The sequence below is a fragment of the Clostridium sp. D46t1_190503_E9 genome (assembly GCF_015555225.1).
In the GTDB taxonomy this organism is placed as follows: Bacteria; Bacillota; Clostridia; order Clostridiales; family Clostridiaceae; genus Clostridium.
Map to the genome: position 1 here is coordinate 57,672 of NZ_JADNKB010000013.1, position 56,464 is coordinate 114,135.

50 protein-coding genes, 10 tRNA genes and 2 riboswitches (1 of these 62 running past the window's edge) are annotated in these 56,464 nt (G+C 29.0%); of the genes, 54 read left to right on the forward strand and 6 right to left on the reverse strand.

Annotated features, from left to right (window positions below; all coding sequences use genetic code 11):
* The 6 genes from I2E83_RS14485 to I2E83_RS14510 form a co-directional block, all read left to right on the forward strand.
* Positions 1 to 3,155: the 3' portion of a DNA polymerase III subunit alpha gene (locus I2E83_RS14485; protein WP_195264418.1), read on the forward strand. 400 nt of this gene lie to the left of the window's left edge; the window shows 3,155 of its 3,555 coding nt (coding positions 401–3,555); its start codon lies off the left edge, out of view; its stop codon occupies positions 3,153 to 3,155.
* Positions 3,156 to 3,537: 382 nt separating this feature from the next.
* Positions 3,538 to 4,497 (forward strand): 6-phosphofructokinase, encoded by a 960-nt coding sequence (gene pfkA / locus I2E83_RS14490; protein WP_195264417.1) that lies wholly within the window; start codon positions 3,538 to 3,540, stop codon positions 4,495 to 4,497.
* Positions 4,498 to 4,594: 97 nt separating this feature from the next.
* Positions 4,595 to 6,013, forward strand: a complete 1,419-nt coding sequence (gene pyk, locus I2E83_RS14495; RefSeq protein WP_195430670.1) for a pyruvate kinase — start codon at positions 4,595 to 4,597, stop codon at positions 6,011 to 6,013.
* Positions 6,014 to 6,466: 453 nt separating this feature from the next.
* Positions 6,467 to 7,831, forward strand: coding sequence for a 23S rRNA (uracil(1939)-C(5))-methyltransferase RlmD (gene rlmD / locus I2E83_RS14500; protein WP_195430672.1), 1,365 nt, complete (start codon positions 6,467 to 6,469; stop codon positions 7,829 to 7,831).
* A gap of 337 nt (positions 7,832 to 8,168) precedes the next feature.
* Positions 8,169 to 8,756, forward strand: a complete 588-nt coding sequence (locus I2E83_RS14505) for a PadR family transcriptional regulator (RefSeq protein ID WP_195430674.1) — start codon at positions 8,169 to 8,171, stop codon at positions 8,754 to 8,756.
* Positions 8,756 to 10,273, forward strand: a complete 1,518-nt coding sequence (locus I2E83_RS14510; protein WP_195430677.1) for a DHA2 family efflux MFS transporter permease subunit — start codon at positions 8,756 to 8,758, stop codon at positions 10,271 to 10,273. The genes I2E83_RS14505 and I2E83_RS14510 overlap by 1 nt, the downstream gene beginning before the upstream one ends.
* A 76-nt stretch (positions 10,274 to 10,349) precedes the next feature.
* On the opposite strand, the gene I2E83_RS14515 is transcribed toward I2E83_RS14510, so the two are convergent.
* Positions 10,350 to 10,559, reverse strand: a complete 210-nt coding sequence (locus I2E83_RS14515; protein WP_195264412.1) for a cold shock domain-containing protein — start codon at positions 10,557 to 10,559, stop codon at positions 10,350 to 10,352.
* A 531-nt stretch (positions 10,560 to 11,090) separates the two neighbouring features.
* On the opposite strand from I2E83_RS14515, the gene I2E83_RS14520 reads away from it, so the two are divergent.
* The 12 genes from I2E83_RS14520 to I2E83_RS14575 all read left to right on the forward strand — a co-directional run bounded on the left by I2E83_RS14520 (position 11,091) and on the right by I2E83_RS14575 (position 24,289).
* Positions 11,091 to 12,320 carry an MFS transporter gene (locus I2E83_RS14520; protein WP_195430680.1) on the forward strand — a complete coding sequence of 410 codons (1,230 nt, stop codon included), beginning with the start codon at positions 11,091 to 11,093 and terminating at the stop codon, positions 12,318 to 12,320.
* Positions 12,321 to 12,702: 382 nt separating this feature from the next.
* Positions 12,703 to 12,886: riboswitch (Lysine riboswitch) on the forward strand.
* 149 nt (positions 12,887 to 13,035) lie between these two features.
* Positions 13,036 to 13,860, forward strand: coding sequence for a transporter substrate-binding domain-containing protein (locus tag I2E83_RS14525; RefSeq protein WP_195430682.1), 825 nt, complete (start codon positions 13,036 to 13,038; stop codon positions 13,858 to 13,860).
* A 75-nt stretch (positions 13,861 to 13,935) separates the two neighbouring features.
* Positions 13,936 to 14,712 carry an amino acid ABC transporter permease gene (locus I2E83_RS14530; RefSeq protein ID WP_195430685.1) on the forward strand — a complete coding sequence of 259 codons (777 nt, stop codon included), beginning with the start codon at positions 13,936 to 13,938 and terminating at the stop codon, positions 14,710 to 14,712.
* Between the two features lie 13 nt (positions 14,713 to 14,725).
* Positions 14,726 to 15,466, forward strand: coding sequence for an amino acid ABC transporter ATP-binding protein (locus tag I2E83_RS14535; protein WP_195430688.1), 741 nt, complete (start codon positions 14,726 to 14,728; stop codon positions 15,464 to 15,466).
* Between the two features lie 214 nt (positions 15,467 to 15,680).
* Positions 15,681 to 16,571, forward strand: coding sequence for an SDR family oxidoreductase (locus tag I2E83_RS14540; protein ID WP_195430691.1), 891 nt, complete (start codon positions 15,681 to 15,683; stop codon positions 16,569 to 16,571).
* A 135-nt stretch (positions 16,572 to 16,706) separates the two neighbouring features.
* Positions 16,707 to 17,273 carry a dihydroxyacetone kinase transcriptional activator DhaS gene (dhaS, locus tag I2E83_RS14545; RefSeq protein WP_195430693.1) on the forward strand — a complete coding sequence of 189 codons (567 nt, stop codon included), beginning with the start codon at positions 16,707 to 16,709 and terminating at the stop codon, positions 17,271 to 17,273.
* Between the two features lie 415 nt (positions 17,274 to 17,688).
* On the forward strand, positions 17,689 to 18,477 hold the full coding sequence (locus I2E83_RS14550) for an electron transfer flavoprotein subunit beta/FixA family protein (RefSeq protein WP_195430695.1): 789 nt from the start codon (positions 17,689 to 17,691) through the stop codon (positions 18,475 to 18,477).
* 11 nt (positions 18,478 to 18,488) lie between these two features.
* Complete coding sequence (locus tag I2E83_RS14555) at positions 18,489 to 19,691, forward strand: electron transfer flavoprotein subunit alpha/FixB family protein (protein ID WP_195430697.1); 1,203 nt, start codon at positions 18,489 to 18,491, stop codon at positions 19,689 to 19,691.
* Entirely contained in the window at positions 19,681 to 21,081 is a 1,401-nt protein-coding gene (locus I2E83_RS14560) for an FAD-binding oxidoreductase (RefSeq protein WP_195264400.1), read from the forward strand. Before I2E83_RS14555 ends, I2E83_RS14560 begins: the two co-directional genes overlap by 11 nt.
* 327 nt (positions 21,082 to 21,408) lie before the next feature.
* Positions 21,409 to 21,882: an iron dependent repressor, metal binding and dimerization domain protein gene (locus tag I2E83_RS14565; RefSeq protein ID WP_195264399.1), complete on the forward strand. Its 474-nt coding sequence runs from the start codon at positions 21,409 to 21,411 to the stop codon at positions 21,880 to 21,882.
* Between the two features lie 90 nt (positions 21,883 to 21,972).
* Positions 21,973 to 23,415 (forward strand): FAD-dependent oxidoreductase, encoded by a 1,443-nt coding sequence (locus I2E83_RS14570; protein WP_195430699.1) that lies wholly within the window; start codon positions 21,973 to 21,975, stop codon positions 23,413 to 23,415.
* On the forward strand, positions 23,405 to 24,289 hold the full coding sequence (locus I2E83_RS14575; RefSeq protein WP_195430701.1) for a tocopherol cyclase family protein: 885 nt from the start codon (positions 23,405 to 23,407) through the stop codon (positions 24,287 to 24,289). Before I2E83_RS14570 ends, I2E83_RS14575 begins: the two co-directional genes overlap by 11 nt.
* Positions 24,290 to 24,322: 33 nt before the next feature.
* Here the strand turns inward: I2E83_RS14575 and pflB are convergent, their stop codons facing one another.
* Positions 24,323 to 26,554, reverse strand: coding sequence for a formate C-acetyltransferase (pflB, locus tag I2E83_RS14580; protein WP_195264396.1), 2,232 nt, complete (start codon positions 26,552 to 26,554; stop codon positions 24,323 to 24,325).
* Between the two features lie 229 nt (positions 26,555 to 26,783).
* On the opposite strand from pflB, the gene I2E83_RS14585 reads away from it, so the two are divergent.
* The 12 genes from I2E83_RS14585 to I2E83_RS14640 all read left to right on the forward strand — a co-directional run bounded on the left by I2E83_RS14585 (position 26,784) and on the right by I2E83_RS14640 (position 37,780).
* A complete protein-coding gene (locus I2E83_RS14585; RefSeq protein ID WP_195264395.1) occupies positions 26,784 to 27,104 on the forward strand; it encodes a (2Fe-2S)-binding protein in 321 nt (106 codons plus the stop codon).
* A 213-nt stretch (positions 27,105 to 27,317) separates the two neighbouring features.
* Positions 27,318 to 28,070, forward strand: a complete 753-nt coding sequence (locus I2E83_RS14590) for a DeoR/GlpR family DNA-binding transcription regulator (RefSeq protein WP_195430702.1) — start codon at positions 27,318 to 27,320, stop codon at positions 28,068 to 28,070.
* Positions 28,067 to 28,972, forward strand: coding sequence for a 1-phosphofructokinase (gene pfkB, locus I2E83_RS14595; protein ID WP_195430703.1), 906 nt, complete (start codon positions 28,067 to 28,069; stop codon positions 28,970 to 28,972). Before I2E83_RS14590 ends, pfkB begins: the two co-directional genes overlap by 4 nt.
* A gap of 14 nt (positions 28,973 to 28,986) precedes the next feature.
* Positions 28,987 to 30,858: a fructose-specific PTS transporter subunit EIIC gene (locus I2E83_RS14600; protein ID WP_195430704.1), complete on the forward strand. Its 1,872-nt coding sequence runs from the start codon at positions 28,987 to 28,989 to the stop codon at positions 30,856 to 30,858.
* A 308-nt stretch (positions 30,859 to 31,166) separates the two neighbouring features.
* Positions 31,167 to 31,754: a rubrerythrin gene (gene rbr / locus I2E83_RS14605; RefSeq protein WP_195430707.1), complete on the forward strand. Its 588-nt coding sequence runs from the start codon at positions 31,167 to 31,169 to the stop codon at positions 31,752 to 31,754.
* A 298-nt stretch (positions 31,755 to 32,052) separates the two neighbouring features.
* Positions 32,053 to 33,882 (forward strand): ATP-binding protein, encoded by a 1,830-nt coding sequence (locus I2E83_RS14610; RefSeq protein ID WP_195264390.1) that lies wholly within the window; start codon positions 32,053 to 32,055, stop codon positions 33,880 to 33,882.
* A 23-nt stretch (positions 33,883 to 33,905) separates the two neighbouring features.
* A complete protein-coding gene (locus I2E83_RS14615; protein WP_195430709.1) occupies positions 33,906 to 34,502 on the forward strand; it encodes a response regulator in 597 nt (198 codons plus the stop codon).
* 138 nt (positions 34,503 to 34,640) lie between these two features.
* A complete protein-coding gene (locus tag I2E83_RS14620; RefSeq protein WP_195264388.1) occupies positions 34,641 to 35,081 on the forward strand; it encodes a hypothetical protein in 441 nt (146 codons plus the stop codon).
* A gap of 72 nt (positions 35,082 to 35,153) precedes the next feature.
* A complete protein-coding gene (locus I2E83_RS14625; protein ID WP_195430710.1) occupies positions 35,154 to 35,453 on the forward strand; it encodes a DUF3892 domain-containing protein in 300 nt (99 codons plus the stop codon).
* Between the two features lie 215 nt (positions 35,454 to 35,668).
* Positions 35,669 to 35,836, forward strand: a complete 168-nt coding sequence (locus I2E83_RS14630) for a hypothetical protein (RefSeq protein WP_207733804.1) — start codon at positions 35,669 to 35,671, stop codon at positions 35,834 to 35,836.
* A gap of 615 nt (positions 35,837 to 36,451) precedes the next feature.
* On the forward strand, positions 36,452 to 37,147 hold the full coding sequence (gene sfsA / locus I2E83_RS14635) for a DNA/RNA nuclease SfsA (RefSeq protein WP_195430711.1): 696 nt from the start codon (positions 36,452 to 36,454) through the stop codon (positions 37,145 to 37,147).
* 129 nt (positions 37,148 to 37,276) lie between these two features.
* On the forward strand, positions 37,277 to 37,780 hold the full coding sequence (locus I2E83_RS14640) for an NUDIX domain-containing protein (protein ID WP_195264385.1): 504 nt from the start codon (positions 37,277 to 37,279) through the stop codon (positions 37,778 to 37,780).
* Positions 37,781 to 37,906: 126 nt separating this feature from the next.
* Here the strand turns inward: I2E83_RS14640 and I2E83_RS14645 are convergent, their stop codons facing one another.
* Entirely contained in the window at positions 37,907 to 38,083 is a 177-nt protein-coding gene (locus tag I2E83_RS14645; RefSeq protein WP_195264384.1) for a hypothetical protein, read from the reverse strand.
* A gap of 161 nt (positions 38,084 to 38,244) precedes the next feature.
* On the opposite strand from I2E83_RS14645, the gene I2E83_RS14650 reads away from it, so the two are divergent.
* The 9 genes from I2E83_RS14650 (at position 38,245) to I2E83_RS14690 (ending at position 48,464) form a co-directional block, all read left to right on the forward strand.
* Positions 38,245 to 38,922, forward strand: a complete 678-nt coding sequence (locus I2E83_RS14650; protein WP_195264383.1) for a hydrolase — start codon at positions 38,245 to 38,247, stop codon at positions 38,920 to 38,922.
* Between the two features lie 73 nt (positions 38,923 to 38,995).
* A riboswitch (Lysine riboswitch) is annotated at positions 38,996 to 39,164 on the forward strand.
* A 135-nt stretch (positions 39,165 to 39,299) separates the two neighbouring features.
* On the forward strand, positions 39,300 to 40,592 hold the full coding sequence (lysA, locus tag I2E83_RS14655) for a diaminopimelate decarboxylase (RefSeq protein WP_195264382.1): 1,293 nt from the start codon (positions 39,300 to 39,302) through the stop codon (positions 40,590 to 40,592).
* A 135-nt stretch (positions 40,593 to 40,727) separates the two neighbouring features.
* Complete coding sequence (locus I2E83_RS14660; protein WP_195430712.1) at positions 40,728 to 40,952, forward strand: DUF3006 domain-containing protein; 225 nt, start codon at positions 40,728 to 40,730, stop codon at positions 40,950 to 40,952.
* Entirely contained in the window at positions 40,949 to 41,518 is a 570-nt protein-coding gene (gene lepB, locus I2E83_RS14665) for a signal peptidase I (RefSeq protein WP_195264465.1), read from the forward strand. Before I2E83_RS14660 ends, lepB begins: the two co-directional genes overlap by 4 nt.
* A gap of 22 nt (positions 41,519 to 41,540) precedes the next feature.
* Positions 41,541 to 43,460, forward strand: a complete 1,920-nt coding sequence (gene ftsH / locus I2E83_RS14670; RefSeq protein WP_195264380.1) for an ATP-dependent zinc metalloprotease FtsH — start codon at positions 41,541 to 41,543, stop codon at positions 43,458 to 43,460.
* A 98-nt stretch (positions 43,461 to 43,558) separates the two neighbouring features.
* Positions 43,559 to 45,658, forward strand: coding sequence for an AAA family ATPase (locus tag I2E83_RS14675; RefSeq protein WP_195430713.1), 2,100 nt, complete (start codon positions 43,559 to 43,561; stop codon positions 45,656 to 45,658).
* A gap of 256 nt (positions 45,659 to 45,914) precedes the next feature.
* Positions 45,915 to 46,391, forward strand: a complete 477-nt coding sequence (locus I2E83_RS14680; protein ID WP_195264378.1) for a hypothetical protein — start codon at positions 45,915 to 45,917, stop codon at positions 46,389 to 46,391.
* A gap of 24 nt (positions 46,392 to 46,415) precedes the next feature.
* On the forward strand, positions 46,416 to 47,525 hold the full coding sequence (gene ugpC, locus I2E83_RS14685; RefSeq protein WP_195264377.1) for a sn-glycerol-3-phosphate ABC transporter ATP-binding protein UgpC: 1,110 nt from the start codon (positions 46,416 to 46,418) through the stop codon (positions 47,523 to 47,525).
* 111 nt (positions 47,526 to 47,636) lie between these two features.
* Positions 47,637 to 48,464, forward strand: coding sequence for a hypothetical protein (locus I2E83_RS14690; RefSeq protein ID WP_195264376.1), 828 nt, complete (start codon positions 47,637 to 47,639; stop codon positions 48,462 to 48,464).
* Positions 48,465 to 48,730: 266 nt separating this feature from the next.
* Here the strand turns inward: I2E83_RS14690 and I2E83_RS14695 are convergent, their stop codons facing one another.
* Positions 48,731 to 49,450, reverse strand: a complete 720-nt coding sequence (locus I2E83_RS14695) for a superoxide dismutase (protein WP_195264375.1) — start codon at positions 49,448 to 49,450, stop codon at positions 48,731 to 48,733.
* Between the two features lie 114 nt (positions 49,451 to 49,564).
* Between I2E83_RS14695 and I2E83_RS14700 the strand changes: the two genes are divergently transcribed.
* A complete protein-coding gene (locus tag I2E83_RS14700) occupies positions 49,565 to 49,864 on the forward strand; it encodes a thioredoxin family protein (RefSeq protein ID WP_195264374.1) in 300 nt (99 codons plus the stop codon).
* A 47-nt stretch (positions 49,865 to 49,911) separates the two neighbouring features.
* Here the strand turns inward: I2E83_RS14700 and I2E83_RS14705 are convergent, their stop codons facing one another.
* Positions 49,912 to 50,172, reverse strand: coding sequence for a Vpu (locus I2E83_RS14705; protein WP_195264373.1), 261 nt, complete (start codon positions 50,170 to 50,172; stop codon positions 49,912 to 49,914).
* 160 nt (positions 50,173 to 50,332) lie between these two features.
* On the opposite strand from I2E83_RS14705, the gene I2E83_RS14710 reads away from it, so the two are divergent.
* Entirely contained in the window at positions 50,333 to 51,835 is a 1,503-nt protein-coding gene (locus tag I2E83_RS14710) for an ABC transporter substrate-binding protein (protein ID WP_195264372.1), read from the forward strand.
* Between the two features lie 41 nt (positions 51,836 to 51,876).
* On the opposite strand, the gene I2E83_RS14715 is transcribed toward I2E83_RS14710, so the two are convergent.
* Positions 51,877 to 53,445 (reverse strand): hypothetical protein, encoded by a 1,569-nt coding sequence (locus I2E83_RS14715; RefSeq protein WP_195264371.1) that lies wholly within the window; start codon positions 53,443 to 53,445, stop codon positions 51,877 to 51,879.
* 97 nt (positions 53,446 to 53,542) lie between these two features.
* On the opposite strand from I2E83_RS14715, the gene rph reads away from it, so the two are divergent.
* The 13 genes from rph to I2E83_RS14780 all read left to right on the forward strand — a co-directional run bounded on the left by rph (position 53,543) and on the right by I2E83_RS14780 (position 56,464).
* Positions 53,543 to 54,289 carry a ribonuclease PH gene (rph, locus tag I2E83_RS14720; RefSeq protein ID WP_195264370.1) on the forward strand — a complete coding sequence of 249 codons (747 nt, stop codon included), beginning with the start codon at positions 53,543 to 53,545 and terminating at the stop codon, positions 54,287 to 54,289.
* A gap of 4 nt (positions 54,290 to 54,293) precedes the next feature.
* Entirely contained in the window at positions 54,294 to 54,905 is a 612-nt protein-coding gene (locus I2E83_RS14725) for an XTP/dITP diphosphatase (RefSeq protein ID WP_195430714.1), read from the forward strand.
* 9 nt (positions 54,906 to 54,914) lie between these two features.
* Entirely contained in the window at positions 54,915 to 55,394 is a 480-nt protein-coding gene (locus I2E83_RS14730) for a metallophosphoesterase (RefSeq protein ID WP_195264368.1), read from the forward strand.
* Between the two features lie 155 nt (positions 55,395 to 55,549).
* Positions 55,550 to 55,625: transfer RNA gene (locus I2E83_RS14735), tRNA-Pro, on the forward strand.
* A 16-nt stretch (positions 55,626 to 55,641) separates the two neighbouring features.
* Positions 55,642 to 55,715 (forward strand) — tRNA-Gly (locus tag I2E83_RS14740).
* 74 nt (positions 55,716 to 55,789) lie between these two features.
* Positions 55,790 to 55,866: transfer RNA gene (locus I2E83_RS14745), tRNA-Arg, on the forward strand.
* 7 nt (positions 55,867 to 55,873) lie between these two features.
* Positions 55,874 to 55,949, forward strand: a tRNA-Pro gene (locus tag I2E83_RS14750).
* 15 nt (positions 55,950 to 55,964) lie between these two features.
* Positions 55,965 to 56,038: transfer RNA gene (locus I2E83_RS14755), tRNA-Gly, on the forward strand.
* Between the two features lie 27 nt (positions 56,039 to 56,065).
* Positions 56,066 to 56,142 (forward strand) — tRNA-Arg (locus I2E83_RS14760).
* Between the two features lie 5 nt (positions 56,143 to 56,147).
* Positions 56,148 to 56,223 (forward strand) — tRNA-Lys (locus tag I2E83_RS14765).
* Positions 56,224 to 56,228: 5 nt separating this feature from the next.
* A tRNA-His gene (locus tag I2E83_RS14770) sits at positions 56,229 to 56,304 on the forward strand.
* 5 nt (positions 56,305 to 56,309) lie between these two features.
* Positions 56,310 to 56,384, forward strand: a tRNA-Gln gene (locus I2E83_RS14775).
* A gap of 4 nt (positions 56,385 to 56,388) precedes the next feature.
* A tRNA-Lys gene (locus tag I2E83_RS14780) sits at positions 56,389 to 56,464 on the forward strand.

Here is a 56,464-nt window from a genome sequence, read left to right on the forward strand (position 1 = left end):
TTGCTTTAAGTGCTTGCTTAGGGGGAGAGGTTCAGTCATGGCATCTTAAGGATAATTATGAAAAAGCTAAAGAAGTGGCTCTTTTGTATAAAGATATTTTTAAAGATGGATTTTATCTAGAGATACAAAATCATGGAATGGATGAACAAAGAAAAGTTACAGAAGCAAACATTAAGTTATCGAAGGAAACAGGAATTCCTTTAATTGCTACTAATGATGTTCATTACATAAATCAAAGAGATTCTGAGTCACATGATGTACTTATGTGTATTCAGACAGGAAAGACTATTGATGATCCAAATAGAAGGAGATATCCGTCAGATCAATTTTACTTAAAATCTCCAGAACAAATGTGGGATATATTTTCTCATATACCAGAAGCTTTAGAGAATACAACAAAAATTGCAGAGGAATGCAATTTTGATTATGAGTTCCATGTATCAAAATTACCTAAATTTCCAGTCCCAGATGGTATAGAGCCATATGAATATTTAAAAAGTGTATGTTATTCTGGGCTAATAGAAAGATATGAGGTATTTAAGGAGTTTTTAAATAAACCACTAAATGTGGAAGAACTTGTGGATTATTATAAAACAAATGAAGAAGCTTGTGGATATATTGAAAGATTAGAATATGAGTTATCAGTAATCAAGCAAATGGGATATGTAGATTACTTTTTAATAACTTGGGATTTTATAAGATTTTCTAATGAAAATGGAATTCCAACTGGACCTGGGCGTGGATCAGCAGCAGGTTCAATAGTTGCTTATACTTTAGGTATAACAAAGATAGATCCAATAAAATATAGTTTGCTTTTTGAAAGATTTTTAAATCCTGAAAGAGTGAGCATGCCTGATATAGATTCAGATTTTTGTTATGAAAGAAGACAAGAGGTTATTGATTATGTTGTTGATAAGTATGGAGTAAATAACGTTTCGCAAATAATAACCTTTGGAACAATGGCGCCTAGAGCATGTATAAGGGATGTAGGAAGGGCTATGAATTATTCCTATGCAGAAGTAGATAGAATAGCAAAAATGATTCCTACTATGTTAGGCATTACTATTGATAAGGCATTAGAAATAAATCCTGAACTTAAAGCTGCATATAATAATGAGGAAAGAGTAAAGGCTTTAATAGATGTAAGTAAGGATTTAGAAGGATTACCTAGACACTCATCAACTCATGCTGCTGGTGTAGTTATAGCATCCAAACCATTAGTTGAATACGTACCGCTTCAAAAAAATGAAGACTCTATAGTAGCTCAGTTTGATATGACTACTTTAGAAGAACTTGGATTGCTAAAGATGGATTTCCTTGGGCTAAGAACATTAACAGTTATGAATGATGCTGTTAAAATGATTAAAGAAAATCAAGGAATTGATATAAATCTAGATAAGATTAATTTTGAAGATAAATCTGTATATAAAATGATTGGAGAAGGGAAAACAGCAGGTGTATTCCAATTAGAATCTCCAGGGATGACTTCCTTTATGAAGGAATTAAAACCAGATTGCTTAGAGGATATAATAGCAGGAATATCATTATATAGACCAGGTCCTATGGGAGAAATTCCAAGGTATGTAGAATGTAAACAAAACCCAGATAAAGTTGAATATGAGGTTCCAGAGCTAGAAGATATTTTAAATGTTACTTATGGAGTAATGGTTTATCAAGAGCAGGTAATGGAGATAGTTAGAAAGCTAGCTGGATACTCCATGGGAAGAAGTGACCTTGTAAGAAGAGCTATGTCTAAAAAGAAGCATAAGGTCATGGAGGAAGAAAGAAAAAACTTTATATATGGAGTTGTAGATGAAAATGGGAATATAGAAGTTCCTGGATGTAAAAGAAATGGTATATCAGAAGAATCTGCAAACAAAATATTTGATCAAATGATGGATTTTGCTTCTTATGCATTTAATAAGTCTCATGCAGCTGCATATGCTGTTATAGGATATCAAACTGCATATTTGATGAAATACTATCCTGTTGAAACTATAGCAGCAATGCTTAATTCAGTAATGGGAACAAGTGAAAAAGTAGCACATTACATAAGTTTTGCAGAAAGCTTAGGGATACAAGTATTACCGCCTGATATAAATGAAAGTTATTCTAAGTTTACAGTTAAAGGTGATAAAATTAGGTTTGGTTTGGCTGCAATAAAAAATGTAGGATATAATGTTGTTGAAACTATTGTTGAATCTAGAAATACTAAAGAGAAGTTTGAGTCTTTGATGGATTTTATAAATAAAATAGATTTATCATCTATAAATAAAAGGGCAATAGAAAGTCTTATAAAGGCTGGAGCTCTTGATTGTTTTGGTATATTTAGATCAAAGCTTTTAGCTGTATATGAAAAGCTAATGGATGGTGTATCTAGTGAAAGAAAAAGAAATATAGATGGACAAATTAGTCTATTTGGAATGGAAGAAGAAATTGAAGTGCCTGAAATAAATTATCCAAATATAAAAGAGTTTGCAAAGAAAAATCTTTTGGCTATGGAAAAGGAAATGACAGGATTATATTTATCAGGACATCCTTTAGATGAATATGCGGATAGCTTAAAAGTTCAAACTACTACTAATATAGATAAGGTATATAAATCTTATGAGATAATAAAAGAAACTTTTAATCAGACTGATTTACCAGAGGATATAATACATGATGAAGAAAGAGTTATACTTGGAGGTATAATTGCTGAATCAAATCAAAAAATAACAAGAAGTAATACTATGATGGCATTTTTAAAGCTTGAAGATTTAACAGGTATCATAGAAGTTATAGTATTCCCTAAAACTCTAGACAAGGTTAGGGATTCTATTAAAGAAGATAATCTAGTAGTAATAAAGGGAAGAATAAGCATAAAAGAAGATGAATTACCAAAACTTATATGCGAAACAGTAGAACCTTTAGAGAAAATTAATACTACAAAGGTATATATTAGATCAAATAATTTAGATGATGGAAGAAATTTAATGAAAGAATTAAGGTCAATGCCTTTAGAATATAAAGGTGATACTACCGTATATATCTTTACTGCTAATGATAGAAAAAATTATAGAATGCCAAAAGATATGTGGATAGATTTGGAGTCTGATGCAGTTAATTATTTTAAAGAAGTAGCTGGAGAAGAAAATGTCAAAGTAATAGAGTAATAATAAAGAGAAAAGAGTAAAATCTTTTCTCTTTATTATTAAATATATTTTTATATATAAACTTTAATAATTTATATATAAAAACAAAAAATTTACAATTAATAATTTAATAAAAAATTATAAATTAAGCTATAAATTATATTTAATTAGGTTATAATATAAGTAAGAAGGTATAAAAAAGTCGATAAAAATCATAATATTGTATTTATTTTAGTTGCATAAACTTTGTGTAGCAAGTAAAATAAATAAGGTGATAAAAATTAGTAAAAAAATTTAAATTAATACGGTGCAATAAATAAAAATTATTATAGTAAATAAAAAATGGATAATTCCACAGAAAGTGGGACAACCTTTGTCCCGGTGGTGTTAAGGAGGAAACAGCATGAAAAAAATAGCTATTTTAACTAGTGGTGGAGATGCTCCAGGAATGAACGCAGCAATAAGAGCCGTTGTAAGAACTGCTTTACATCATGGTATTGAAGTAATGGGCGTTCAAAGAGGATATAGTGGTTTAATTAATGGAGAATTATTTACTATGGATAGATCATCAGTATCAGATATTATCCATAGAGGAGGAACTATCCTAAGAACTGCTAGATGCCTTGAATTTAAAAAAGAAGAAGTAAGAGTTAAAGCTACTAAAATATTAAAAGCCTATGGAGTAGATGCTTTAGTAGTAATTGGTGGAGATGGATCATTTACAGGAGCTAAGCTTTTATCTAAGTTAGGTGTAAAAACTGTAGGATTACCAGGAACAATAGATAATGATTTAACTTATACTGATTTCACAATAGGATTTGATACTGCTTTAAATACAGTAATAAATGCTATAGATAAGATTAGAGATACATCAACTTCTCATGAAAGAGTGTCAATAGTAGAAGTAATGGGAAGAGATTGTGGTGATTTAGCTTTATATGCTGGTATAGCAGGTGGAGCAGAATATATAATAACTCCAGAAAAGGGATTCTCAAAAGAAGAACTTTGCAAAGTAATATTAGAAGGTAAACAAAAAGGTAAGATTCATAACTTAGTTTTACTAGCAGAAGGAGTAGGTGGAGCTCAAGAGTTAGCTAAATATGTTGAAGGTGTTACAGGTATTGAAACAAGAGCAACAGTTTTAGGTCATATTCAAAGAGGTGGAAGCCCAACAGCAACTGATAGAGTTTTAGCATCAAGAATGGGTTCTAGAGCAGTAGAAGTTCTTTTAGAAGGTAAAACATCAAGAGTTATAGGAATAAAAAACAATGAGATAATTGATCAAGATATAGATGAAGCCTTAGCACTAGATAGAAAGTTTGACGAAAAGTTATTTGAAATAGCAGATGAAATTTCATCTTAGAATTAATCTTTGATTTATTACTCAACATATAAATATATTAATAATATTTTACTAAGATAAAATAAACTATATACGTAAATTAAAGGAGTGTTATTACATGAGAAAAACTAAGATGATTTGTACTATTGGTCCAGCTAGTGAAAATCCAGAAATATTATCAAAAATAATTGAAGCAGGGATGAATGCATCAAGACACAACTTCTCACATGGAGATCATGCAGAACATGCAGAAAGAATAAACTTAGTTAAGGATTTAGCTAAAAAACACAATAAAGAAATAGCAATAATGTTAGATACTAAAGGACCAGAAATAAGAACTGGAAAATTTGAACCAAAGAAAGTAGAATTAAAATCAGGTGATGATTTTGTAATATACGCAGGTGGAGATGTAGTTGGAGACACAACTCAATGTACAGTTACATACGAAGGATTAGCAAATGACGTTAAACCAGGTAATATTATATTAATAGATGATGGTTTAGTTGGATTAGAAGTTCAATCTATTGAAGGAAATAAGATTAACTGTAAGGTTATGAATACAGGTTTCGTAGGAACTCATAAGGGAGTTAATGTTCCAGGAGTTTCAATCAAATTACCAGCATTAACTGAAAAAGATATAGCTGATTTAAAATTTGGTTGTGAAATTGGAGTTAACTTAGTTGCTGCATCATTCATAAGAAAAGCATCAGATGTAGAAGCTATAAGAAAGATATTAGTTGAAAATGGTGGAGAACATATTCAAATATTCTCAAAGATAGAAAACCAAGAAGGTGTAGACAATATAGATGCTATATTAGAAGCTTCTGACGGAATAATGGTTGCTAGAGGTGATCTAGGAGTAGAAATTCCTATGGAAAAATTACCAGCAGTTCAAAAGATGATAATAGAAAAATGTAATAATGCAGGTAAGCCAGTTATAACTGCTACACAAATGTTAGATTCTATGATAAGAAATCCAAGACCAACAAGAGCAGAAGTATCTGACGTTGCTAATGCTATATACGATGGAACAGATGCTATAATGTTATCAGGAGAATCAGCAAATGGAGATTGGCCAGTAGAAGCTGTTCAAACTATGGCTAAAATAGCAGTAGAAGCAGAAAGACAATTAAACTATGAGATAGCTACTTCAAGAGCTAAAAAGCACATACCAGCTATAGCAGGTGTTATATCAAGAGCTGCTGCAAATGCTGCATATGAATTAAAAGCTTCAGCTATAATAACATCAACTCAAAGTGGAGCAACTGCAGGAAGATTATCTCAATGTAGACCAGATTGCCCAATAGTTGCTGTAACTCCAGATGAAAAAGTAGCTAAGAAATTAGCATTATGTTTCGGAGTTTATCCAGTTGTTTCAGGACAAATGGAATCAACAGATCATATGATGGAAGAATCAGTTAAAGTTGCACAAACTAATGGATTTGTTAAGACAGGTGATACAGTTGTAATTGCTGCTGGAGTTCCTGTAGATAAGATAGGAGCTACTAACTTATTAAAAATAAGCGTAGTAGAATAGTAAAATAGAAGCCTTTTGGCTTCTATTTTTTTGCTTATAAATAAAAGATTCGAGATACATGAGAATGAATATCAATTAATACGATAAAAGTATTAAAATAGTGATAAATTAGATAAAATTTTGTATAAATATTGTAGTAAATTAGATAATTAACAAAATGTTAATAATTATATTGATAATATTTAAGTTATAATGTATATTATGATATGAATAATGTAATACTATTAAATGGAATTAAATGGCAACTAATTCTGACTTAGGCATCTTGTGATGCCATTTTTTTTGGGTTAAAATAATTATATCATTTACTTAATATTATACATATAGTTTATTATGAATTGCTTTGTTATTAAATTATATGTTTTTTGTGTTTTACATATTTTTATGCTATTATAAGATGAAACTTTAGGGATAGTTAAAATTTTATGTATAAGATTTTAAGAGGTGATTATTTTGATTGAAAAAAATAATGAATATATATTAGATATAGTGGGTGTAGGATATGAGGGTGAAGGAATAGCTAAAGTAGATGGATATCCTATATTTATAGAAGGTGCTATTTTAGGAGAAAAAGTCAAGACATTAATAGTTAAGGTTAAGAAAAATTATGCATATGGGAAATTAATAGAGGTTATTGAAAAATCTGAGCAAAGAGTTGAACCAAAGTGTAAAGTGTATAAAAGATGTGGTGGATGTACAGTTCAACATATGAGTTATAAAAAACAGTTAGACTATAAATTTGAAAGAGTAAAAGATTGTATGACAAAGATAGGTGGATTAGATAGCTCATTAGTAGAATATCCTATAGGCATGGAAAATCCAGAAAGATACAGAAATAAGGTTCAATTACCTGTAGGTATTGTAAAGGGAGAACTAAGTGTTGGATTCTATGCACCAAGAAGTCATAATATAATTAACTTAGAAACTTGTTTAATCCAAGATAAGGTTGCTGATAAAGTTGCTAAACTTACGAGAGAATGGATGATAAAATATAATATATCAGCTGCTAGTATTGATGGAGTTTTTAATAAAAATGGATTAATAAGACATATAATGATACGTAAGGGATTTACTACTAAGGAAATTATGGTAGTTTTAGTATCAACTAAAAAGAATATTCTTCATATAAATGAATTTATAAATGAAGTTAGAAATAATATAGATGGTATAAAAAGTATAATTTTAAATGTAAATAGTGAAAATACAAATGTTATTTTAGGTCAAGAATGTATAACTTTATGGGGAGAAGATACTATAACTGATTATATAGAAAACTTTAAGTTCAATATTTCACCACTTTCATTCTTCCAAGTGAATCCTGTACAAACAGAAAAATTATATTCAAAGGCTTTAGAATATGCTGGATTGACAGGAGAAGAAACTGTTTTTGATGCTTATTGTGGAACAGGAACAATTACACTTTTCCTTTCACAGAAAGCAAAAAAAGTTTATGGAGTTGAAATTATTGAACCAGCTATTATTAATGCAAGAGAAAACTCTAGAATTAATAATATAGATAATGCAGAATTCTTTGTAGGAAAATCAGAAGAAATAATACCTGAATTAATAGAAAAGGGCATAGTGCCAGAAGTGATAGTTGTTGACCCTCCGAGAAAAGGGTGTGATATAAAGCTTTTAGATTCTATAGAGAAAGCAAAACCAAGAAGAATAGTTTATGTTTCTTGTGATCCAAGTACATTAGCTAGAGATTTAAAGATATTAGAAGAAAAAGGATATAGAACGAAGATTGTTCAACCAGTTGATATGTTTCCACATACTTCACATGTTGAATGTGTTGCGCTTATAGAGAAGAAATAGGTTAATATCAAATATTTTAAAAGGTTTTAACTAAATATTGAATTGTATTTTATGCTCCCCCAAACTAATGATTTGGGGGATTTTTATTATATAATTAAATGTTTATCTAAAATGTCACTATTGACATATGGTTAAAGTTTATATAGTATATATAATATGCAATTTATATGTCACTGTTGACATATTATTTATACCTAAATAATTGAGATAACTAAAGTTAATATTATATATAACTAAAGATTTTATTATAATCTGCTATAGAAAAATATAGGGATATAAGTATTTTGATTTATATAATATAAGTATTTAATTATTTATGTACATAGGAGATGATATTATGAATAAATTGTCTTATGGACTTCTAAGCTTATTATCAACTGAGCCAATGAGCGGATATGATTTAACACAAAAACTAAATAAGTTTTGGCGTTCTACTCATAGTGCTATATATCCAATACTTTCTAAATTGGAAGAGGAGGGGTATATTCAGTTAACCTTAAAGAAACAAAGTGGAAAGCCTGATAAAAAGATATATAATCTTACAGTTAAGGGTAACGAACTTTTACATGATTGGTTTATATCTGAAACCAATGAAGAAGTTACTAGAGATGAAATGACTCTAAAATTATATTGTATAAAGTTTATGGATGAAGAGGCAGTAGAAAAGCTTCTTAATGAACTTGAGACAAAAGTTAATAAAAGAATAGAACAAAGTAAAGAATCCATAGAAAAAATAAAACTCAAATTCAAAGAGAATCCTGAAACAGCAAAATCATCATTATTTGGAGCTTATATTTTAACTCAAAGAAATTTAAATGTAGCTAAATTAAATCTTCAGTGGTGTGAATGGGTAAGGAATTTATATGAGAACAAGGAACTTGATTTTTTAGAGGAAGACTTTAATTTAGATAGGATGATGAACTAATGAAAGAAAGAGATTCAAAAGAAAAACCTGTTAATAAAGATATATATGGAAAAGAGTATAATAAAACATTACTTATAATTGCAATAATGATTGGATCATTTGTTACAATACTAAACCAGACATTATTGTCTACTGCATTACCTCAGATAATGAAGTATTTTAAGATAAATGCAAGTACTGCACAGTGGCTGACAACTGCATTTATGCTTGTTAATGCTATAATGATACCTTTGACAGCATTGCTGCTAGAGAAAATATCAACTAGGAAGCTATTTATGTTTTCTATGGCGATGTTTGGGATTGGGACAGTTATATGCGCTATATCTCCAAATTTTACAATACTTCTTATTGGAAGAATAGTTCAAGCGGCTGGAGCAGGAATAATATCACCTTTGGCAAATACTGCTCTTCTTATGGTATTTCCTCCTGAAAAAAGGGGTTCAGCAATGGGGATGTATGGTCTTGTTATATGTTTTGCCCCAGCTATAGGTCCGACTTTATCTGGAATAATAATTGATATGTGGAACTGGCATTATTTATTTTATATTCTAATACCTTTAGTAGCATTAGATATAATTTTTACAGCTTTTTTTATGAAGGATGTTATACCATTAAAAAATCCTAAGATAGATTTTCTTTCTATCCTTCTATCAACATTTGGATTTGGATTGGTACTTTATGGCTTTAGCAATGCAGGGAATAAAGGTTGGGGTGATATTACTGTTCTTACAACTATAATTGTAGGAATAATTATAAGTGCTTCATTTATATGGCGTCAGTTAGCTATGGAGCATCCGATGCTTGAAATGCGTGTTTTTAAATCAACTACATTTACCTTAACAACTGTAATAGGAAGTATTTTAAATATTGCATCAGTGGGAGCAAGTATTGTATTGCCGATTTTTCTGCAAAATATACTTGGAAAATCAGCTTTTACAAGTGGACTAACACTTTTACCAGGGGCACTCCTAATGGCGGTAACAATGCTTATATCTGGGCGTTTATTTGATAAGTATGGTGTAAAGAAATTAGCTATACCAGGCATTGTTTTACTTATTATTGCTTCTTTCCCATTTGCAAGGTTACATAGAGATACACATGTTATAATTATTGCTATGCTATATACAATTAGATGTATTGGAATCGCACTTGTTATAATGCCTATGCAAACAGCTGGAGTGAATGATTTATCAAATAAACTATTAGCACATGCTTCTGCTGTGGTTAATATGGCAAAACAAGTGGCAGGATCTCTTGGAACTGCAGTACTCATAACTATAATGTCTAATGTTACTACTTCTAATGCACCAGATAATGCCCTTGCTACAACAAATGTAGCATTATATAAATCAGAGATGCTTGATGCCTCACTGAAGGGTGCTAATACTACATTTATTTTTGTTATAGCTATTACAGTAATTTCTTTAATTATGTCATTATTTATAAAGAATAAAAAGAAGAGTAGAACACTTACTAAAAAGGGTAATATAGATCAGGAATTAACAGTAGAACTCTAAGTTAAAAAACAGTTTAATTAATTTAATGTATAAAAGTATACTTAAAAAGCATCTCTAACGAGATGCTTTTTATAAATCATAATTTTTGAACATTTACAGCCATGGGACCTTTTTCATTTTCTTTAATATCAAAGGTTACATTCTCGCCTTCATGTAAAGACTTTTCAGAACCTTTTTCTTTGATTTGAGAATGATGCACAAACACATCATCACCTTGATTGCATGATATAAAGCCATAACCTCTTTCGTAATCAAACCATTTAACTACTCCTGTTATTTCTGCCATGATTTTTTCCTCCTTACTTGAGCTATCATTAAATAGTATTTGTCAAAATTTATATTTTAACACTTTGATAAATAAGGAATTTAAATATAGTATAGCTCAATTTGTAAGTATTGTCGTTGCATTTAAGTAAGGTTATGATAAACTTTTTTAATTATCTAGTAAATAGTTGATTTTATATAGATATTTTATTGACACAACTTTATTTTGAATATATAATTAAGCCAATCTAAAATATGAGGTGATTATATAAAATGTTAATTTAGTCTTATTCAATAAGTTAAAATCAATACAAATAAAATGGTGAGCATCTTCTGAATAAAAGGTGTGAGTTTTAGTGTTGTATAAAACTGCTAATTTAGTTTGGATGGGATTAAAAAGCATTATATTACCTTATATAAAGTACAGATTATACTTATAAGCTTGTATAACAATACTGTATTTAATATGATATTATGTGGTAATGGTATGCCCCTCCAAATTGATAGTTTGGAAGGGCTTTTTGTTTAATTTAAACATGAAGAGGTGATAAATATGACGATTACAAGTATACAAAATGATTGGAAGAAAAATTCAATACTTTTTCTAACAAGCCAAACTATATCTTTATTTGGTTCAATGCTTGTTCAATACGCTATTACTTGGTATATTACTTTAACAACACAATCAGGAGCTATGATGACAATATCTATTATATGCGGATTTTTACCTTCCTTTTTTATTTCTCCATTTGCAGGAGTATGGGCTGATAGATACAATCGAAAAATGTTAATAGTTATATCAGATTCTTTGATAGCAATATCTACATTAATTTTAGCTATAATATTTCTTCTAGGTTATGATGCTCCTTGGATGTTATTTTTAGTTTTAGCTATAAGATCATTAGGAACAGGAGTTCAAACACCGGCAGTTGGATCTTTTATACCACAAATTGTACCAGAAAATAAGCTTAGTAAAATAAATGGAATAAATAGTAGTATACAATCATTAACAATGCTAATATGTCCTATGCTTAGTGGAGCATTATTGAGTATAGCTACAATTGAAACAATATTCTTTATAGATGTTATAACTGCAATGATAGCTGTTTTTACATTGTTAATTTTCCTTAAGGTGAAAGCTCATTCTAAAGCTTTGGAAGCGCAGCATAATAGCTATTTTGATGATATGAAAGCAGGTGTTAAATACATTAAGAACCACAGCTATGTAAAAAAGTTCTTCTTATTTTGTACTATTTTCTTTATTTTAGCAGCACCAATTTCTTTTTTAACGCCATTACAAGTAACTCGTAGTTTTGGAAATGATATTTGGAGACTAACAGCTATAGAAATTACATTCTCAGTAGGAATGATGGTTGGTGGTATAATTATGGCATCTTGGGGAGGATTCAAGAATAGAGTATATACTATGATTTTATCCACTGGTATTATAGGACTTGGTACATTTCTTTTAGGTGTTATTCCAATATTTTGGCTATATTTAGCTATTATGGCTATTGTGGGAGTGGCTATGCCTATTTTTAATACGCCATCAACAGTTTTATTACAAGAAAAGGTAGAACCAGATTTTCAAGGAAGAGTTTTTGGAGTACTTGGAATGATTACAAGTATTATGATGCCAGCTGGTATGATGGTATTTGGGCCTTTAGCAGATGTTATAAAAATAGAATGGTTACTTATAATCACAGGAATATTCTTGTTTGTTCAAAGTGTTTTTATGTTTAAAGATAATGTGTTAATAGAAGCTGGAGAAAGATTAAATTAAACAATTTAATTAGATAACAATAATATATTTATAAGAAAGTTAAGTTGTTTAAAAGTAAAAAATGCTCTATAGAATAGACTGCAGAAAAGTCTGTTCTGTAGAGTATTATTTTTTATCAAAACAATAGTAGGCTTAATAGTAGGCTTTGGCGAGAACGCCTGTTAAAGTGTAGTGGGATTTTATGCCTCATTAAAAAAATTATGATTTTGCATAAAAATCAGAGGAAACTGTAGAATTATAACTAGTCCTCTGGAGATAGAGATTTTGTATCGTGTCATTTATAGTAATTTTTATAATATTTAGAAAAATTGCGAAGTATATATTGACAGCTAAAACAAAAAGGTATAGACTATATATAATTTAATAAATGCCTCACTTTTATATGTGAGGTAGAGGCGCAAAATTTAACAGTCTTTAGTGGAGCTTGAGAATGCTATGAAACTATGGAGAAGGAAATTTTGCCGAAGCTTGTAATATTTCTCGATATTGCTTGCTGGGTCTGCAGTTAAGAACTGCAGGACTGTCTTAATAAACGTCCCGGTTTATTAAGTTGTGCTATCTCAAATGGGAAAGATGAGGATTAGGTTATCTGTAAGATTAAACCTGAGCTTTGCTCAGTTATTTTTTTATAGAATCTTATCTGAATATTTAAGATAGCACCAACCCAAGAATTTAGGGTTGGTTTTTTTATTATAAAAAAAGGAGAGGATTTACTATGAAGAAAAAACTATCATTATTAATTTCACTATCATTAGTAGCAATGCTAATACTAACAGGTTGTGGCTCAGGAAAGTCAGAAAAAAATGAAAATGTATTTAGGGTAGGTATGGAAGCTGGATATCCACCATTTAACTGGACACAAATGGATGATTCAAATGGAGCAGTGAAAATAGAAGGAAGTTCAGAGTATGCAGGTGGATATGATGTTGAAATTGCAAAGAAAATAGCAGAAGGATTAGGTAAAGAGTTAGTAATTGTTAAAACTGAATGGGACGGGCTAGTACCTGCATTAACTTCAGGGAAAATAGATGCAATAATAGCAGGTATGTCTCCTACAGCAGAACGTAGAGAAACTATTGATTTTTCAAATAATTATTATCAATCACAATTAGTTCTAGTTGTTAAGAATGATGGACAGTATGAAAATGCTAAAACTTTAGCAGATTTTAATGGAGCAAAGGTTACAGCTCAATTAAATACATTCCATTATTCAGTAATAGATCAAATTGAAGGTGTAAAAAAACAAGAAGCTATGGATAATTTTCCAGCTATGAGAGTGGCTCTTGAATCAGGTGTTATTGATGCATATGTATCTGAAAAGCCAGAGGCTGTAAGTGCTCAATCAGCAAATGGAAACTTTAAAATGATTGAACTTCAAGATGGTTTTGTCACTAATCCAGAGGATACACAAACAGCAGTAGGTATCAAAAAGAACAGTGATTTAACACAAAAAGTAAATGAAATTTTATCAGGAATATCAGAAGAAGAGCAAGTAAATATAATGGGGGATGCTGTTAAAAATCAACCAGCAGCTCAATAAATTTTATAGAATGGGTTATTATATTTTATAACCCATCCTAAACTTATAACTTGCTTTTATTTTAGGAGGATTGAAATGAGTATTGAATGGATAATAAAAATACTTCAAGATAATTTACCAATGTTCTTACGAGGGGCAGGTATGACACTTTTAATTTCTATAATAGGAACCTTAATAGGAACTTTAATAGGTCTACTTGTTGGTGTTATAAGAACAATTCCTATTCCAGAGAGAGGTATAAAAAAAGTATTTCTTAAAATCATAAATATAATTCTTTCTATTTATATAGAATTCTTTAGAGGAACGCCTATGATTGTACAAGCTATGGTAATTTATTATGGGTCTGCACAATTTTTAGGAATAGATATAAATAAAATAGTAGCAGCATTATTTATAGTATCTATTAATACAGGTGCATATATGTCAGAAATAGTAAGAGGTGGTATAGTATCAATAGATAAGGGACAATTTGAAGCAGCTCAAGCTATTGGAATGACTCATTCTCAAACGATGATTAATGTAGTATTACCACAAGTAATTCGTAATATTTTACCAGCAACAGGAAATGAATTTGTAATTAATATAAAAGATACATCAGTTCTTAATGTAATTTCTGTTTCTGAGTTATTTTTCCAAACTAAATCAATTGCGGGAAATAATTTTAGATATTTTGAATCTTTCTTTGTTGCATGTTTTATTTATTTCATAATGACTTATACAGTAACTAGAATATTAAGAGCAATAGAAAGAAAGTTAGATGGACCAGATAATTACATTATGGCAGGAAATCAAATGCAAGTAGAAAGACCTGAAGATATGTTACGTAAATCAAAAGGTAATGTAGTGGGATAATGGAGGAGACGTTATGGATAAAGTAATTGATATAAAACATTTGAATAAATCTTTTGGATCTCATGAAGTATTAAAGGATATTAATTTTTCAGTAGATAAGGGCGAAGTTGTTTGCTTAATAGGGTCTTCTGGATCAGGAAAGTCAACATTGTTGCGTTGCATAAACCTTTTAGAAAAACCAACTGCGGGTGAAATAATATATAATGGAGAAAATATTTTAGACGATAATCATAATATATATAAATATAGAACTAAATTAGGAATGGTTTTTCAGCAGTTTAACTTATTTAACAATCATAATGTATTGAGTAACTGTGTAGTTGGACAAATGAAGGTATTAAATAGATTAAGGGAAGAAGCTGAAAAAGTTGCTATGAAATATTTAGAGGTTGTTGGTATGCAGAATTATGTAAATGCTAAACCGAAGCAATTATCGGGAGGACAAAAGCAACGTGTTGCAATTGCAAGAGCATTATCAATGGAACCAGATGTTATTCTTTTCGATGAGCCAACATCAGCTCTTGATCCAGAAATGGTAGGAGAAGTTCTTAAGGTTATGAAAGAACTTGCTGAAACAGGTCTTACAATGTTAGTCGTAACACATGAAATGGGATTTGCTAAAGAAGTAGCTGATCGTGTAGTATTTATGAATAATGGTATTATAGAAGAAGAAGGAACTCCAGAACAAATATTTAATAATCCAACAAAAGAACGTACACGTGAATTTTTAAAACGTACTTTAGGAAATATATAAAAAGTACTACTATCAAGTTTTGATAGTAGTATTTTTTTATTATAAAAGATTACTAGTAAAGCGGAAATAATAAAAGTTTACTATAAATTATTAAATAATTTAATAAACAAATTCAAGATATAAGTAACATATAATAATGAAAGCTTTATGAATGTAACAATATTTTAAGGATATCATAGTATAAATACTGTGATAAATAGATCTGGAGGATTACATGAATTCATTTTATAGAGGCAAAATGCGAAGTGATAGTGAGGTTAAAAGTTTTCCACCACAACATCAAGATGTTCAACCAGGAATAGAATCAATAATGAATCCAAGACCTATATTTGATGATCCTAATTATATAGGTAGTGGAAAATTAAAGGATAAGGTTGCGATAATAACAGGTGGGGATAGCGGAATTGGAAGGGCTACTGCAGTTGCATTTGCAAAAGAAGGAGCAAAAGTAGCAATAGTATATTTGTATGAAGAGGAAGATGCAGATGAAACTAAAAGATATATAGAAAAATATGGTGGTGAATGCTTAAATTTAGAAGGGGATATTAGTGAAGAAGACTTTTGCAAGGAAGTTGTGGAAAGAACAATTGAAAGATTTAGTAAGATAGATATATTAGTAAATAATGCTGGAGTTCAATTTCCTCAAAAGAGTATAGAGGATATAACAGCTGAGCAGTTAGAGTTAACTTTCAGAGTCAATATTTTTTCTATGTTTTATTTAACTAAAGCAGCATTACCTTATTTAAAAAAGGGAAGCTCTATTATAAATACTACATCAGTTACAGCATATCAAGGACATAAAGAACTTATAGATTATTCATCAACTAAAGGAGCAATAACAACATTTACTCGTTCATTATCTCAATCTCTAGTAGACAAAGGTATAAGAGTTAATGGGGTAGCGCCAGGACCAATTTGGACTCCATTAATAGTATCTAGTTTTTCAGCAGAAGAAGTATCTACTTTTGGATTGGACACCCCTATGAAAAGAGCTGGCCAGCCTTATGAATTAGCACCAGCTTATGTATATTTGGCATCTGATGATTCAAGTTATGTAACTGGACAAGTTATTCATGTAAATGGAGGGACAATGGTAGAAAGTTAAATAGTCACTTTTATAATAAAGTTGATGTGGTATATAAGTGATGCTATAATTTATGGTATATCATGTTAAAAGGCTTCGAATTATATCGAAGCTTTTTTAATACAAATAAAGATGCATTTAGGGGGAAATAAAAAAGTGTCGAGTTCTTTACAAACTAAAAAATCACTGGCAAAGTCTTTAAAAAAATTAATGAAAGTAAATCAATTACATAAGATATCAGTAAAGGATATAGTTAAAGATTGCAATGTAAATAGACAAACCTTCTATTATCATTTTCATGATATATATGAACTTGTAGAGTGGATATATAAAACTGAAGCTATTGAAAGTATAGAAGAGTATAAAAGTTATAGTACATGGATCGATGGGTTTTATAAAATATTTTTATATATAGAAGATAATAAGGAATTTTGCTATAACACATTAAATTCATTAAGTAGAACTCACTTAGATATGTATCTTTTTTCAGTAATAAATGATTTACTTATGGGGGTTATTAATGAAGTATCTAGTGATATGAGCGTAAAATCAAAAGATAAGAAATTCATGGCAGATTTTTATACACATGCATTTGCAGGGTTGGTAATACAGTGGATGAAAGATGGGATGATGGAAGATCCTAAGGTGTTAATTGAGAAACTAAAAGAGTTAATAGAAGGAAATTTTGTAAGGGCATTAAAACGATATGAAGAAATGGTTTAAGAACTTATAAGCTATTTTTCAACGATAGTTATATATATATATTATTTGTAAGTGATTTATTCATAGTGAGTAGATCACTTTTTTACATTTTAAATACTTTAGTTTATTTAATTTATAAGTACTTACTATATAGAAGAATTAAAATATAGAAAACAAGGAACAAAGAATAAAAAAGGTTTATAATAGTTATTTTTATAATGTGTTATAAAAATAACTATTATAGACAAGTTGTATTAAAAGGTTTACAATTTGTTTGGGGAATATTATATAAAATATAAGTATTATTTACTAAAAGTAAAATAAATAGTATTTATAATTCAATATACAAAAATGTGTATATTGAATTAAGAAAATAGATGTTTTCTTAATTTATATAGAAGAATTTAGAACATAATAAATCAGGGGAGATGAATATATGAACACTATAGTTTGTATCAAACAGGTACCAGGAACATCAAAAGTTGAAGTTGATGAAAAAACAGGAGTCTTAAAAAGGGATGGAATAGATACAAAGATGAATCCATACGATCTTTATGCATTAGAAACTGCCTTTAATATTAAAGAGAAAAAGGGTGGGAGTATAAGTGTAATAAGTATGGGGCCACCTCAAGCTATGGAGGTAATAAGAGAAGCTTTTTCAATGGGAGCTGATAATGGGGTATTAATATCAGATAGAAAATTTGCAGGTGCAGATGTTCTAGCAACATCATATACAATATCGCAAGGGATAAGAAAAACAGGAGATTTCGATTTGATTATTTGTGGTAAGCAAACAACAGATGGAGATACAGCTCAAGTTGGACCAGAGATAGCTGAGTATTTGGGGATCCCTCATGTGGCTAATGTTAGAAAGATATTAGAAGTAGAAAATGATTATATAACAGTAGAGATGGACATGCCTAATACAGTGGAAATTGTTGAGGTTAAATATCCTTGCTTATTAACAGTAGAAAAGGATATATTTGAGCCAAGGTTACCGTCATATAGAAAAAAGATAGAATCAAAGAATAGAGAAATTAATGTAATATCATTAAGTGATTTTGAAGATAAAGATGAAAATAAATATGGTTTGAATGGTTCTCCAACTCAAGTTGAAAGAATATTTCCTCCTGAATCTAATTCTAGTCATGAGAAATGGAATGGGAATTCAGATGAAATAAGCAAAAATATATTTAATAAGCTAAAAGAATTAAAGTTTATTTAGGAGGAATATATATGTCTAAGTTAGTTGTAAATCAAGATAAAGTAGTAAATATAGATGAGATTATTAAAATTTGTCCATTTGGAGCTTTAGAAAATATTAATGGTAAATTAGATATTAATTCTAATTGTAAGATGTGTAAGTTGTGTGTGAAGAAGGGACCCAAAGGTGCTGTAGAATATATAGAAGAAGAAAAAGTATTGATAGACAAGAGTAAGTGGAATGGAATAGCAGTATATGTAGATCATGTTGATGGGGATATACATCCTGTTACATTTGAACTTATAGGAAAGGCTAGAGAGTTAGCTAGTAAAGTAAAACAAGAAGTATATTGCATATTTATAGGTCATAACATAATTAAAAAAGCAGAAGAATTATTACATTATGGAATAGATAAAGTATATGTATATGATAATGATAGTTTAAATAATTTTAGAATAGAACCATATACAGCGATGTTCGAAAGTTTCATAGATGAAGTTAAACCATCTGTTATATTAGTTGGAGCAACTACTGTTGGAAGGTCACTAGCACCAAGAGTAGCAGCAAGATATAGAACAGGTTTAACAGCAGATTGTACAGTTTTAGATATAAAGGAAAACACAGATTTAATACAAATAAGACCAGCTTTTGGCGGAAATATAATGGCTCAAATAATCACTCCAAATTCAAGACCACAGTTAGCAACAGTTAGATATAAGGTTATGTCTGCACCAGAGAGAAATAAAGAATCTACAGGAAAGTTAATACTTTGTGAAGTTAATAAAAACAAGTTGTATTCAAATATTAATGTAAAAAGTGTAGAAGTTAAAAAGAAGGAGCATAGCATATCAGATGCTGATGTTTTAATTGTAGCTGGAAGAGGAGTAAAGTCAGAAAAAGACATGAATATGATAAGAGAGTTAGCAGATTTACTTGGTGGAGAAGTTGCTGTTACAAGACCATTAATTGAATCAGGATGGGAAGATGCTAGTAAGCAAGTTGGATTAAGTGGAAGAACTGTTAGAGCTAAATTAATAATAACATGTGGAGTCTCTGGAGCAGTTCAATTTACTGCAGGTATGAATAATTCTGACTATATATTTGCTATAAACAATGATGAAAAAGCGCCAATATTTAAGGTCGCACATTATGGAATAGTAGGAGATATATATGAAATAGTCCCTAAATTAATTCAAATGATTAAGGGAATTGGAGGGGAAGAATATGCAATATAATAAAGTTTTAGAAAAAAATATAGAGGAAATAAAAGCATTAATAAATGATAATGATAGAATCTTTTATGGGGAAAATATAAATGAAGATTATAGCCATGATGAATTAGGTTTTGTTAGAAAGTTTCCAGAAATAGTAGTTAAGGTTTCCACTACTGAAGAAGTATCAAATATAATGAAGTATGCTTATGAAAACAATATACCAGTTACAGCAAGGGGATCTGGAACAGGTCTAGTAGGAGCGTGTGTACCTCTTAATGGCGGAATAATCATAGATTTAAGCGGGATGAATAACATATTAGAATTAGATGAAGAAAATTTAACGCTAACAGTAGAGCCTGGGGTTTTACTAATGGAAATAGGAAAGTTCGTTCAAGAGCATGATTTATTTTATCCACCAGATCCAGGTGAAAAGACAGCTACAATAGGAGGCAATATAAGTACTAATGCAGGTGGAATGAGAGCGGTAAAATATGGAGTAACAAGGGATTATGTTAGAGGTCTAGAGGTTGTTACTCCAAAAGGAGAAATTATAAACTTAGGAGGAAAAGTTGTTAAAAATAGTTCAGGCTATAGTATTAAGGATTTAATAATAGGATCAGAAGGAACATTAGGAATAATAACTAAAGCAACTCTGAAATTATTACCTTTACCTAAAAAATCTATAAGCTTATTAGTTCCATTTAAAGAATTAGAAACTGCAATAGAAACTGTACCTAAAATAATTAAATCAAAAGCAGTACCAACAGCTATTGAGTTTATGCAAGGTGAAGTAATACTTGCAGCAGAAGAATATCTAGGTAAGAAATTTCCAGATCATAGTTCAGATGCTTATTTATTATTAACTTTTGATGGTAATTCAAAAGAGGAAATAGAGAAGAATTATGAAAAAGTTGCAGATATATGTTTAAGTGAAGGAGCTATAGATGTATTTATATCAGATACAGAAGAAAGACAAGAGGCTATTTGGTCTGCAAGAGGAGCTTTTTTAGAAGCTATAAAGTCATCGACAACTGAAATGGATGAAGTAGATGTAGTAGTTCCAAGAAATAAGGTTGCTGGTTTTGTAAAGTTTACTCATAAGCTTCAGGATGAGTATGAAATAAGAATAAAGAGTTTTGGACATGCTGGAGATGGAAACCTACACATTTATATACTAAGAGATGATTTAAGTGAAGATGAATGGCAAATAAAACTTAATAAAGTAATGAAAAGAATGTATGATAAGGCTAAAGAATTATCAGGACAAGTTTCTGGAGAGCATGGTATAGGATATGCAAAAAAAGAATATTTGAGTGATTCTTTAAGTGATGAAAATATCTCAATCATGAGGGGAATAAAATCAGTATTTGATCCTAAGAATATATTGAATCCAGGGAAAGTATGCTATTAAGATATAAATGAAGTAGTCTTAAAAATATATTTAATGTAAAAATTAATTTAGTCATTTCAAGTAAGAGTATTATATTGGGCAAGTTAATTTATTATTTTTATAAAGGGGGTCGCGAAACGCGACCCCTTTTATAAACCGGTAATTTTACTAGCTTAAAAGAGTTTTAAAAATTAAATAGAAATTTTTATTTAGTATTTAACTAGAAGGATATATAGTTAAATTCATTAGGTTAGAATAAATACTTATATAAAATATATGCTTTTATAAGAATCTTATAGTAGTTAGTTAAATATAATATAAAGATAGGTACGATATGGAGGGTTAGATATGAAGGGAAGTGAAGAGTTTTATACTTTCAATAACTATTTAAAGAACGATGGGGGATTAATTACAGCTTCAATGGAAGACTACATAGAGATGATATATAGATTATCAGAGAATAAAGGATTCACAAGGGTAGGTGATTTATCAAAAGCTTTAAATGTAAAGCCAGCCTCAATAACAAAGATGGTAAAAAAATTAGATGAATTAAATTTAGCCAGCTATGAGAAGTATGGTTATGTAAAATTAACTGAAAATGGCAGTGGTTATGGTGAATATTTATTAAATAGACATAATACAATAGAAAAGTTTTTAAAAATATTAGGGGTGTCAAAATACTTATTACAAGAAACAGAAAAAATAGAGCATGTTTTAAGTAAAGAGACTTTTGATAGAATGATAAATTTCATAGAAGTAGTAGAAAAATATCCAGATATAAAAGAGAAAATAGATGGTAATTTTATAAAAAGTAAAAATTGATTGTTAACTATCAATTTTATTAATCACCTTATTTTTAATTTGTTTAATTACTAAAATTAATGGAATAATAACATATGAGGTGATATTTTTATGAAATCCGTTTGGAGTAAAAGTTATGATATTAAGAAAAGAAATCATTTAAAGGGAGATATAGAAGTAGAGGCAGTTGTTATTGGAGCTGGTATAACAGGATTATTAACAGCATATATGCTAAAGGAAAGGGGGGTAGATGTTATTGTTATAGATAGGGGGAAAATATTGAATGGAAATACTAAGAACACCACAGCTAAGATAACAATACAACATAATATAATATATGATAAGCTTATTAAGGAATTTGGTGAAGATAATGCTAAAAAATATGCTAAGGCCAATCAATTAGCTATAGAAACATATCAAGAAATAATAGATAGTAATAATATAGATTGTGATTTTGAGAGAGAAGATGCATATGTTTATAGTTTAGATAAACCTGAAAAAATAGAAAACGAATATGAAGCTGCAATAAAAATTGGTATAGATGCAGAATTAGTAGATGAAATTGAATTACCCTTTAAAATAGCAAAGGCTGTAAAATTCAAGAATCAAGCACAATTTAACCCTGTAAAATTTTTAAACTATATAGCTAAAGAATTAGTTATATATGAAGACACTAAAGCTTTAGACATAAAAGAGGACACTGTTATAACTAATCATGGAAATATAAAAGCTAAAAGTATTGTAGTAGCAACTCATTTCCCAATTATTAATACACCAGGATATTATTTTATGAGAATGCATCAAGAAAGAGAACATCTAATCGCACTTAAAGATGCTCAGATTATTCATGGAATGTATGTGGATGAAAATGAGGGAGGATATACATTTAGACGATATGAGGATCTACTAATTTTGGGGGGAATCTCTAAGAGAACTGGAGATAATGAATTAGGTGGATCTTATGATAAGCTTAGAGATTTAGCTAATAAATTGTATCCTAATTCAATAGAAAAATATAACTGGTCAGCTCAAGACTGCATGACTTCTGATGGAATTCCTTATATAGGGATTTACTCTAAGGAAATGCCAAATGTTTATGTAGCTACTGGATTTAATAAATGGGGAATGACATCATCTATGGTTTCAGCAATAATTATTAGTGATATGATAGTTGGTGTGGATCATGACTTTTACGATATATTTTCTCCAAGTAGATTTGATATGAGTGCATCAATAAAAAATCTAGTGAAGGATGGATTTGAAACAACATATAATTTTATAGCGCAGAAAATACATATACCAATGCAAACAATAGAACATGTAAATAATGGTGAAGGTGAGATAGTTATCTATAATGGAGAAAAAGTTGGAGTATATAAAGATGAATCAGGAGAAGTTTATACAGTTTCAACAAAGTGCCCGCACTTAGGCTGCGAGTTAAAATGGAATGCGGATGATTTGTCTTGGGATTGTCCTTGCCATGGATCAAGATTTGATTATAAAGGGAATTTATTAGATTCACCTTCCATAAAGGAATTGAAGTATGAAGAATAAAAATTCATATAGTAATAAGAAAGGATTTTTTGAGGGGTGGTATTTTAAGCAGCAATTTGGTGATAATAGCATAGCTTTTATTCCAGGTATAAATATTGATAAAAGTGGGCTAAAGTATGCATTTATTCAAGTGATAACTAATGACAACTCTTATAATATAAAGTACGATTATAAAGATTTTTCAATAAGCTATGATAAATTAACTATTAAAATAAGAGATAATATATTTTCTAAAAAAGGATTGATATTAAATATAGTTAGTAGTGAGATAAAAATAAAAGGTAAGTTAAGCTATGATAATATTACTACAATTAAAAATGATATAATGGGTCCATTTGCTTTCTTTCCATTAATGGAATGTAGTCATGGAGTAATAAGTTTACATCATATAGTTAATGGAAAATTGAATATAAATAACGAAGAAATAATAATAAAAGACGGAATAGGGTATATTGAGAAGGACTCAGGAAAATCATTTCCTAAATCATATTTATGGATTCAATGTAATAGTTTTAAAAATACAAAGTCAAACATCATGGTTTCTATTGCAGATATTCCATTTTTAGGATTTGAATTTAAAGGATGCATTGCATCAATTTTATATAAGGAAAAAGAATACAGATTAGCAACTTATAACGGAGTTAAAATATTACATTATAATGAAAATGGTTTGATTATAAAAAGGGGAAAATATAAATTGGAAGTAGAAATAAATGAGAATTACCCTCAAAAACTACTAGCTCCTGATGGTGGAGAAATGATAAGAACAATTTATGAAAATATATCTTGTAAAGCAAGGTTTAAATTTTATAAGAAAGATAATTTACTTTTTAACTTAGAGAGTCAAAAAGCTAGTTTTGAGTATGTTAAGTAAAAAGGGACTTAGTAATACTAAGTCCCAAATAAATTACATTGATTTATGGAATGTTCTATTTATAACATCTAATTGTTGTTCTCTTGTTAACTTAATGAAGTTTACAGCGTAGCCTGAAACTCTTATAGTTAATTGAGGATATAATTCTGGATGATCCATAGCATCTAATAGAGTTGCTCTATCAAATACATTTACGTTTAAGTGATGAGCATTTTGACCAAAGTATCCATCCATTAATGAGCTTAAGTTTCTAATTCTATCTTCAGGATTCTTTCCTAAAGCATCTGGAATTATTGAGAAAGTATTTGATATACCATCTTGTGAATGCTCGTATGGTAATTTAGCAACTGAGTTTAATGATGATAATGAACCGCTGTTATCTCTTCCGTGCATTGGGTTAGCTCCTGGAGCAAATGGTTCTCCAGCTTTTCTTCCATCAGGAGTAGTACCAGTCTTCTTACCATAAACAACATTTGAAGTTATTGTTAATACTGATTGAGTATGGTAAGCATTTCTGTAAGTCTTGTTTTGTCTTATTTTATTCATCATATTTTCAACAAGATATACAGCTATATCATCAACTCTATCATCATCATTTCCGTATTTAGGGAAATCACCTTCGATTTCGAAATCTACAGCGATACCTTCATCATTTCTTATTGGTTTAACTTTAGCATATTTAATAGCTGAAAGTGAGTCAGCACAAACTGATAATCCAGCAATACCACAAGCCATTGTTCTAAATACGTCTCTATCATGTAAAGCCATTTGTAACTTTTCATAAGAATACTTATCATGCATGTAGTGAATAACATTTAAAGTATTAACATAAAGGTTAGCTAACCAATCCGTCATTATTTCAAATTTATCCATTACTTCTTCGTAATTTAAATACTCACTAGTTATTGGAGCTAGTTTTGGACCAACTTGCATTCCATACTTTTCATCTCTTCCGCCGTTTATAGCATAAAGTAAAGTTTTTGCTAAGTTAACTCTAGCACCGAAGAATTGCATTTGCTTACCAACTTTCATAGCAGATACACAGCAAGCAATTGCATAATCATCTCCCCAATAAGGAGCCATTAAATCATCGTTTTCATATTGAACTGAACTTGTATCTATAGAAACCTTTGAACAGAAATCTTTAAATCCTTGAGGTAATCTTGTTGACCAAAGTACTGTTAAATTAGGTTCTGGTGATGGTCCTAAAGTATATAGTGTATTAAGAATTCTGAAAGAGTTCTTAGTAACTAATGTTCTTCCATCTAATCCCATACCACCAATTGACTCAGTAACCCAAGTTGGATCTCCTGAGAATAAATCATTATATTCTGGAGTTCTTAAGAATTTAACAAGTCTTAATTTCATAACGAAATGGTCAACTAATTCTTGAGCTTCTTCTTCAGTAATTAATCCTGATTTTAAATCTCTTTCAATATATATATCTAAGAAAGTTGAAGTTCTTCCAAGTGACATAGCAGCACCATTTTGGTCCTTTATTGCACCTAAGAATCCAAAGTATAACCATTGAATAGCTTCTTTAGCATTTTTAGCTGGTCCAGATATATCAAGACCATAAGTTTCAGCTAATCCTTTTAATTCTTTTAAAGCAACTATTTGATCAGAAAGCTCTTCTCTTAATCTAATAATATCTTCATCTATACATCTAACTTCTAAGCTCTTTTTTTGAGCAATTTTATCTTCTATTAATCTGTCTACTCCATATAGAGCAACTCTTCTATAGTCACCAATTATTCTTCCTCTACCATAAGCATCAGGAAGACCTGTGATAACACCAGATTTTCTTGCTAATCTCATTTCGTCAGTATAAGCATCGAAAACACCTTGATTGTGAGTTTTTCTATATTTACTAAATATTTCTGAAATTCTTGGGCTTACTTCGTAGCCATAAGATTTTGCAGCATTTTCAGCCATTCTAATACCACCAAAAGGCATTACAGCTCTTTTTAATGGAGCATCAGTTTGAACACCAACTATTTTTTCAAAAGCTTTATCTATATATCCAGCCTTATATTCGTTAATACCAGAAATAGTTTCAGTATCAACATCTAAAACCCCACCATTTTCTCTTTCTTTTGTAAATAATTCACTAACCTCATCCCATAACTTTTTTGTAGCATCTGTAGCACCAACTAAAAAGCTATCATCCCCATTGTATGGAGTATAGTTTAATTGTATAAAGTTTCTTACATCAACAGATTTAGTCCATTGACCTTCTTTAAAATTGATCCATTCTTGCTTCATATAATGCACCCCTTTTTCTAACATTTATAAACATTAACTTTTATTGGAAGGAATTCTCAATAAATAATATTTATCACGTAAATTCTAACATTAAAATGCTCTTATTGCAATAAATTAATACCTAAACAAGACGATGGGAATAAAAAAAATTAATTAATAAAATATATTGAATAATAGATATTATCGATATATAATATTAAGGATATAAATTTAATTTTTGGAGGATCTTATGGCTGGAGATAGAAAGATTTGCAGATGTAGAAATGTAAGTTATTTAGATATAAGAAAAGCAATGAAAAGTGGTGCGAGAACTTTAGATGAAATAATGGATCAAACTGGAGCTGCAACTTGTTGTGGCGGTTGTACAAGCCAAATTCAATCAATTTTAGGTTCTGTATGTGGTTGTAATAATGTATCATTAGAAGACGTAGTAAATGCGGTTAATAATGGTGCAGACACAGTTGAAAAAGTTGGGGAAGTAACTAAAGCAGGAACTACTTGTGGAAGATGTAAGGGGTTAATCGAAAATATTATTGAATTAAAAAGATAAAGTATATTTTGCTATTAATTACACGAAAATAAACCTTAGGGAATAAAATCCTTAAGGTTTTTCTTTTTAAATAGCATAAAATATAGATAATTATGAAGTAAGTGGTTATAAATATATTTATATAAATGAAAATGAATGAAAATGAATGAAAATGAACGAAAGTGGTTGAAATTGATTTTGAAAAGTTGTATTATTTAGTTGGGAGTGATGTTGGTGTTAACTGAAGAAAGACATAAGATTATATTAGAAGAGATTAGAAAAAAATCTGTAGTATATGTAAATGAACTTGTAAAGATGCTAGACACTTCGGAATCTACAATAAGGAGAGATTTAAATTTTCTAGATGAAGTCGGAAAATTGAAAAAGGTTCATGGTGGGGCAACTACATTAGAAAGAGAGTTTCATACTAAAGATGATTTAGTATCTATAAGGGAAACGCTAAATATTGATGATAAAGCTATTATTGCAAAATATGCAGCAACTCTTATTAAAAAAGACGATTTTGTATATATAGATTCAGGTACAACAACAAATTTAATGATTGATTTTTTACAAGAGAAAGAAGCAATATATGTTACTAATGGAATAAATCAAGCAAATAAATTAATAAGTAATGGATTTAAAACTTATATACTTGGAGGAGAGATAAAAGCTGCAACTGAAGCAATAGTTGGAGTAGAAGCAGTAAATAGCTTAAAAAAATATAATTTTACAAAGGGCTTCTTCGGAACAAATGGTATATCTGACTATAGAGGATATACTACTCCAGATATAAAAGAAGCATTAGTTAAAGAAGAGGCATTAAAAAGAACCAGAAGCCCATATATTTTGGCGGATAAAACCAAATTTAATGAGATTAGTTGCATAACTTTTGGAGAAATAGATGAAGCAGTAATAATAACAACAATATTAGAGAATGCTAGTTATTGTAATAAAGCAGAAATAGTGGAGGTTTTAAAACTATGATTTATACTATAACTTTTAATCCAGCATTAGATTACATAGTAAAAGTTAATGACTTTAAATTAGGTGAAGTAAATAGAACTTTTTATGAAGAAGTTTACGCTGGAGGTAAGGGGATAAACGTTTCTATAGTGTTAAAGAATTTAGATGTAGAGAATGTAGCTCTTGGATATATAGCAGGTTTTACAGGAGAGGAAATAGAGAATAAAGTTAAAGCTTTTGGGTGCAAAACTGATTTTATAAAGCTTAGTAATGGAATGTCTAGGATAAATGTTAAATTAAAATCTAATGAAGAGTCAGAAATAAATGGTCAAGGTCCTAGTATTTCAGATAAGGATCTAGAGGAACTATATGAAAAACTAGAATTATTAAAAGCGGAGGATATTTTAGTTTTAGCAGGTAGTATTCCAGCAACTCTTCCTAAAAATATATATGAAGTAATAATGGAAAGATTATCTGATAAGGGTATAAAGTTTATTGTTGATGCAACGGGTGAGCTTTTGTTAAATGTATTAAAATACAAACCATTTTTAATTAAACCTAATCATCATGAATTAGCAGAACTGTTTAATGCTACCATAGGAAATGAAGAAGATATAGTAACTTATGCCAAAAAGCTTAGAGAAATGGGAGCCAAAAATGTTTTAATTTCTAGAGCAGGTGATGGAGCTATACTTGTAACAGAAAATGATGAAATAATTAAATCAGATGTACCTAAAGGAAAATTAATTAATTCAGTTGGAGCTGGCGATTCGATGGTAGGGGGCTTCATAGCTGGATATCTAAAGAATAATAGACTAGAAGAAGCATTTAAAATGGGTGTTGCTACTGGAAGTGCAAGTGCATTTTCAGAAGGATTAGCAACAAAAGAAAAAGTTTATGAATTGTTGAATCAAATATTATAATTTGGAGGATTGAAATGAAAATTACAGATTTATTAAATAAAAAATCTATAGCAATAAATCCTAAAGTTACTTCTAAAGAAGGAGCTATTGATAAATTAGTTGATTTGATGAGTTTATCAGGAAATTTAAATAATAAAGGTGAATATAAGAAATCTGTTTTAGCTAGAGAGGAACTTAGTACAACTGGTATAGGAGATGGAATTGCTATACCTCATGCTAAAACAAGTGCAGTCAAGGATGCTGGATTAGCAGCAATGGTAGTTAATGATGGAGTTGATTATGATTCTTTAGATGGGCAACCAGCAAAGTTGTTTTTTATGATTGCAGCACCAGATGGAGAAAATAATCTTCATTTAGAAGTTTTAGCGAGATTATCAACTATGTTAATGAATGAAAACTTTAGAAATGGACTATTAAATGCAAAATCTGCAGAGCAGTTTATAAAATTAATAGATGATTTTGAAAACGAAAAGTTAAATAAAGATAAAGTTGAAAGTAAAGATAGATATAAAGTTTTAGCTGTAACAGCATGTCCTACAGGAATAGCTCATACTTATATGGCAGCAGAAAGCTTAGAAGGAAAAGCTAAAGAAATGGGTGTTTCAATTAAGGTAGAAACTGATGGTTCGGGTGGAGCTAAAAATGTATTAACAGCAAAAGAAATAGATGAAGCAGAATGTATTATAATTGCAGCTGATAAAAAAGTAGAAATGGCAAGGTTTGAAGGGAAAAAAGTAATTCAAACTAAAGTTGCAAACGGAATACACAAAGCAGAAGAGTTGATAAATAGGGCTACTGCAGGAGATGCACCAATTTATCACCATAATGGAGCAAAAACTTCAGAAGAAGAATCATCAGGAGAAAAGGATAGTATAGGGCATCAAATTTACAAACACCTTATGAATGGGGTATCTCATATGTTACCATTCGTAATAGGCGGAGGTATTTTAATAGCTTTAGCATTCTTATTTGATGACTATAGCATTGACCCAGCAAATTTTGGTATGAATACTCCATTCGCAGCCTTCTTAAAAACAGTTGGTGGAACAGCGTTTGATTTCATGTTACCTATATTAGCTGGATATATAGCTATGAGTATAGGTGATAGACCAGCTCTAGCAGTAGGATTTGTTGGGGGTATGCTTGCTAATAAAGGTGGTTCGGGTTTCTTAGGGGCCTTAATAGCAGGTTTTATAGCAGGGTATTTAATAGTTGGATTGAAGAAGTTGTTTGAAAAGTTACCAAATAGCTTAGAAGGTTTAAAACCGGTTTTATTGTATCCTTTCTTTGGAATTTTATTGATCGGTGCAATAATAATGTTTATAATCAATCCACCAGTGGCAGCTGTGAACAATGGAATTACTAATGTTTTGAATAATATGGGTGAGAGTAGTAAGATATTACTTGGTGCAGTTTTAGGTGGAATGATGGCATTTGATATGGGTGGCCCTTTAAATAAAGCTGCATATGTATTTGGGACAGCATCATTAGCTAGTGGACAATTTGAAATTATGGCAGCAGTAATGATTGGTGGTATGGTACCTCCTCTTGCCATTGCTTTATGTACTACATTCTTTAAAAAGAAGTTTACAGCTAAAGAAAGGCAATCAGCAGTAACAAACTATATTATGGGATTATCATTTATAACAGAGGGAGCTATACCTTTTGCAGCAGCGGATCCATTAAGAGTGATACCATCTTGTGTGCTTGGTTCTGCAACAGCAGGAGCTTTGTCAATGTTCTTTGGTTGTGCTTTAAGAGCACCTCATGGAGGTATATTTGTTCTTCCAGTTATAACTAATCCATTAGGTTACTTTTGTGCTTTAGTTATTGGATCATTAGTAGGTATGATTGTATTAGCGGTATTAAAGAAAAATAAAAATTAATTATAAAAATTAATTATAAAAAATAGTTGTAAGTTTAATCTTATAACTATTTTTTTTTTTTTTTTGATAAGTATATAAAATGTATTATTATGGTAATAATAATGAATGATATTAGTGTAAGTAAAAATGAATTAAAGGTAGAAAAATAAATTAAGGAAATGAAAAAATGAAGGAATATTTAGAAAAAAGCAACAATAAAATATTTATTGAGGTTATTTATTGAGTATCCAATTTGCTAATTAATCTCAGATGTAATATAATGGAAAAGTGGTTAAATAACTAAATCTATAGGTAGGAGAGTGGATAAAATGAAGAGTTTAAAGGGAACTAAAACAGCAGAAAATTTAATGAAATCTTTTGCTGGAGAATCACAAGCAAGAACTAGATATACTTATTATTCAAGTGTAGCAAGAAAGCAAGGATATGTACAAATTGCAAACATATTTATGGAGACTGCAGAGCAAGAAAAAGAACATGCAAAAAGATTTTATAAATTTTTAAAAGATGATTTTGCTGGAGAGGCTATAGAAATCAATGCTGGTTATCCAGTAGATTTATATGATGATACAGCCAAAAATTTAAGAGCAGCAGCTAAAGGAGAACATGAGGAATGGTCTCATGATTATCCAGAATTTGCAAGAGTAGCAAGAGAAGAAGGATTCCCAGCTGTAGCAGTAGCATATGAAAGAATAATAGAAGTAGAAAATATGCATGAAAGAAGATATAATAAGTTATTAAAAAATATAGAAGAAGGAAAAGTATTTAAGAAGGATGAATCAGTTTTATGGAAATGTACTAACTGTGGATATATCTTTGAAGGTGAAGAAGCTCCACAAGTATGTCCAGCATGCTTACATCCACAAGGATACTTTGAATTATTTGCAGAAAACTATTAAAAATATTATATGAAAGGCTTAGGAGCTAATATTCCTAAGCTTTTTATATATTAAAATGTAAAAGTTCAAAGTTTTAAAATGTGATTATAGATTTTATTTAATATTTAAACCTTTAAAAAGTATGTCCATTCTATATATCTCTTAAACTTAAATATATAAGTTCTAATTGAGGCAAGGGAATAATTGAATTATATATGATCAAATTTATAAAAGAAAAAAATAATTGTGGAATATATATTTGTGTATTATGTATAATTAATATAATCAAAGAACAATATTTTAAAATTGGAAGGTTAAAATGATGATTAACTCTTTAAAAAAAAGATTTACAATTATATATAGTATCCTTGTAATAATAATTATATTGGTAGGATTATTTGCAGTTATTAATATGTATAATATTAATAAATCTACAAATGGATTAATTACTAATAATTATAAAAGTATTAATACAAGTAACAAGATGATTGATTGTATTAATAGTCAGGATAAGGCTATATTAATATACTTGCAAGGAAATAAAGATGAAGCATTAAATTTATTTCATGCAACTGATGATGAATTTTATAAATGGTTTTATGTTGAGAAAAGTAATATAACGGAGCCTGGAGAATTAGAATTAGTGGATAGAATAAACTCTCAATATATAGAGTTTAGTAAGTTGTTTTCTGGGCTACAAGATTATAATAATGGCCAAAATCATGATGAATTAGTTCAAATTTACTATCAAAAAATATCACCACAAATAGATTTGCTAAATAAAAGTTTGAAAGAATTATTTGAATTAAATGAAGATATTATGCTTAAAAAAGAAGGTGCTCTTAGAAGTAGTTCAGAATCATCCATATACTTCATTATATTTATATCACTTGGAGGAGCTATAATTGGAGGATCAATAGCTATGTTCTTTACCAATAGATATTTCAATCCAATACATTTATTAATAAATACAATAAAATCTGTAAAGGCAGGAGACTTAAATAAGCAGTCACCTGTAATCTATGATGACGAAATAGGATTATTAGCAAAAGAATTTAATAATATGACAAATAGATTATATGATTTTGAAAAGAGCACAGAGGGAAATTTAGTCGCTGAAAAAAATAGATCTTTAAGCATAATTAAAAGTATATCAGATCCGATAATATTGTTGGACGATAGATTTAGAATTAAATTTATAAATGATGAAGGAAAAAGCTTCTTTAATATTGATGAAGAACACTGCATTGATAAAAGTTTCTTTGAAGTCATAAATTTATCTAAGGTTTACAAATATATAAAGGAATCTATTAATAAAGGTAGTGAAAATAGAGAGGAATTAATTGAAATAAAAAGAAATAATAAAAAATATTTTTTTAATATAACTTCAACTATAATAAAAGGATCAGAAGAGAAGATTGATGGGGTAGTAGTATTATTTAAGAATATAACTGGACTGAAGGAATTAGAAATTATAAAAGCAGATTTTATCGGGACAATATCTCATGAATTAAAAACGCCATTGACATCAATAATGATGGGAGTTGGACTTATAAATGATAGTAATATAGGATCATTAAATAGCAAGCAAAGAGAAATTTTAGAAACTATAAAAGAAGATGTACAGAAATTAAATGATTTAGTATCAAATTTATTAAAGATATCACATATCCAATCAAACAAGACTTCTTTTAATATAAGAAATAATGATATTAAAGAATTAATAAAGAATTGCTTGTATAATTTTATTCCTTTAGCAAAAGAGAAGGGAATAGAATTGAAATTAAATTTAGAAGAAAGATTGCCTGATGTTATGATGGATGAAGAGAAAATAAAGTGGGTATTGAATAACTTGCTATCTAATGCTGTTAGATATACAGAAAAAGGTTCTATAAAAATAGATGGATATATTAAAGAAAATAATATATGTGTATCTGTAACAGATACTGGAAGAGGAATTCCAAGTAATTATTTAGAAAAAGTATTTGAGAGGTTTGTTAGAGTAGAAGGATTTGAAATACCAGAAGAGAGTACAGGGCTTGGATTATCTATAGCAAAAGAGATTGTAGAGATACATGGGGGAAAAATATGGTGCGAAAGTAAGGTTGGATATGGAAGTAAATTTATATTTACTATTCCACTATCCTAAAGAAGTAGTTTAGGAGTGATTATATGAAAAGAGTTTTGGTAATTGATGATACAAAGAATATAAGAATATTATTAAGTACTTGTTTAGAATTAAGGGGTTACGAGGTAATCACAGCAGATAGTGGAGTAGAGGCGTTAAATATAATAAATAATACAAATGAAGTAATAGATTTAATATTTTTAGACATTAGGATGCCAGGAATAAGTGGAACTGAAGTGTTAAAAAATATTAAAGAGATTAGAATAAATTGCCCTGTTGTTATAATGACAGCTTTTGCAACAGTAAAGAACGCAATAGAATGTACTAAGTTAGGTGCAGTAGTATATCTTCAAAAGCCATTTTCACCTGACAGAATAAACATTGTGTTAGATGAAATAGAGGGGAAAAGTATACAAAACAAAAATGAAAGTAATTTAGATTTAATTATAGCAGAAGTAAGAAGCCTTTTAGCTCAAAATGATATGGATAAATACAATAAAATACATGAATTATTGAAGGAAATAATAGGGATGGATCCATATAATAAAGAAGTATATTTAATGATAAGTAAGTTTAATGGACTAATTGGAAATAAAGTAGAAGAGCAAAGATTTAAAGATATATATGAATTGTTTAATTAGGAAATTTAAGTACGACTAGGGAAGAAGGTATGTACATATTTTAAATAATGGGTTTTAAATATATTAGATATTATATATAATTTAATAAAGGATAATTTTATTAAATAAGGAATTATATTGTAAGGGGGGATTGATAAGATGTTTTTGAAGGAGTTAAATAAAGAAGAATCTATAGCTTTTATAAACTTAGTTTCTATTTTTGCTGATGTAGATAATAAATTTGCTAAAGAAGAAAAAGTTCTGTTAAAAGAGTATAAGGAAGAATTAGGATTAAGTGATTCGGAAGTGCATCATATGGGATATGATGAAGTTTTAGAAATAATAAGAAAATCTAATGATAGGGCAAAAGCAATTGTATATTTTGAATTAGTTGGACTAGCATTGGTTGATGGGGAGTATGAAGATGAAGAGGTAGATTTCTTAGAAAATCTAGCTTCAGTATTAAGTATTTCTAGATCAAAGAAGATTGCGATTGCAAATTACTTTTATAACTTTAAAGAAGTATACAATTTTACTACTGTAGATGCAGATAATAATATAGAATTACTTAAGGAACAAGCAGAAAGCATTTTAAAATAAAAATGCAAGTAGATTTGTATTAAAGAATTTCTAATGGATAAAATAACACTATAACCAAATGGAGGTGTTATTATGAATGAAGAAAATGATGGAATGATTGGAAGACTACCTATAAATATAAATAAAGAAGTACCAACACCAAATAGTGATGCAGAGTCAATAAAGGCTTTAATTAAGAAGTCTGGAGAAGTAGTAGGATATGAACTTTCAAATGGCGAAAGAGTATCAAAAGAAGAAGGCGTTAAAATGGCTAAGAATGGTCAAATATCTGGAGTTGCAGTTGGAGTTTCAAAGAAAGGTGAAGAATATTTAAGAAGTCTTCCAGACCAAAGTGAAAATAATAATTTAAGTTCGCTACCAACTGTAGAGTAATTTAAAGTAAGATATAAAAATTTTTTATATCTTACTTTATTCTTATACAGTTAATAGATAAGAGTTTTTAATATTAAAAATGAATATTAGGTTACTTATTCACAAAGAGTTTACTTTTTTGCCAACATAGTTTTATTGAAAACAATATATTAATTATGTAGAATTAAATTGATTAAGGAAAGTAATTAATTATAGGGGAGAAAATAAATAAAATTATGGTTATTTTTTTATTAATAGCATCAGTATTTGCATCATATAAATTAGCGGAAGAAAAAGGCCAAAATAAATTAATTTGGGCTATAATAACAGCATTAGTTGGACCATTTGTATTAGCTATTCAGTATTTGATGTCATACTATAAAAATAGTTATTCTACAAAATAGATAATTTAAATTATAAAAGCAATAGGTTAAATAAGAATGACAGTAGGAAGAAGTGTTTTATACAAATCTACCTACTGTCATTTTATTATAAAGCTATTTTCATTAAATAAAATTATAAAAATAGTATAATCTTTTACATTAGTATAAAAGATAGAAATATATAATATACGGTATTAAAAAGATTAAAGGAATATTTATTGTGTAAATAAACATTAACAAGTGGAAAAGTGTTAAAACTGTGGAAAGTTATCCACAAAATGTGGACAACTTGGAAAAACTGTTGAAAACTTTTTAAAAAGGTATTGACACAATATATATGGAAAGAATATACGTTTGTAACAATATGATGATTTTTGATGAAGAACACTAATATATGTAGGAGAATGTAACAGTTAATAATTTTATAATTTGGGTAACAAAATATAGTTATGCACAGTTTGTACAAAATGTGGATAAAAACTGTGGATAATGTTACAATAATACTATAAATATAGGAAAAATAAGAGCTTTAATAATTTTACCTGTGGACAACTTATGATTTTAGAAGTGCTGTGGATAAAATATATGAAAAAAAATGTTGAAATTACATTTGTGATTTTGTTTAAGGAGAAAAATATGAAATATAATAAGAATATATATGAAGCAATATTTAAAAGTAGGCCTAATAGGTTTAATGCAAATGTCATATTAAATGGAGAGGAAATAGTAGTTCATGTTCCAAATACAGGAAGATGCAGAGAAATCTTAAAAGAAGGAACAAAAGTATTTTTAAGAGAAGAATTAAATCCTAGTAGGAAAACAAAATATGATTTAATTGCAGCAATGAAAGGGGATATATTAATTAGTATAGATTCTCAGATACCTAATAAGGTTGTTGATGAGGCTTTAAATAATAAAAAGATTGATACTTTACATAAATATACTAAAATTAATAGAGAAAAAACCTTTGGTAAAAGTAGATTTGACTTTAAGTTATCCACAGAAGATGATAGTGAAGTATATTATTTAGAAGTGAAAGGAGTAACCTTAGAGGATAACGGACATTGTAGATTTCCAGATGCTCCTACAGAGAGAGGTGCAAGGCATATATCAGAGCTAATAGAAGCAAAAAAACAAGGATTTGGAGCAGGAATTTTATTTTTAATTCAATTAGATAATGTTAATACTTTTTCGCCTAACGATATAACTGATTTGGAATTTGGAAATGCATTAAGATTAGCAAAAGAAAATAATGTTGATATAATGGCATATAACTGTAAGGTTGAAAAAGATGGAATTGAAATATATAAAAAAGTTGATATAATATTATAATTACTATATAAGATATAAGATATAAGTTTAAAGAAAGATTATATATTTAACTCAAATATATAAATAATAGATTATATATTTGAGTTGTTATTTAGAAAAATAGTTATTTAGTTAAATAAGAGGTGTATTATGAAGTACAAATTTTGTCCTTTATGCGGTAGAGGATTAGAAGAAAAGTATAGTTGGGATGAAGGCGGTGTACCGTATTGTTCTCATGACGATGTGATGTTTTTTGATACTCCAAAGCCATGTATAATGGTGGCAATAATTAAGAATGATGAAATATTATTATTGAAGCAAAGTTATATATACAAAAATTCTAAGGTATTGTTAACGGGATATGTAGATAATAATGAAACAGCAGAAGAAGCAGTTTATAGGGAAGTAAAAGAAGAGGCTGGAATTGATATAAATAATATTACATATATGGGTTCTGATTATGTAAAAGATAAGGAAATTTTAATGATAACATTCATGGCAGATTTTGTTTCAGGTGAAATTAATAAATCCGATGAAGTAGAAGGTATGGGTTGGAGTAAGCTAGCAGATGCATTAGAGGAAATGAAAGAGGATATAATTGGTACAAGGGTTGTAAAAAAGGTCTTGGAGATAAGAGAAGCTAAAAGTATATAAATGATTATATAAATAGTAGAGCCTTTGGAATAGCTGTAGAAGGAAATTAAAGCAAATCGAGGCGTTTAAAAAACAGTAAATAGATTTATGTATAAATCTATTTACTGTTTTTTAATTACATAATGCTTAATAATCAGATTCATATATTTTAACAGATAAAGTTCTATCATTATAATTTATTTCAGCCTTATTTATCATAATTCCAACTAAAGAAAGCTCTCCATATAATTCACATTCTCCATCTAAGCTATAATACAGAAAAGTTTCTTTTTTATATTTTGAATAAATATAAACATTTTTCAAAATTATTATTTATGTTAAAAATTAAAATAAATATATTGATAAAAATGAATTAATCTAATAAAATTATTTAGTTATATGTATCTTAATATATATTTGAGGTAGTATAATATAATTATAGCTTAAAAAAATTAGAGTTAAATATAAAATAGGAGGAGTTTGGTATGGATGGGAAGAAAATTAAACAAGTACCAGAGATAAAAGGATTATTAAGAAGTCATGTTATAGAAGTACCTTCTTGTATAAGAGATTGTAGTGGAATAAAAATATTTGGAAAAAGAATAAAGTCATTATTATTTACTACAGATGTTGCCATAATAAGAAATACCAATGCTGATGCTATAATAGCAGTATATCCCTTTACTCCTCAACCACTTATAACACAAGCCTTAGTTATGGCAGCAGATGTACCTGTATTTTGTGGCGTAGGTGGCGGAATAACTCAAGGGAAAAGAGTAGTTAATTTGGCTTTAGATGCAGAATTTAAAGGTGCAATGGGAGTAGTTGTAAATGCTCCTACAGCAAATGAAATTATAGAAAAAATACGAGAAACTATAGATATTCCTGTAATTGTAACTGTAGTTTCTGAATGTGAAAATGTTGCTGAAAGGATTGGATCTGGGGCAACAATATTAAATGTTTCTGGAGGTAAGAATACACCTAACATTGTGAGGAAAATAAGAGAGCAATTTCCTACATTCCCGATAATTGCAACTGGTGGACCGACAGAAGAAACTATAATGAGAACTATAGAGGCTGGGGCAAATGCAATAACATATACTCCACCACCATCTGGCGATGTGATGGGAAGCCTAATGGATAAATATAGAGATCAAAATTAAAATTAATAATTTATAAATTCATAAAGTTGTAGAATAATATAACAAAAGATGTATAATAATATATATGGCTAATTATCAGGGTAGAGGTGCTGTTATTAATAGTATTTATAATGAGCTTTGCAAAGTGATGATTTATAAAGAAAGGATTAATAGCCGAAGAAATAGATTATTGCAAGAATCTATTTTTGGTTGTACATATAACATGTGTGCAACTGTCACGAAAGTGGAGAGCTACAGGCAATAATTATAAATTATTAATTTTATTATTATATGCTAAATATTTTATAGCTTTAATTTCACTTAAGGAAATCTGCCACTATGGATAACCATAGTGGTTTTATTTTATAATTAATGAAAGTATATTTGGAGGAGATTATATGAGATTATTTGGGGCAAGCAAAATAGAAGAAAATGATTTAGTAATTGGGGGCGTAAAGGCAAGGGATTTAGTAAAAGATTATGGAACACCGTTGTATGTAATGGATGAACAACTTTTAATAGATAATTGTAGGGATTATATAAAATATTTTAAGGTTAATTCTGAGAATAATAGAGTAGCTTTTGCAGGAAAATCATTTTTGACATTAGAAATGTGCAGGCTTATAGATCAAGAAGGGCTTTATTTAGACGTTGTTTCTGGGGGTGAACTATATACAGCATATAGGGCTAACTTTCCTATGGAGAAGATATATTTTCATGGGAACAATAAGACTTTAGAAGAAATAGAGCTTGGAATTAAATTGGGAGTAGGAAGGTTTATAGTAGATAATCTATGGGAAATGGCAAAGATAAATGAAATATCCGAAAGGTATAATAAGATTCAAAAGATTTATTTAAGACTTACACCAGGAATAGAAGCTCATACTCATGACTATATTAAAACTGGACAGATAGATTCAAAGTTTGGATTTGCACCAGTAGGTAATATAATAATGGATGCTGTAAAGAAAGCTTTAGAATTACAAAATATAGAATTAGTAGGGCTTCATTGTCATATAGGATCACAAATTTTTGAGACTGAGCCATTTGGTGATGCATCAGAAGTGATGATAAATTTTATAAATACTATAAGACAAGAAACAGGTTATATGATTGAAGAATTAGATTTAGGTGGAGGATTTGGAATTTATTATTCAGAAGGCGATAAGCCAAAAGAAACAAAAGAATATTGTGATACTATATTAAATAGAGTTAATGAAGTGTGCAGTAAATTATCACTTAAAAAACCTATTTTGACAATAGAACCAGGAAGATCAATTGTAGCTAATGCAGGAACAACTTTGTATAATATAGGATCAATTAAGGAAATACCAGGAGTAAGGAAATATTTAGCTGTAGATGGTGGCATGACAGATAATATAAGACCTGCTTTATATGAAGCAAAATATGAGGCTATAGTAGCTAATAAAGCAAGTGAAAGTATGGAGGATAAAGTTACGGTAGCTGGTAAGTGTTGTGAATCTGGAGATATTTTATTACAAGATATAAACCTTCAAGAAGCAGAAAGTGGAGATATACTTGCAGTTCTATCAACTGGAGCATATGGATTTTCTATGGCTAGTGGATATAATAAAAATTTAAGACCAGCAGTTGTATTTGTAAGAAATGGTGAAGCAAAAGTTGTATGTAAAAGACAAAATTATGAAGAATTATTAATTAATGAAGTATAATATTAGTATAAATAATAGGGTAAATGAAAATCATTTACCCTATTTTTAATAATATATATTCTATTTAAATTTTCAACAAATATGATATACTAGAATATAAGCTAAAAAAGCGAGGTGAGTAATAACAGGAGCATTATGGAGAAAAAGGAATATATAGTTGATAGAATTGAGAGCGATTATGTTGTGTTAGAGATAGAATATGATAATTTAATTAATGTCAAAAAAAGTGATATAATAGGAAATGTAAAAGAAGGGGATATTTTAATTAAAAAAGATAACCTCTATTTTATAGATGAAAAAGCTACTAAATTAAGACGTGAAAGTATTAATACTATGATGAAAGGATTATGGGAAGAATGAGTGAGAGTAATAATATAAATGAAGGAATTGATATAGAAGAAGGTAAGAAAGATAGTGATTCTAAAAAAAATTTTATTAGTGAATGGGGAATTCCAATAGTTTCAGCTATAATATTAGCTTTTCTTATAAATAAATTTCTATTATTTAAAGTTTTAATTCCATCAGAATCAATGGTACCTACATTGAATGTTGGAGATAGACTTTTTGTTACACGAGTATATAATTTAGAAAAGCTTAAACGAGGGGATATTATAGTATTCAACTCAGAAGAGCTTCAAGAGTCATTAATAAAAAGGTTAATAGGATTACCAGGAGATAAAATAAAAATAGAAAATGGTAAGGTATTTGTAAATGGAGAAGAGTTACAAGAAGATTATATAGGTGCTGAAGACAATTTTAATGGAGAGTATGAAGTACCCGAAGGAAAATACTTCTTCTTAGGAGATAACAGACTTTGGTCAAAAGACTCTAGGTACTGGATTAATCCATATATTGATGGAGAAGATATAAGTGGCAAAGCTCAAATAAAAGTGTATCCTTTTGATCAAATTGGTAAAATAAAATAGATATACAAGGAAAGGAAGAGCAATGGAAAATAAGAATACAGAAGAAAATAATAACAATAATAAAAAGCAGCATACATTATTCTATGCAGTAATGGCATTTCTGTTTTTATACGCATTCACTTCGACTAAAAATCTTATGACAACTCGAGAAATAAGTTATAATGAATTTTTAAATATGGTAGAAAATAAGCAAGTAGAAAGTGTTGTAATTTCATCTACAGAAATAAAAATACTGCCTAAAAGTGATGAAAATACTAAAGAAACAGGAAAATTATTATATACTGGCAATGTTGATGATCCTAATTTAATAAATATTTTAAATGAATCTGGAGTAGAGTTTAAAGGTGAGCCTGTACAAAATAATTTTATAGTAGACTTTATTCTAAATTGGATAGTAATGCCGATAATACTTTTCTTTATATTTAGATTTATAGCTGGAAGAATTGGTAGAAAAATGGGATCATCTCCTATGATGGGGATGGGAATGGGAAAAAGTAATGCAAAAATCTATAAAGAAAATGATATAAAAATAACTTTTGATGATGTGGCAGGGCAAGATGAAGCTAAAGAATCATTAAAAGAGATAATAGATTATTTAAATAATGCTAGTAAGTACACAGAAATAGGTGCTAAACTTCCTAAAGGAGCTCTTTTAGTTGGTCCTCCAGGAACGGGAAAGACATTATTAGCAAAAGCAGTAGCGGGCGAAGCAAATGTTCCATTCTTATCAATATCAGGATCAAACTTTGTAGAGATGTTTGCGGGAATGGGAGCAGCGAAAGTAAGGGATCTTTTCCAAGAAGCAGAAAAGAATGCTCCGTGTATCATATTTATAGATGAGGTAGATTCTATAGGTAAAAGTAGAGATTCTCAAATTCAAACAAATGATGAAAGAGAACAAACACTAAATCAATTATTAACGCAAATGGATGGATTTGATTCAACTAAAGCAATAGTTGTTTTAGCAGCTACAAATAGACCAGAAATATTAGATAAGGCGTTATTAAGGCCAGGAAGATTTGATAGAAGAGTAATAGTAGATAGACCGGATTTAAAAGGAAGAATAGATATACTAAAAGTTCACTCTAAAGGAGTAAAACTTGGAGATGATGTAGACTTACAAGAAATTGCAAAAAGCACTCCTGGAGCAGTAGGAGCAGATCTTGCTAATATAGTAAATGAAGCAGCTTTAAGAGCTGTAAAGCATGGTAGAGAATTTGTAATGCAAGAAGATTTAAGAGAAGCTGTAGAAGTTATAATAGCAGGTAAAGAAAAGAAAGATAGAATTCTATCTCCTATGGAAAAGAGAGTAGTGGCATTCCATGAAGTAGGTCATGCGCTTGTTGCTGCATTATTAGAAAAAACAGATCCAGTTCATAAGATAACTATTGTTCCTAGAACGATGGGAGCATTAGGATACACAATGCAATTACCAGAAGAAGAAAAATACTTAGTGTCAAGAGATGAATTAACAAGTCAAATAATGGTTATGCTAGGTGGTAGATCTGCTGAAGAAGAAGTATTTAATTTAGTTTCAACAGGAGCTTCAAATGATATAGAGAGAGCTACACAAACTGCTAGAAGTATGGTTACTATTTATGGAATGACAGATAAATTTGATATGATGGCCTTAGAATCTGTTCAAAATAGATATCTAGATGGAAGAGCAGTAAGAGAATGTAGTGATGAAACTTCAACTTTAGTAGATGAAGAAATACTAAGAATAATAAAAACTTGTCATGAAAATACTAGAAAGTTATTAAAGGAAAATAGAGATTTACTTGATAAAATTTCAGAGTATCTATTAGAAAAAGAAACTATATTTGGTGACGAATTCATGGAATTTGTTTATGATAAGTATCCAGAATTAAGAGATAAGAAAAAGAAAAAAGTTGAAGATTCAAATGAAGTTATAGACGTAGAAGAGATTACAGAAGTTTAAAATAACGTAAAATGGATAAATTAATGAAAGGGTGTACAGGATTTGTTGTTACACTCTTTCTTAATAATATAAATTTAAAATCAAAGGGGGATCAGCTCTTGGATAAAATAGAATTATTAAAAGAAGAGGATAACTTAAAAAATACATTAAATATTCTTAGTGAAGAAACTTTAAAATATATAGAGAAGAGAAAAAGTATTTCAGAATATATACTTGATTATAGAAAAAAATATATCGAAGAATATAGAGATGATGAAGATAAGTTAATGGAGTATTTTGATCACGAAAGATATATTAAAGAAGAATCATACAAAATGATAGATAAAAAACTAGGAGAATTTGTTAAACTTAAAGAGTCACCATACTTTGGAAAAGTTGGGTTTATAGATGATGGATATTCTGAAGAGTTATATATAGGTAGATATGGATTAACTCCAGAAGGAAGTTATGATCCTGTAATAGTGGATTGGAGAGCACCAGTTGCATCTTTATTTTATAAAGGAATGATTGGAGAAACTAGCTATAAAAGCCCACAAGGAGAAATTCCAGTAGATATATTATCAAGAAGACAATTAATTGTAAAAAAGGCTAAATTAGAGGGGTATTTTGATTCTGATATAAATATACAAGATGAGATATTACAAATGGTTCTGTCATCAAATTCAGGAGAAAAACTTAAAGATATTGTAAATACGATACAAAAAGAACAAGATGAAATAATAAGAGCTGATAGAAACAAAGCTGTGGTTGTAAATGGAGTTGCAGGTTCAGGAAAAACTACTATAGCTCTTCATAGAATTGCATATCTTTTATATAATTTTAGGGAGCAATTAACAGATAAAGTTCTTATTTTGGGACCAAATGACATATTCATGGATTATATTTCAGAGGTATTACCTAATTTAGGCGAAACAGCAGTTATTAACGAAACATTTTTATCTTTCGCATATAAAGAAATAGGATTAAATGAACCTGTAAGAGATATAACATCTTATTTAGAACAAGTATTAAAAGGTAATGAAGAAATAATTGAAGATATAAGATATAAGTCATCAAATAGATTCATAGAAGCTCTTAATAAAAAAATAGAAGATATTGAAGAAAATTATTTTGAAATAGATACAGTAAGATTTTTAGATGAAGAAATAGTTTCTATAGATGAAATAGAAGAGCTTTTTGAGAAGCATTATAAATATATGCCTATATTTAGACGAAGTCAAAAAATAAAGAGAATATTATTTTCAAAGATAAAAGATAAGAGAGACGAAAAAGTAAGAGAAATCAATTTAAAGGCACAAGAAGAAAAATCAAAGCTATCTGCTGAAGAGTTAGTAATTGAAGAAAATAATATTGAATTCAGAAGAAGAATTGCGATAAGAGATATAGTAAGAGAAGTTATGAAATCTAAGGCTGAAATAGAAAATTGGATAGAAAATGAAAGCATTATAGATATATATAAAGGATTTTTAAATATCGAAACTCTTTCATATTTAGATTTAGCTGGTATCTTATATTTAATGATAAAATTAGATGGGAAAAAATCTTATACTGAAATAAAACATATAGTTATTGATGAAGCTCAGGATTATAATATGCTACAGTTCCTAGTTTTAAAAGAGTTAACAGGATGTAGGAGTTATACTATCGTTGGAGATTCAAATCAAAGACTTATGAAAGCGGAAGAAGTACCTGCTATGCTTAAATTAAAAGAAGTCTTTGGTGGATTTTTTAGTTTGTTTGAATTAAAGAAGAGCTATAGATCAACTTATCAAATAATGGAATATGCAAGTAAGCTTTTAGATGAAAATGCAGTTGTTCCATTTGTAAGAAAAGGTGAGTTTGATGTATTAGAAACAACAGTTTCAAAAGATGATGAAGAAGATTTAATAGATGTAGTATTAAATTTATTAGAGGATTATCAAGAAGAAAAATATGAAAATATAGCAATAATAACAAAAGGAAAAGAAGAATTAAACCTTATATCTCCAGAACTTAAAAAGTATACAAGTATATTGGCATTCAATGGTGGAGATGTAGTGTATAAGGGTGGAAAGGTATTAATACCATCTTATTATGCTAAGGGGTTAGAATTTGATGCTGTAATAATTGTTGATTTTGATGAAAATACCGACAATTTAATTAAATATATAATGTGTACTAGGGCATTGCATAGATTATCAGTTGTTAAGGTAAGATAAGTCTTATAAAAGTGTTAGATATTTAAATTAGAAAAGTATATATAAAGATAGTTCGAAAAATATAGTAAGTTTCTGCTTACTATATTTTTTTATTCAAAATTATTTTATTTGTGAAATATCACAATATATTTAATTTTTTATTAGTCATAATTTAAGAAAAATATGTATTAAGGATAATAATATTGAAATAAATAAAAAAGATATTATAATAAAACCATAAACCTTTGTAAACGATATTCAATAAGGGGGTTGAGGTATGGAGTGCTTTTATGAACAGTTTCAAACTAAAGATTATGGAAGTTTAGAAAAGATATTAAATATTTTATCTAAGGTTTCGTTAATTTTTGCAATATTGTTTGCAGCAATGTTGAATTTGGTGTTTGCAGTAGTTTTTGGGCTAATATACTTAGGAGTCTTCATTTTGTCTAGGAAGCTTATAGTTGAATATGAATATGAGCTTACAGGAGATGAATTAGTAATATTCAAGATAATGAATAAGAGTAAAAGAACAGAAATAGGAAGTTTTAATATTAGAGAAATATCAAGTGTTAAAAGTTCAGAAAGAATGGACAAGAGTAACAGTAAAATTGTTAAAGCTTATTTAGAAGAGTCTGGATTAAAAAACATGGTTTATATGGCAAAAACATCTAAAGGTGTTGTAGGATTTCAATTGGCTATGGATGAAAACTTAACAAATTTAATTAAAAGAGTTAATCCATTAGCGTTTTATTAATATATAAATTTGGAGGAGAAGATTATGGCAGGTTTAAGTTTGAAAAATATTCAAAAAGTATATGAAAATGGATTTAAGGCAGTTCAAGATTTCAATTTAGATATTGAGGACAGAGAATTTATAGTTTTCGTTGGACCATCAGGATGTGGTAAGTCAACTACACTAAGAATGATTGCTGGATTAGAAGAAATATCTGGAGGAGAATTATACATAGATGATAAGTTAGTAAATGATGTAGCTCCAAAAGACAGAGATATAGCGATGGTTTTCCAAAACTATGCATTATATCCTCATATGACAGTATATGAAAATATGGCGTTTGGATTAAAGCTTAGAAAGTTACCAAAGCAAGAAATAGATACTAAAGTTAGAGAAGCAGCAAAGATACTAGATATAGAACATCTTTTAGATAGAAAGCCAAAGGCTTTATCAGGTGGACAAAGACAAAGAGTTGCTATGGGAAGAGCTATAGTTAGAAGTCCTAAAGTATTCTTAATGGACGAGCCTTTATCAAACCTTGATGCTAAATTAAGAGTTCAAATGAGAATAGAAATTTCAAAGTTATATAATAAATTAAATACTACATTTATATATGTAACACATGACCAAACAGAAGCAATGACTTTAGGAACAAGAATAGTTGTTATGAAGGATGGAGTTATCCAACAAGTTGCTTCACCAACTGAAATATATAACCATCCAGCAAATCTTTTCGTTGCAGGATTTATAGGAAGTCCTCAAATGAATATGACATACGGACAAAACCTTGTTAAGGATGGCAAAAACTATGTTAAAGTATTTGATAAATTAATCGAGATTCCAACTGAAAAGGCTAAGATAGTAAAAGAAAAGAATGCTGAAAACTTAGAAGTTATAGTTGGTGTAAGACCAGAGAATATATATCATTCAAAGGAAGAGCTAGCAGCTGAAGGAGTTGTTACTTTCAAAGGAGAAGTTGATTTAAAAGAAAACTTAGGTGCAGAAACATATATTCACGTTAAAAAGGATGGAGCAAACTTTATAATTAAATCTAGAACAGGTGTTGATTATAAGATTGGAGATTCAATAGAATTTGGATTTGATTCCAATAAAATTCATTTATTTGATAAAGAAGAGCAAAATACAATATTCTAGTATAAATTAGTAAATTTAAAATATAATATAGTAATTAAAGATAACAGGCTTAAGGATAATAAAATCCTTAAGCCTGTTAAATAATTTATAAAGATAAATGGGAGGAGTCTAGTGAAGATAATAAAATTAATAGTCTCAATAATTATCATTATAATTATATTAACTACTATATATAGTTTATCTATTATGAACATAAAAAATACTAGTATTTTTTCTTGGAGTACTAAAGTAATAAAAAATAATGATTTAGGCAATATGTATAAGGTTATTAATGATCTAAATATATCTACAGTTTATCAAAACTTATCAGGATTAACAGTTGATGAAATTAGTGGATTTATAGAAAATATTAAATCTAATACTCAAGCAGAGGTATACTTTTTAACTGGAGATGCAAATTGGTATAAAGATGTAAATAAGTTTATTAAAAGAATAGAATTTATAAATGATTATAATGAAAAAGTTGATAATGATTTAAAGATTAAAGCAATAGTGCTAGATGTAGAACCTTGGACATTAGATGAAGGATGGGATGAAGATGAATATATAAAGATGCTTCATAAGTCATATTCATATTGTAAGAAGTCTGATTTAGAATTAATCAATGTTATACCATACTGGTTAGAAAAAGATATTATAGAACAAATAATAATTAATTCGGATGAAATAGCTGTAATGAATTATAATATAGAAAAGCCGGTGAAAAATATAAAAGATGAAGTTAACTTAAGTAAAATGTATAATAAGAAGATTAATATAATAGCAGAAACACAAGCACCGAATGATAAATATGGTGTTACAGATAATACTACTTATTATTACAAAGGATATGATGCATTAAAGAGTGATTGGAGAAAAATAAAAAAAGAGTATAAATATAAAGGAATATCATTTTCATACCATGATTATAGTAATGTTTTAAAGTTTATATATAAATAATAAAGTAAAAGAGATTGATATACGATTAAGAGTGAAAAATTTAAAAGGGGCTAGGGAAACGCGAGCCCCTTTTAAGTTGTTGATTTTACTGACTTAGACGAGTTTTTCGTTGTTTTTTTTATTAACTTTTTTATCCTTTCGCTAATTCACTTTTGCATAAATAAGCTTACATGAATTATAATATTAATTATCTATTATCAACTATTAATTAAAAAGAAGTTGTTGCACTAAATAATTAGTGAATAGTCTCTTTTTAATCTATGAATTTATTTATTATTAGTATAATTTTTTTCAGCTTGCTCCCAGTTAACTACATTCCACCAATTATCTATGTATTCAGCACGTCTATTTTGATATTTAAGATAATATGCATGTTCCCAAACATCTATTCCTATAATAGGAGTTAAACATGAAGATATAGGACTATCTTGGTTTGCAGTAGATAGAATTGACAACTTACCATCTTTATCAGATACTAACCATGCCCAGCCAGATCCAAATCTACCTAACGCAGCTTCTTTAAATTTAGTTTTAAAATTATCATAAGATTCAAAGTCTCTATTAATTGCATTTAATAAGTCTCCTTTAGGATTTTGATTTTTAGTAGGAGACATTATAGACCAAAAGAATTCATGATTATATACTCCACCTGCGTTATTTTTAACAGCTTCTCTAATATCATCTGGTACTGATTCTAAATCCTCTAGCAATCCTTCTAATCCTTTAGAGTACAATTCAGGATATTTAGAAATGGCTTTATTAAGATTATCAACATAAGCTTTTTCATGTTTATCATGATGAAGCATCATAGTTTCTTTATCAATATAAGGCTCTAATGCGTCATAAGCATATGGTAATGGTTTAAGTTCAAATTGAGCATCACCTAAATTATTACTTTTTACTAAAGATGCAGGAATTAATGTTATAAAGGAAATAATGGATAGAGTTACTAAAAGTAATAAACTATATTTATTTTTTGTTTTCATAATTATTCACCTCATGTTCTAGTATTGCCTAAAGTGATAATTTTATAAATGAAATGAGTAAGTGATATAATAAATATATTAAAGGTTAGCATTTAAATTGAAGTAGGAGGAATTATGGAAGCGTTAATAATGAACAATCCAATAAGTATTGTATATTTTAGTGGATCAACTTGTGGGGCTTGTGATGCAATAAAAGAAAAAATTTTATATATTATTAAGGATTATAATGAAATTAAATTTCTTGAGATTAATGCAATAGAAAATAAGGTGTTAGCATCTCAATATGATATATTTTCTTTGCCTATTTTATTGCTATTTATTAATGGGAAAGAAACACTAAGGTTTGGAAGATACTTTGATATATTAGAATTTAAGAATTCAATAAATAGATATTATAATTTAATTTATAAATAAAGATAGAGAAGGCTAAATACCTTCCCTATCTTTATTTTGCTAAATTTCTAATTTTCATCTTCATCAATTAAATCATCAAGGCTAAGCAATTCCTCTTCTGAATTTTCATTAAGTGAGCTATTATTCTTATAAGTAATTTGATTAATAGCTTGATATATTTTTTCTAAAAGATAATTTTGTATTCTTCTAGCCTTATATGTTTTATTAAAAATAATAAAACTCCATATTCCTATGATAGAAAAAGTTATCATAAATAAAGCACCAATGCTATAAAAAACTATTTGAAAAATTTGAACAGCTAAATCCATATAAATATTACCTCCAAATTTTATATAAAAATATTATAGCATACAAATTAATATAGTTTAGAACAAATTCGAATAAATGTATAAAATTTCATATTAATGTTTACTATTAACCTTAGATGTCTATAATTTAGAAAGATACTAATCATAAGGAGAAGCATATATGAAGAAAGTAATATTATTAGTGGCAACAACTGCATTATTAATAGGGTTTTTGTTAGGATTTATAGAAGTGGTGAATCAAGAGACAGCTCAAAACAAAGAAATATTTACATATTCAGTATCTACTGTGCCAACAGATTTTAAATCTGTAGGAAGTTTAGATAAGAGAATACAAGATATAGTATGTGCAACTAGTAGGGGATTAGTTGAATTAGATGATTCTAAAAATATAGTTCCTTCCTTATCAGAAAGTGTTGAGGTAAGGGATAATGGATTAGAATATGATTTTAAGATAAGGTCAGATATTTATTGGAGTGATGGAACTAAGATAACACCTAAAGATATAGTGACTTTTTTTAGGGAGATATTAACAGAAGAAGAAGAGGAGAATATAGGTGCTTTATTAAATGTATATGGAGCAAAAGCGTTTAGGGATGGAACAGGATCTTTTACAGAAAATGTAGGGATAACTTCAGGAGATAGTAATGTTATTTTTAGATTAAACTCAAAAGATGATAAATTTATTGAAGAATTAACAACACCTCAATATAGGCTTAGAAAGAACGTTTTATTATGGGAAAATATAAGACAAAATTATGGTGAGTTAATTTATTCAGGATACTATAGTATTTCAGATATGACTATTGATGAATTGACCCTTAATAGAAATAGCGGTACAAATACAGATATGGTTGCAACAATTAAGATAGTTGCAGATGAAGGTGAAGAATTAGCTATGGCAGCTTTTGAGATTGGGGGAAGAGATATAGTTATAAATCCACCTAAGAGCCAATTAAGTAGATTAAGTAGTGAGGATAGATTAATAACATTAGAATCAAATAAAGCTATGTATTTAACATTTAATCCTAATAGTGACTCTATACCAATAGAGGGGAAAAAAGATATATATGGATTATTAAATAAATCTATAGGACAATATCAATTGGAAAATAGTATGTTCATAGAATTAGCTGAAGGAAGTTATTTCAGAGAAGATAAAGGGGACTTAGCTAAGCTTCAAGCTAGAAAAGTTATGAGTAATAATACTGTTGAATGGAATAAACCAGATGAAATTTCATTAGTTGCCGAAGAAGGCACTCAAAATAAGGAAATTTGTGAATATATATCAAACTGGTTTTCAAACAATACAGATATGTATTTAAGTTATAAATTAATTACGAAAGATGAAATGAATTCTATTAAAGATGTTAACTATTATGATATAGCATTAATTCATGGTGATTCAAATTTTTCAGGAGATAGTTCTATATACAACGCATTAGTAAATTTTCTTCCAGATAAGTATAAAAATCAATTGTTATTAGCAAAAACAGAAGGCGAGAGAGTAGAATTATTTTCAAAATTAGAAGATGATTTATTTAACACATATCAAGTTTTACCATTAGCTTTTTATAATGATAATATAGCTATAAATAGTAAAATAAAAAATATGCTATTAGATGGTAATGGAAATATAGATTACAGTAAAATAGAAAAATCATAAAGACTGGGCAAAGCCCAGTCTTTATGATTTAGTTTGATTATTTAATTCTCGCTTTGATCATTAGAAGGATCTAATAACTCTTTATTTTCAACTTCTACAAACTCTTCATCTTCAACTTCTGATATATCTTTTTTTGATAGATTGTCTTCATCATTTTCATCTTCTATAATAGGATTATTGGAATCATTTCTATAAGAAGATTCATGGTCGAGTATGTTTACTTCACGCATAAAGTCATCTTTAAATAGGAAAATTATTAATTGATATATATACATGTTTTTAAAGCTGTCAAAAGATGATCCTGATGGTGAAAATGAATCTCTTTTTTTAGAGTAAGAAATACTTTTGTTAAAAATTGGAGCTATGCCTAAGCTTGTAGGTGTTGAAGTTGTAGGCATTCTAAAAAAGTTTTCTTCTAACATATCAGCTGAATTTAAGGTTAATCCTTTATATCTCTCTGCATCATCTAGAGTAGGAGCTTCAGGCCAAGCGGTAATTAAACCAGAATTTATAAAATATTTTCTGTATAATGATGAAATCATATTTCTATACTCATTATATTTATTGAATTCCTTTGAATACATAACAATAGCTAAGAAATAGAAGACAATATCAAAACATGAATATTTCAAATCCTTTTTACCAGAAAGCTTAAGAAAAACTTCCTTTTCATCATCATATAAAGACACTAATTTATTAATAATTTCTTTGGCTTTTTCATTAAATGTAATCATTTGAGTATGTTTAAATGACAACATTAAGTTTATTGAGAATAGGCATGTAAAATCTAGAGAGTCAATATAATAGTCCTTTTCATCAAATTTATTAATAAGAAAATCTGTTAAATCTATTATTAAAACTTGAGCATCAGAATTTTTTGAATGACTATAAAAAATATTTATTGCAGTAAGGATTTTACATATTTCTTCAAATGAACATTCATATATTTTCTCTTTAAACTCATTAAGCATTTCTAGTATTTCGAGTGAAAACTTATTATAGTCTTCTGAAATTTCATCTTCTGGATATAATATTGAATATAAGTTATAAGCAACCATCATAAAGGCTTGATCAGAAAATTTAAATTTATTATTTTTATCTGTAAGGTTAAATCCTTTATGGTTATTCTCAGAAAGATTTTTTTTCTCGGTGAAAATTCCTTCATTGTTTCTTAAGTTCACTGAATAAAAATCAAGTTGTTCCCTAGATAACTTTTTATATATTTTAGAGTAAGAGTATAATTTTTCATCGGCATCTTTAAATCTTGAGTAATAAGTAGTTAAATCAAGTATGCTTGTAGTCATTAATGCATTAGTTATTGGAGAAATATCCTTTTTAAAGGAAGATTCATCAAATCCATTGTAATTTTTACTATGAATATAGTTTGGAGAAGATTTCCTATATATACATAGTAGTGGAGAAAAGTTACCAGATGTGGTAATATCAATGGAGGATGATGTTTTTTTATAATTTTTAACTGAATCAACTAATCCACATTTTGACTCAAGAACTAACGTCCTTATGGCCTCCTTAGACAAGTGAAAAAGTTGGCCGTTAATTTCTTTTTGAGATAGTTTATTCATTCTAAAAAATGGTCCTATATATCGCAATTTCTTCACCTCTTCATTAATCCTTATATTAATAATATGAGGATAATGCTAAAATAGTGCATAAATTTTAATAATATTAAGAATTGGAGGTAAAATCATGAGAATAGATGGAAGAAAAAATGAACAAGTAAGAACGACTAAGATAACTAGAGGATATACAAAGTATGCAGAGGGATCTGTATTAATAGAAGTTGGTGATACAAAAGTTATTTGTACAGCATCTATAGAAGATAAGGTTCCACCATTTTTAAAAGGTCAAGGTGAAGGATGGATAACAGCTGAATATAATATGCTTCCAAGATCAACTGGAACAAGAAAAGTTAGAGATATAGCTAGATTAAAGGTTGATGGAAGAACTATGGAGATACAAAGGTTAATAGGAAGAGCTTTAAGATCAGTAATGGATTTAAAAGCACTTGGTGAAAAAACAATATGGATAGATTGCGATGTTATACAAGCAGATGGCGGAACAAGAACTACATCTATTACAGGGGCGTTTGTAGCTTTAGTAGATGCTGTAAATAAACTACATAAGGAAAAGCCTTTTGAAGTTTATCCAATAAGAAAGTTTGTAAGTGCAACTAGTGTTGGTATATTAAACGACGAAAAGATTTTAGATTTATGTTATGAAGAGGATTCTAACGCTAAGGTAGATATGAATGTTATTGCTACGGATGAAGGTGAATTTATAGAAATTCAAGGAACTGGAGAAGAATCACCATTTAGTAGAGCTGACTTAAATGACTTATTAGACTTAGCTCAAAAAGGTATAAAACAAATGGTACAAATACAAAAGGATGCTTTAAAGATGGATGCGCTTTGGATAGGTACTGGAGGAAAATAATGATATGAAAAAGCTAATAATAGCAAGTAATAATCAAGGGAAGATAATTGAGATAAAGAAGGTTCTAGAAGGTATGCCTATTAATGTTTTTTCATTAAAAGATATCGGATTAGATATAGATGTTGAAGAAGATGGAATAACATTTGAAGAAAATGCAAAAAAGAAAAGTGAAGAGATATATAAAGAGTTGATAAAAAGAGGGGAAAGTAATTTTATAGTAATGTCAGATGATTCCGGTTTAGAAGTTGAATATTTAAATGGTGAACCAGGAGTATATTCAGCAAGATATGCTGGAGAGCACGGAAATGATAAGAAAAATAATGAAAAATTACTTAGTAATTTAAAGGGCGTTAGTTATGATAATAGAAATGCTAGATTTGTTTGTCAATTAGCATTAATAAATGATAAAAATATATATAAATCAGTAACAGGAACTGTAAATGGCTATATATTAGAAGAAGAAAGAGGCTGTGATGGATTTGGATATGATCCACTATTCTTATATGAACCTTTTAATAAGACTTTTGCAGAGCTTACAATGGAAGAAAAAAATAATATATCTCATAGAGGAATTGCGCTTAAGAAAATAAGTGCAGTTATAAAGGAGTTTCTATAGGAGGAAATTATGAAGATTGCTGTATTAAGTGATTCTCATTATGAAGCTTCATCTATAAATGCTATAAAAAAATATTTATCAGACGTAGATATCATATTACATTGTGGAGATGGAGCTCCAGATACAAAAATGTTATTAAATGATTTTAATGGTGAAGTATATGCAGTTAAAGGGAATTGTGATATTTCCACTGAGTATCCTATTGAAAGAATAGTAGACATAATGGGATTAAAGATATATATGACTCATGGGCATATGTATAATGTAAAGAATGAATACAATACTATATTCTATAAGGGTAAAGAAGTCGGAGCGGATATAGTGCTTTTTGGGCATTCTCATAAAGCTTTAATAAATGAACATGATGGATTAACTATGATGAACCCTGGGAGCATAACATTACCTTATGGAAGAGCGAAGAAGACATTAGGATTTATAGAAATATTAGAAAATAAAAAGACTAATATATATTTAAAAGAAATAGAATAATATTTTTTTGCAATCCGTTATTAATTTACAATATTATTAAATATCTAGTTAAATCTCCAAAATTCTCTTATATAGATTATTTTTTAAAAAATGTATTGACGGATTGCTAATCCTATTGTAGAATAAACATTGTCGCTGAGAGATATTAAAGATATCGGGGTGTGGCGCAGATGGGAGCGCGCGTGGTTTGGGACCATGAGGTCGCAGGTTCAATCCCTGTCACCCCGACCACTTTTAAAATAAATATGCGGGTGTAGCTCAATGGTAGAGCCCTTGCCTTCCAAGCAAGTTACGTGAGTTCGATTCTCATCACCCGCTCCATAAAAGTGGTTAAAAAATATGTTGACAAGTGACAAAGAATGATATAAAATAATTTATGTTCTTTACAAGAATAAGCGTGTTTAGCTCAGCTGGATAGAGCAACGCCCTTCTAAGGCGTGGGCCAGGAGTTCGAATCTCTTAACACGCACCATCAACACCGGGGTGTGGCGCAGATGGGAGCGCGCGTGGTTTGGGACCATGAGGTCGCAGGTTCAATCCCTGTCACCCCGACCACTTAAAATTTAATATGCGGGTGTAGCTCAATGGTAGAGCCCTTGCCTTCCAAGCAAGTTACGTGAGTTCGATTCTCATCACCCGCTCCATTAAACATAATATAATAATGGTAATATGCGTGTTTAGCTCAGCTGGATAGAGCAACGCCCTTCTAAGGCGTGGGCCAGGAGTTCGAATCTCTTAACACGCACCAGATATGCGTTATTAGCTCAGTTGGTAGAGCACCTGACTCTTAATCAGGGTGTCCCGGGTTCGATCCCCTGATAACGCACCATTATGGTGAACGTAGTTCAGTTGGTAGAGCGCCAGTTTGTGGCACTGGTTGTCGTGGGTTCGAGTCCCATCGTTCACCCCATACGCTGGGATATCGCCAAGCGGTAAGGCACCGCACTTTGACTGCGGTATTCGTAGGTTCGAATCCTGCTATCCCAGCCAACTTGGTTTACTAGCTCAATCGGTAGAGCACTTGACTTTTAATCAAGGTGTACCGGGTTCGATTCCCGGGTAAGCCACCA

Bases quoted from the DNA above. Each gene is read 5' to 3' on its own strand.
- I2E83_RS14600 (WP_195430704.1), top strand. From the start codon at position 28,987: ATGAAAATTACAGATTTATTAAATAAAAAATCTATAGCAATAAATCCT.
- I2E83_RS14550 (WP_195430695.1), top strand. From the start codon at position 17,689: ATGAACACTATAGTTTGTATCAAACAGGTACCAGGAACATCAAAAGTT.
- pyk (WP_195430670.1), top strand. From the start codon at position 4,595: ATGAGAAAAACTAAGATGATTTGTACTATTGGTCCAGCTAGTGAAAAT.
- ugpC (WP_195264377.1), top strand. From the start codon at position 46,416: ATGGCAGGTTTAAGTTTGAAAAATATTCAAAAAGTATATGAAAATGGA.
- I2E83_RS14680 (WP_195264378.1), top strand. From the start codon at position 45,915: ATGGAGTGCTTTTATGAACAGTTTCAAACTAAAGATTATGGAAGTTTA.
- I2E83_RS14630 (WP_207733804.1), top strand. From the start codon at position 35,669: ATGGTTATTTTTTTATTAATAGCATCAGTATTTGCATCATATAAATTA.
- I2E83_RS14555 (WP_195430697.1), top strand. From the start codon at position 18,489: ATGTCTAAGTTAGTTGTAAATCAAGATAAAGTAGTAAATATAGATGAG.
- pflB (WP_195264396.1), bottom strand. From the start codon at position 26,554: ATGAAGCAAGAATGGATCAATTTTAAAGAAGGTCAATGGACTAAATCT.
- I2E83_RS14730 (WP_195264368.1), top strand. From the start codon at position 54,915: ATGAAGATTGCTGTATTAAGTGATTCTCATTATGAAGCTTCATCTATA.
- I2E83_RS14530 (WP_195430685.1), top strand. From the start codon at position 13,936: ATGAGTATTGAATGGATAATAAAAATACTTCAAGATAATTTACCAATG.
- I2E83_RS14620 (WP_195264388.1), top strand. From the start codon at position 34,641: ATGTTTTTGAAGGAGTTAAATAAAGAAGAATCTATAGCTTTTATAAAC.
- I2E83_RS14660 (WP_195430712.1), top strand. From the start codon at position 40,728: ATGGAGAAAAAGGAATATATAGTTGATAGAATTGAGAGCGATTATGTT.
- ftsH (WP_195264380.1), top strand. From the start codon at position 41,541: ATGGAAAATAAGAATACAGAAGAAAATAATAACAATAATAAAAAGCAG.
- sfsA (WP_195430711.1), top strand. From the start codon at position 36,452: ATGAAATATAATAAGAATATATATGAAGCAATATTTAAAAGTAGGCCT.
- I2E83_RS14710 (WP_195264372.1), top strand. From the start codon at position 50,333: ATGAAGAAAGTAATATTATTAGTGGCAACAACTGCATTATTAATAGGG.
- pfkB (WP_195430703.1), top strand. From the start codon at position 28,067: ATGATTTATACTATAACTTTTAATCCAGCATTAGATTACATAGTAAAA.
- I2E83_RS14570 (WP_195430699.1), top strand. From the start codon at position 21,973: ATGAAATCCGTTTGGAGTAAAAGTTATGATATTAAGAAAAGAAATCAT.
- rph (WP_195264370.1), top strand. From the start codon at position 53,543: ATGAGAATAGATGGAAGAAAAAATGAACAAGTAAGAACGACTAAGATA.
- I2E83_RS14725 (WP_195430714.1), top strand. From the start codon at position 54,294: ATGAAAAAGCTAATAATAGCAAGTAATAATCAAGGGAAGATAATTGAG.
- I2E83_RS14560 (WP_195264400.1), top strand. From the start codon at position 19,681: ATGCAATATAATAAAGTTTTAGAAAAAAATATAGAGGAAATAAAAGCA.
- I2E83_RS14610 (WP_195264390.1), top strand. From the start codon at position 32,053: ATGATGATTAACTCTTTAAAAAAAAGATTTACAATTATATATAGTATC.
- I2E83_RS14700 (WP_195264374.1), top strand. From the start codon at position 49,565: ATGGAAGCGTTAATAATGAACAATCCAATAAGTATTGTATATTTTAGT.
- pfkA (WP_195264417.1), top strand. From the start codon at position 3,538: ATGAAAAAAATAGCTATTTTAACTAGTGGTGGAGATGCTCCAGGAATG.
- I2E83_RS14625 (WP_195430710.1), top strand. From the start codon at position 35,154: ATGAATGAAGAAAATGATGGAATGATTGGAAGACTACCTATAAATATA.
- I2E83_RS14585 (WP_195264395.1), top strand. From the start codon at position 26,784: ATGGCTGGAGATAGAAAGATTTGCAGATGTAGAAATGTAAGTTATTTA.
- I2E83_RS14505 (WP_195430674.1), top strand. From the start codon at position 8,169: ATGAATAAATTGTCTTATGGACTTCTAAGCTTATTATCAACTGAGCCA.
- I2E83_RS14695 (WP_195264375.1), bottom strand. From the start codon at position 49,450: ATGAAAACAAAAAATAAATATAGTTTATTACTTTTAGTAACTCTATCC.
- I2E83_RS14565 (WP_195264399.1), top strand. From the start codon at position 21,409: ATGAAGGGAAGTGAAGAGTTTTATACTTTCAATAACTATTTAAAGAAC.
- I2E83_RS14615 (WP_195430709.1), top strand. From the start codon at position 33,906: ATGAAAAGAGTTTTGGTAATTGATGATACAAAGAATATAAGAATATTA.
- rbr (WP_195430707.1), top strand. From the start codon at position 31,167: ATGAAGAGTTTAAAGGGAACTAAAACAGCAGAAAATTTAATGAAATCT.
- I2E83_RS14540 (WP_195430691.1), top strand. From the start codon at position 15,681: ATGAATTCATTTTATAGAGGCAAAATGCGAAGTGATAGTGAGGTTAAA.
- lepB (WP_195264465.1), top strand. From the start codon at position 40,949: ATGAGTGAGAGTAATAATATAAATGAAGGAATTGATATAGAAGAAGGT.
- I2E83_RS14575 (WP_195430701.1), top strand. From the start codon at position 23,405: ATGAAGAATAAAAATTCATATAGTAATAAGAAAGGATTTTTTGAGGGG.
- lysA (WP_195264382.1), top strand. From the start codon at position 39,300: ATGAGATTATTTGGGGCAAGCAAAATAGAAGAAAATGATTTAGTAATT.
- I2E83_RS14650 (WP_195264383.1), top strand. From the start codon at position 38,245: ATGGATGGGAAGAAAATTAAACAAGTACCAGAGATAAAAGGATTATTA.
- I2E83_RS14705 (WP_195264373.1), bottom strand. From the start codon at position 50,172: ATGGATTTAGCTGTTCAAATTTTTCAAATAGTTTTTTATAGCATTGGT.
- I2E83_RS14510 (WP_195430677.1), top strand. From the start codon at position 8,756: ATGAAAGAAAGAGATTCAAAAGAAAAACCTGTTAATAAAGATATATAT.
- I2E83_RS14640 (WP_195264385.1), top strand. From the start codon at position 37,277: ATGAAGTACAAATTTTGTCCTTTATGCGGTAGAGGATTAGAAGAAAAG.
- I2E83_RS14515 (WP_195264412.1), bottom strand. From the start codon at position 10,559: ATGGCAGAAATAACAGGAGTAGTTAAATGGTTTGATTACGAAAGAGGT.
- I2E83_RS14520 (WP_195430680.1), top strand. From the start codon at position 11,091: ATGACGATTACAAGTATACAAAATGATTGGAAGAAAAATTCAATACTT.
- I2E83_RS14535 (WP_195430688.1), top strand. From the start codon at position 14,726: ATGGATAAAGTAATTGATATAAAACATTTGAATAAATCTTTTGGATCT.
- I2E83_RS14525 (WP_195430682.1), top strand. From the start codon at position 13,036: ATGAAGAAAAAACTATCATTATTAATTTCACTATCATTAGTAGCAATG.